Source organism: Pseudomonas sp. LLC-1 (assembly GCF_002992185.1).
GTDB lineage: Bacteria > Pseudomonadota > Gammaproteobacteria > Pseudomonadales > Pseudomonadaceae > Aquipseudomonas > Aquipseudomonas monteilii.
This window is the reverse complement of the sequence record NZ_LUVY01000008.1, coordinates 170,548-227,936: the sequence shown is the minus strand read 5'-3', so window position 1 is coordinate 227,936 and position 57,389 is coordinate 170,548. Positions and strand designations below refer to the sequence as shown.

The following is a 57,389-nucleotide window of genomic DNA, read 5'->3' as shown; positions in this document are numbered from 1 at the left end:
TGTTCCAGATCTCGATGTAACGGTCGCCGTCTTCTTCTGGCGAGCCGGGTGGGCCGCCCCAGATGTCTGCGCCGTGGTCGTAGAAAATCTCGGTGCACGGTCCGCACGGGCCGGTGTCGCCCATGGTCCAGAAGTTGTCGGAGGCGTACGGGGCGCCTTTGTTGTCGCCGATGCGCACCATGCGCTCTTCCGGCACACCGACTTCCTTGGTCCAGATGTCGTAGGCTTCGTCGTCAGTGGCGTAAACGGTGACCCAGAGCTTTTCCTTGGGCAGGTTCAGCCATTTGTCCGAGGTCAGGAAGGTCCAGGCGAAGGTGATGGCATCGCGCTTGAAATAGTCGCCGAAGCTGAAGTTCCCCAGCATTTCGAAGAAGGTGTGGTGACGCGCGGTGTAACCGACGTTTTCCAGGTCGTTGTGCTTGCCACCGGCGCGCACGCACTTCTGGCTGCTGACGGCACGGGTGTAGGCACGCTTCTCCGCGCCGAGGAAGCAGTCCTTGAACTGGTTCATACCGGCATTGGTGAACAGCAAGGTCGGGTCGTTGTTCGGGATCAGCGAACTGGAGGCGACTCGGGTATGGCCCTGCTCTTCGAAGAAGCGAAGGAAGGCTTCACGGATTTCTGCGCTTTTCATAGGTTCTTCCACGGAAACGGCGGCCCACTTGGGCAAACACGTCGACGAAACGACGGCAAAGGGCCGCATTATATCGGTCCTGCAATCTCGATGCAGTGTGTTTATACGATAGAAACCGTCGTTTGAACGGTTTTTCGGGCTATGCAAACGAAAATGACATGACCGGATGCTAAATCCTGCCTTTCGCCACTGGCAAGCCAATTACCGCCGATGGGGAGGGAAAATGGAACAGGCGGTGAATTAAAAGGTTTTCATCATGAATGGGATCCGAAACCGAGTCGCCTGTTTCGCAGGCGACGCGGTCTCAGCCCAGCCGCTGCCCCGAATCCGGCACGATCAGGATGCCGGCCCGCAAGCCATTCTTGACCTTGGGGTTTGGGAAGATGATGCGCGCACCCTCCTCCTCGACCACCCAGCGCGTCTCGGCCAGGTCTTCGGCCAGCAGGTAACCCTTGCTCAGCTCGGAGAAGTTCTCGATGTCCGCGGGCAGGTGCAGGTGGAAGCTGTCGCTGTGCTTGATAATCTCGCGAGACACGCTGAACAGCTGCAGGCCATCCAGCGAACCCTCGCCCTCTGGCTCGGTCGCCTCGATGATGCGGATCAGCCGCTCTTCCAGCTTGTCGAGGTTGACTTGCTCGTTCTGGCCGAACGGGCGAGCCTTGCCAAGCTCCAGGGTGAAGGCTTCAGCATCCAGCTGCTCATAGGTGAAGGCACTGAAAGTGATGGAGGATTTGCTCTGCAACAGCACCGCCTCCATGCCCGCTGCCGCCAGGCGCGCCAACTCACGACGAGAATGCTTGCGCCCCTCTTTATAAGGGTACAAGGCGAATTGCTCGATCTTCGAACCGCGAATGGCGGTATGCAGGTCGTAATGCAGGCGGCTGCGCCCCGGCTTGCTGAAGAACACCCGGGCGAACTGCTCCAGTTCGGCGGCACGCAATGCCTCGAAACCACTGGAAAGCTCATGGCGGCCGTTGAACAGCCGGTTGATGTCCTGCTCGATAAAGCGCTCACCCTTGCGGATGGCCGCCGGGTTGCCGAACAGGAACAGCAACCGTGCCTTGGGTTTGATCTTGCCATTGGCCACGCCGTGCAGCAGCCGCTCGAGCAATTCGATCGGCGCTGTTTCGTTGCCATGGATGCCGGCGGACAACAGCAAGTCCAGCCCGCAGTCCTCGTGCTCGGCAGGGCGCACTTCCAGCGCGCCCTCCCCCAGCCAGCGCAAACGCGCGCCCTTGGGTGTCACTTGGGTCTTCTCGGCCGGTTCGTGATCGGTGAGGGTCAGCTCAAGCAATTTGCCAAGGGCGAGCATAGGGGCTTCCTTAGTGGTGGTGGCCGCAGTCAGGGCCGTGGACGTGATCGTCGTCTTCGCCAACCTCGGCCGGCTCCATTTCCAGCTGCAGGCTGACCAGATTGGTGGCCATCGGGCGCAGCAGCAGGTTGGCATACTCGGTGTCGTCTTCCTCGACATCCACACCGATCAGCAGCTGGCCACGGCCGTCCTGCTGAATCCACACTTCCTTGCCTTGCCAGACCACGGCAAAACGGGTGCAGGAAGTTTCCAGCTGGGTGCCGTCTTCATCTTCGAGGATCAGGCGCAGGGCGTCGGTCATTGCAAAGTCTCTCTTCAAGGTTGTCGTTGGAACGGGTACACCGAACCCAACTTCAGGATCTGGGTCAATTCGTCCAGTGCCGTACGGCATTCCACCAGCAGTTGTGGGTCGGCCAGGTCCGCGTCGCTCAAGCGATCGCGATAATGCTTGTCGACCCACCCTACCAAGGTGTCGTACAGCGGGGCGGTCATGATAACGCCTTGGTTGACCGCTGCCAGTTCCGATTCCTTCAACGCCACACGCAAACGCAGGCAAGCCGGGCCACCACCGTTCTGCATGCTCTGCTTGAGGTCGAACACCTTGACCTCCTTCACCGGGCCGCCCTGGCTGGTCAGCTGGCCCAGGTAGGCCCAGACCCGCTCGTTGTTGCGGCACTCTTCCGGCACCACCAGCAGCATGGAACCGTCGTCGCGGCTGAGCAGCTGGCTATTGAACAGGTAGGAACGCACCGCATCCTCAACCGTCACCTCCGCGCGTGGCACACAGATAGCCTGGAAGTTGCCACCCTTGCTGGCCAGTTTAGCTCGCAGCTGGCCAAGCACCGTGTCGGTCTCCAGGAAGGCGTCCTCGTGGTAGAACAGCACCTCGCCGTTACCCACCGAAATCACATCGTTGTGGAACACGCCCTGGTCGATCACCGCCGGGTTCTGTTGAGCGTAGACCACACCGCCATCACTCAGCCCATGCAGCCGGGCCACGGCCTGCGAGGCCTCCAGGGTTTGTCGGGCCGGGTACTTCTGCGGCGCCGGGTAGCGGCTGTCGAAGGCACTGCGGCCGTAAACGAAGAACTCAACGCCCGGCTCGCCATAGGCACGGCAGAAGCGCGTGTGGTTGGCCGCGCCCTCGTCACCGAACTGTGCCACGGCAGGCAATGCTGCGTGGTGGGCAAAGTGTTTCTCGTTGTTGAACATGGCGCCCAGCACACGGCTGGTGGTCGGGTGCTCGATGCTGCGGTGGTACTTGCAGTTCAGGTTGGCAGCGGTGAAATGCACGCGGCCATCCGCGGTGTCGGCACTGGGGCTGACCGTGGCCGCGTTGGCTACCCACATGCTCGACGCCGAGCAGCTGGCCACCAGCAGCGGCATCGCTTCTTTAGCCGCACGTTGGATCACTTCGGCATCGCTGCCGCTGAAGCCCAGGCGGCGCAGGGCGGCCACATCCGGGCGTTCCTGCGGCGCCAGCACGCCTTGCTTGAAGCCCAGGTCAGCCAGCGCCTTCATTTTCGCCAGGCCCTGGCGCGCGGCTTCACGCGGGTTGGAGCCCTGCTGGCTGTTGCTTTGCGAAGCCACGTTGCCGTAGGACAGGCCGCCATAGTTGTGGGTAGGCCCCACCAGGCCATCAAAATTCACTTCATAGGATTTCATCGGCTAGGCTCCGTGACCTGTTGTTATAGGGTGACGCCCGGCGTCAACGTCGCCGGCAAGGCAAGGCTGGCGGTCTCCAGCGAAGCCACGGGGTAAGCGCAGTAATCAGCCGCGTAATAGGCGCTGGCGCGGTGGTTGCCACTGGCCCCCACACCGCCGAACGGCGCGCTGCTGGCGGCACCGGTCAGTTGCTTGTTCCAGTTGACGATGCCGGCACGGCTGCGCAGCCAGAAGTACTGGTAGCGGGCGCGGGAGTCGGACAACAACCCGGCGGCCAGGCCGTACTGAGTGTTGTTGGCTTCATCGATGGCCGTATCGAAGTCGGCATAACGGATGACTTGCAGCAGTGGGCCGAAGAACTCTTCGTCCGGTCGCCCGGCCACGCCAGTGACATCGACGATGCCCGGGGTCAGCAGCGCGGCATCGGCCTGCGGCTGGGTCATTTCCAGCAGCTTCACGCCACCGTTGGCAACCAGCTCGGCCTGGGCCGCCATCAGCGCCTGCGCCGCTTGCAGCGAGATCACCGACCCCATGAAAGGCGCCGGTTGCTCATCGAACGCACCTACCGTGATGGTTTTGCACACTTCGACCAGGCGCGCGATCAGCGCATCACCCCAGGCACCTTGCGGCACCAGCAGGCGCCGGGCACAGGTGCAGCGCTGGCCGGCAGAAATGAACGCCGACTGGATAATGGCGTACACCGCCGCGTCGATGTCCTTGACCTCGTCCACCACCAGCGGGTTGTTGCCCCCCATTTCCAGGGCCAGGATTTTGTCCGGGCGACCGGCGAACTGCTGGTGCAGCAGGTTGCCGGTGCGGCTGGAACCGGTGAAGAACAGGCCATCGATGCCTGGGTTGGCAGCCAGCGCCACACCGGTTTCGCGTGCGCCCTGCACCAGGTTCAGCACACCCGCCGGCAAGCCAGCGGCGATCCAGCAATTGACGGTCAGCTCGGCCACCTTGGGGGTCAGCTCACTGGGCTTGAACACCACGCAATTGCCTGCCAACAACGCCGGCACAATGTGGCCGTTAGGCAAGTGGCCAGGGAAGTTGTAAGGGCCGAAGACGGCCACCACGCCGTGGGGCTTGTGCCGCAACACCGCCGTGGCATCGGCCAGCGGGCCACTCTTTTCGCCGGTGCGCTCGCGGTAGCTTTGCACCGAAATCGCCACCTTGTTGATCATGCTGGTGACTTCGGTCGCCGACTCCCACAGCGGCTTGCCGGTTTCCTCGCCGATGCACTGAGCCATGGCTTCGGCGTGCGCTTTCAACTGCGCCGCGAACTTCTCCAGCACATCGATGCGCGCTTCCAGGCTCAACTGCGCCCAGGCCGGGAACGCCTGGCGCGCGGCCTGCACGGCAGCGTCCACCTGGCTGGCATCGGCGCCCTGTCCTTGCCAGATCACGGCCTGGGTCACCGGGTTCAGCGACTGCAGGGCTTCGCCCTGGCCGGCCTGCCAATTGCCTGCGATGAAATGCGTGGTCATTTACTGGGCCTCCCGGCTAGCCGACAGCGGCACCGCACGCACATTGTCGCCGGCGCCCATGCGCAGGCGCTTGGCGGTCAGCGGGTCGACCACCAGGGTGCCGGCGGCCAACCGCGCAGGTGCAGCCGTGATACGGCAGTCGTCGCGCTTGCGGTTGTGGATGATGTAAGGGGTGGCGTCATCGCCCGGCGTACCGACCGCCAGCACCAGGGTCTGGCTCTCGCGCACGGCGCGGATCTTGGCGGTGTCGCATTCGATGGCCGGGCCAGCATCGAAGATGTCGACGTAGCCCTGGTAGTTGAAGCCTTCTTGCTTGAGCATGGCCAGCGCCGGCTCGGTGTCCTTGTGCACACGGCCGATCACATTGCGCGCCGCCTCGGACAGGAAGCAGGTGTACAGCGGGAACTTGGGCATCAGCTCGGCGATGAACGACTTGTTGCCCACGCCAGTGAGGTAGTCCGCCTGGCTGAACTCCATCTTGAAGAAGTGCCGGCCCAGGCTTTCCCAGAACGGCGAACGCCCCTGCTCGTCCGACATGCCGCGCATTTCGGCAATGATCTTCTTGCCGAACAGCTCGGGGAATTCGGCAATGAACAGCATGCGCGCGCGCGACAGCAGGCGGCCATTCAGCCCGGAGCGATAGTCGCTGCGCAGGAACAGCGAGCACAGCTCGGAGTTGCCAGTCAGGTCGTTGGCCAGGAACAGCGTGGGGATTTCGCGGTAGATCTTCAGCTCCTGCGAGGCGCTGACGGTCAGGCCGACCCGGTAGTTGTACCAGGGCTCGCGCAGGCCGACGGCACCGGCAATGGCACTGATGCCCACCACCAGGCCTTCGTCGTTTTCCAGCACGAACAGGTAGTCGGTGTCGCCACGCTCGGCCTCGCCACGGAAGCTTTTTTCCGCCCAGCCAACGCGATGCCCCAGGCGCTCTTCGTTGGCCGGCAGCGTGGTCAGCCCGGTGGTACCGGTGCTGCGTGCCAATTCGATCAACGCAGGCAAATCGCTGCTGCGTACAGGACGAACGATCATGCTATCTCCTTGTGCGACGGCATCGGCCGGCGCGAAACTCTGCTAACGCATCAATCCCGAAACGTCTGTCGCCAGACCTCAGACCGCCACCAGGCGCACGCTGGCGCCCTCCCCCACACCCAGTGCATCGGCTGCCGCCACGCTCAGGCTTACCGGTTTGCCGGGTACCCAGTCGAGGTCCAGCAGCACCGCGCGGTAGTCCTGGAGCTGGCCGTTGCAGACCAGGTACGGGCGCCCGCCCTTGGCTGGCGCTTCTTCGATTTTCACCGGCACTACCCGGCTCTGAGCGATCGAGCGAATGCCCGAGGTACGCGCATGCAAGGTCGGGCCGCCGTCGAAGATGTCGATGTAGTGCTCGGTCTCGAAGCCTTCGCGCATGAGGATGTCGAAGGTGATCTGCGCGCGCGGGTGCACCTGGCCCATGGCTTCCTGCGCTTCATCAGGCAGCAGCGGCACATAGATCGGGTAGTGCGGCATCAGTTCGGCGAGGAAGGTGCGGCTTTTAAGGCCACACAGGCGCTCGGCGTCGGCATAGTTGAGGTCGAAGAAATTGCGGCCGATGGCATCCCAGAACGGCGATTCGCCCTGCTCGTCACTGAAACCGACGATTTCGGTCACGACCGAGTCGGCGAAACGCTCCGGGTGCGCGGCCATGAACAGCAGGCGACCGCGCGAATTGAGCTCGGCCCAGCCACTGTTCACCAGCTCTGGCAATACATAGAAGCTGGTCAACAGGCTGTTGCCGGTCAGGTCATGACACAGCGACAGCACGTGAATCTTGTTGTGAATCTTCAGCTCGCGCGAGGCATGCACGAAGGTTTCGTTGCGGAAGCTGTAGAACGGCTCGGAGTAGCCCGCCGACGCCACAATGGCCGAGCAGCCGGCCAGCTTGCCGGTTTCGCTGTCTTCGAGCACGAAGAAGTAGCTTTCTTCACCGTTGAAAATGACCTCGGCGGCGAAGGAAGTCTCGGAAGCGGCGATCTTGTCGCCCAGGCGAGCAGCGTCGTCCGGCAGCGAGGTGACACCAATGGGGCTGTCTGCAGCCATGCGCTGCACTTCGTTCAGATCAGCCATTTGCGCGGGGCGCATCACCAGCATGGTGTCACTCCTTTGGAATACGGGCCGCTTACGGCGGCACGGAAAAACGGCAGGCGCACGGGCACCTGCACTGGAATCGGGTATCGCCGGCCCGGCTCAGCCATGGCTGGGGCCGGCGAAGTGGCCGCAGGCGGATCAGCCTTTGGTCAGGGTGGCCACGGCGCGCTCGAAGCGGTCCAGGCCTTCATCGATGTCGGCGTCTTCAACCACCAGGCTTGGCGCGAAGCGGACCACGTCCGGGCCGGCCTGCAGCACCATCACGCCTTCTTTTTCGGCAGCGTTGAGTACGTCCTTGGCCTTGCCTTGCCAGGCTTCGGTCAGCACGCAGCCCAGCAGCAGGCCAACGCCACGTACCTGGCTGAACAGGTTGTACTTCTGGCCAATCTGTTCCAGACGGGTCTTGAAGCGTGCGTGCTTGGCCTTGATGCCGGCCAGGGTTTCCGGGGTGTTGACCACATCCAGCACGGCACAGGCAACGGCGCAGCCCAGCGGGTTGCCGCCATAGGTGGTGCCGTGGGTGCCGACGGCCAGGTGTTTGGCCAGCTCGGTGGTGGTCAGCATGGCGCCGATCGGGAAGCCGCCGCCCAGGCTCTTGGCGCTGGTCAGGATGTCTGGCGTCACGCCGTAGTGCTGGTAGGCATACAGCGAACCGGTACGGCCCACGCCGGTTTGCACTTCGTCGAAGATCAGCAGGGCGTTGTGCTCGTCGCACAGCTTGCGCGCGCCTTCCAGGTAGGCCTTGTCGGCCGGCACCACGCCGCTCTCGCCCTGGATCGGCTCGATCACCACGGCGCAGGTCTTGTCGGAAATCTGTGCCTTCAGCGCTTCCAGGTCGTTGTAGGGCACGTGGCTGATGCCGGTGATCTTCGGGCCGAAACCATCGGAGTACTTCGGCTGGCCACCGACGCTGACGGTAAACAGGGTGCGGCCGTGGAAGCTGTTCACGGTGGCGATGATTTCGTGTTTTTCCGGGCCGAAGCGGTCATGCGCAACGCGACGGGCCAGCTTGAAAGCGGCCTCGTTGGATTCGGCGCCGGAGTTGCAGAAGAACGCCCGGTCGGCAAAGGTGGCATCCACCAGTTTATGGGCCAGGCGCAGGGCCGGCTCGTTGGTGAACACGTTGGATACGTGCCAGAGGGTGTTGGCCTGCTCGGTCAGGGCCTTGACCAGTGCCGGGTGGCAATGGCCCAGGGCGTTTACCGCGATGCCACCGGCAAAGTCGATCAGCTCGCGACCCGACTGGTCCCAAACGCGGGAACCCTCGCCTCGCACAGGAATGAAGGCCGCCGGAGAATAGTTGGGGACCATGACCTGGTCGAAATCGGCACGTTGCACCGGGGCTTGCTCAACGGACATCTGAGTCTCCTGAAGAGGAACGCTGGCCTGGAAGTGGCGAGCGATGGGGGGATTGTAAGGACTGATCCGCGCCTGTCCTTGCGGCCAAGCGACAACTTGTTACAGCGCAAAACCCAGTTTTGACAAGGTTTTCGGCAATGCGACAAACACTGTCGCAATCGCGCAGTGTACGGGAGAGAGGGGGCTGGGTGAACGGGTGTTCACAGGCAATTCGGGGAAGCGGCGGGTGCAAGTCGTTGTTGTTGTGTTGTGGCGCAAATCGAGCGCCGCGCGGGCGGCGCTCGATATCCGCCCCACCATCAACCCCAAGGCATACACCCCGAACCCAACCGAAATCTCAGCCCTTTTCAGCAGGCGCCGAACTCAGCTCAAACGGGCTGCTGCTACGCCGCTGGTTACGATCTTCTCGCGGCGTCGCACCAAAGAAGTTGCGGTAAGCACTGGAAAAATGCGGCCCCGACGAGAAGCCACAGGACAACCCGATCTGGATGATCGACTTGCTGGTCTGCATCAGCATCTGCCGCGCCTTGTTCAGCCGCAGCTCCAGATAATACTGGCTCGGCACGCGGTTCAGGTACTGCTTGAAGATGCGCTCCAGCTGCCGGCGCGACACGCACACATGCTGGGCAATTTCGTCGGTGGTCAGCGGCTCTTCGATGTTGGCCTCCATCAACAGCACCGCCTGGGTCAGCTTGGGGTGGCTGGAGCCCAGGCGGTTCTGCAGCGGAATGCGCTGGCGCTCACCACCCTCGCGGATGCGCTCTACCACCAACTCTTCCGAAACAGCCCCCGCCAGCTCCGCCCCATGATCGCGGGCCAGCACGGCCAGCAGCAGGTCGGTTACGGCCATGCCGCCACAGGCCGTCAGGCGGTCGCGGTCCCAGTCGAACAGGTGGCTGGTGGCGATGACCTTGGGGAAACGCTCGGCAAAATCATCCTGCCAGCGCCAGTGCACGGCAGCACGATAACCGTCGAGCAAGCCCAGCATCGCCAGAGGATAAACCCCGGCGGACAAGCCACCGATCATGCAACCGCTGCGCGCCTGCTGCTTGAGAGCAGCCGACAAGGCTGCCCCTACTGCCGCAGGCGGCTCGTCAGCAACCAGAAACAGCTTGTGGCACCCCTCCAGGCGACCAGTCCACGGCTCGCCCGGCAGGCGCCAGCCACCCTCTTGCGCCGGCTCCGCCTGCAGGAAGGCCATTTCGTAGACCACGTCCGGGTGTACCCGCTGCGCCACCAGCAACACTTCCTCGGCCAGCGCCAGGGTCAAGGGCCTGGTGCTGGGCCAGATGAGAAAACCGATTCGCTGGGTGGTCATAGGGTGCGGTCCGAAACCTGAGGTCGTTCGAGTCTGTGCGCCGGGTCAGGCTGCGCTCGCCGCGCAGCATGCCCTATTCTGGTGCAAAAATGCAGCTTTTACTTCAGGCTGCCGGAGAGGAACTGCTTCAGGCGCTCCGACTGCGGGTTGGCCAGTACTTCACGCGGGCAGCCGGTTTCTTCCACCAGGCCTTTGTGCAGGAACACCAACTGGTTGGACACCTCACGGGCAAAGCCCATTTCGTGGGTCACCACCACCATGGTGCGGCCTTCCTGGGCCAGCGCCTGCATCACCTTGAGCACATCGCCCACCAGTTCAGGGTCCAGTGCCGAGGTCGGTTCGTCGAACAGCATAACCTCCGGCTCCATGGCCAGTGCGCGGGCAATTGCCACACGTTGTTGCTCGCCCCCCGACATATGCCCGGGGAAGGCGTCCTTGCGGTGCGCAACACCCACCTTGGCCAGGTAATGCTCGGCCTTTTCCAGCGCTTCCTTCTTGTTCACACCCAACACATGCACCGGCGCTTCGATGATGTTTTCCAGTGCGGTCATGTGCGACCACAGATTGAAGTGCTGGAACACCATCGACAGGCGCGAGCGCATGCGCTGCAACTGACGCGGGTCGGCAGCCTTCAGCGCGCCGTCCTTGCCGGCCACCAGCTTGAGCTCTTCGTTGTTGAGCAGGATCTTGCCCGCGTGCGGCTGCTCCAGCAGGTTGATGCAGCGCAGGAAGGTCGACTTGCCCGAACCACTGGAGCCGATGATGCTGATGACGTCGCCGGCCTTGGCCGCCAGCGACACGCCCTTGAGCACTTCGTGGCTGCCGTAGCGCTTGTGCAGGTCTTGGACTTCGAGTTTGTACATGCTGTCGATTCTCACAGAGCGGTCAGTGCTTGCGCGGCGCCAGGTAGCCGAGCCAGCGGCGTTCGGCCATCTTGAACAGGCGCACCAGGATGAAGGTCAGGCACAGGTAGAACACGCCCGCCGTGATGTAGGCCTCGAAAGGCAGGTAGTACTGGGCGTTGACCGTGCGTGCGGCACCGGTGATGTCGATCAGGGTGACGATCGACGCCAGGCTGGTGGTTTGCAGCATCATGATCACTTCGTTGCTGTACTGCGGCAGCGCCCGGCGCAGGGCCGAGGGCAGCAGGATGCGCCGGTACATTTTCATGCGCGACATGCCCATGGCCTTGGCCGCCTCGATCTCGCCATGGGGCGTGGCCTTGAGGCTGCCGGCAATGATTTCGGCGGTGTAGGCGCTGGTGTTGATGCCGAACGCCAGGCACGCACAGAAGGTGGCGCTGGACAGCAGCGGCCAGAGGAAGCTTTCGCGCACCGCTTCGAACTGCGCCAGGCCGTAGTAGATCAGGAACAGCTGCACCAGCATGGGGGTGCCGCGGATCACGTAGGTATACAGCCACGCAGTCAGGTTGATCGCCGGCTGTTTCGACACGCGCATCAGGCCCAGCGGAATGGCCGCCAGCAGCCCGAAGAACAGCGAAATCGCCAACAGCTTGAGGGTGGTCAGCAGGCCGCCGAAGTACATCGGCAATGCCTCCCAGACGACGTTGTAGTCGAAGATCATAGTTCAGCCACCTTGACGCCCACCGAGTAGCGGCGCTCCAGATACTTCAGGGCCAGCAGCGAGACGCTGGTCAGCACCAGGTACAGTGCCGCCACCGCCAGGAAGAAGGTGAAAGGCTCGCGGGTGGCATCGGCCGCCTGCTTGGCCTTGAACATCATGTCCTGCAGGCCGACGACCGAGATCAGTGCGGTGGCCTTGGTGAGTACCAGCCAGTTGTTGGTGAAGCCCGGGATCGCCAGGCGAATCATTTGCGGCACCTGGATGCGGAAGAACACCTGGCGCGGGCTCATGCCATACGCCACGCCCGCCTCGGCCTGGCCCTTGGGAATACCCAGGAAAGCACCGCGGAAGGTTTCCGACAGGTAGGCGCCAAAGATGAAGCCCAGGGTACCGATACCGGCAATCAACGGGTTCAGGTCAATGTAGTCTTCGTAGCCGAGCAGCGGTGCCACCCGGTTGATGATGTCTTGCCCGCCGTAGAAGATCAGCAGGATCAGGACCAGGTCCGGAATACCACGGATCACCGTGGAATACAGGTCACCCAGCCAGGCCAGCCAGCGCACCGGCGACAAGCGCAGCGCCACACCGATCAGGCCGAGCACGATGGCCAGGGCCATCGACGACAGGGCGAGCTGAAGCGTCAGCCACGCCCCGTCGAGGATGACTGCCCCGTAGCCTTTCAACATGATGAGGTCCTCGACCTAAAGAATGAAAAATGGTGCAAACCTCAGAGCCTCTGCTGTTTGCACCATTGCACAGGTGAAACCCGACGTCTTAGTTCGAGTCTGGACCGTAGATGTCGAAGTTGAAGTACTTCTTCTCGATTTCTTTGTACTTGCCGTTGGCACGGATGGCGTCGATGGCCGCGTTGATGCGGTCGACGTTGGCCTTGTCACCTTTGCGCACAGCAATACCGATACCGTCACCGAAGTACTTGGCGTCGGTGAAGGACGGGCCTACGAAGGCGAAGCCTTTACCCGCGTCGGTCTTGAGGAAGCCGTCTTCCAGCAGGGTGGCGTCGGCCACGGTGCCGTCCAGGCGGCCAGCGGCCACATCCAGGTAGATTTCGTTCTGGGTGCCGTAAGGCACCACGGTGGCACCTTTGGCGCCCAGCACTTCCTTGGCGAAGCGGTCATGGATCGAGCCACGCTGCACGCCGATCTTCTTGCCTTTCAGCTCATCCAGGCTTTCGCTGACCGTGGTGCCTTCCTTCATCACCAGGCGCGCCGGAGTGAGGTAGTAACGCTTGGTGAAGTCGACCGACTTCTTGCGATCCTCGGTGATCGACATGGACGACAGGATGGCGTCGATCTTGCGCACTTTCAGCGCCGGGATCAGGCCGTCGAACTCCTGCTCGACCCAGGTGCACTTGGCTTTCATCTCTTCGCACAGGGCGTTGCCGATGTCGTAGTCGAAACCGGCGATGCTGCCATCGGGCTGCTTGAAGGCGAAGGGTGGGTAGGCGGCTTCAATGCCGATTTTCAGCGGTTTTTCATCGGCCTGCGACACCAGGGAAAATACGGATAGCGCCAGGGCGCCAAGCAGTGCGAGCTTCTTCATCAGGTAACTCCATCGGTACGGGGCAATACAAGGCAGGTAACGGCTGCCCGATATGCGAATGGGTACAACGCGAGCCGCGCAGGGTTCGACCAAGGTCGCAGACCACGAGCGAGTGAGTGGCATTTTAGCGACAGCCCGGTAGTCGATATTTCTTCAAAGCGACAACTACTTACAGAAGCGCCTGAAACCGCTGCGGGCGATGTTGACGACCAGCGCAAAATATGCGAAGGCACAAGAAATAGAACCAATAGACCTAGCAATTCCTGGGCCTATTATTGGCAAAGCCTTGTACTACGGCAAGTGTAGCGTGCCGCGTTGTAGAAAACGGCTGCGTGAACGCACCGAAACAGGTCCGCGTTGTTTCCTCGCGCCCCGAACGTGTGCAAGGCCGGTGACAGAACAGTTACCGATGAATGTCGGGTAACAGTAAAGCAAAAACCCCGCCCGGTTGCCCGGGCGGGGTTTTCTGTTCACACGGCCCTGCCTCGCTGTCAGGCCGAAGCCAGGTTCATTGCCTTGTGGGTATCGATCAGGTGTTGCACCACGCCCGGGTCGGCCAGGGTCGAGATATCGCCCAACGCATCGTACTCACCGGTGGCAATCTTGCGCAGGATACGGCGCATGATCTTGCCCGAACGGGTTTTCGGCAGCCCCGGTGCCCACTGGATCACATCCGGCGAGGCGATCGGGCCGATTTCCTTGCGCACCCAGTTCTTCAGCTCCAGGCGCAGTTGCTCGCTGGCCTCGATACCGGCATTGAGGGTGACATACACATAGATGCCCTGCCCTTTGATGTCGTGCGGCACGCCAACCACGGCCGCCTCGGCCACCTTCGCGTGGGCCACCATGGCACTTTCGATCTCGGCGGTACCCATGCGGTGCCCGGATACGTTGAGCACGTCATCCACACGGCCGGTGATCCAGTAATAGCCATCCTCGTCACGGCGCGCACCGTCACCGGTGAAGTACATGCCACGGAAGGTCTTGAAGTAGGTGTCGACGAAGCGATCGTGGTCGCCGAACAGCGAACGCGACTGGCCCGGCCAGGAGTCGAGGATCACCAGATTGCCCTCGGCAGCACCGTCGATCAGGTTGCCCAGGTTGTCCACCAGGGCTGGCACCACGCCGAAGAACGGACGGGTAGCCGACCCAGGCTTCAGGCCGGTAGCGCCCGGCAGCGGGCTGATCAGAATGCCACCGGTCTCGGTCTGCCACCAGGTATCGACGATCGGGCAACGCTCCTTGCCCACGGTCTTGTAGTACCAGTTCCAGGCTTCGGGGTTGATCGGCTCGCCCACCGAGCCGAGCAGGCGCAGGCTGGAGCCGTCGGCACCTTCAACCGCTGCCTGCCCTTCGGCCATCATCGCGCGGATGGCAGTGGGTGCGGTGTAGAGGATATTGACCTTGTGCTTGTCGACGATCTTCGACACGCGGGTGATGTCAGGGTAGTTCGGCACACCCTCGAACAGCAGGGTAGTGGCGCCGTTGGCCAGCGGGCCGTACACGATGTAGCTGTGGCCAGTGACCCAGCCCACGTCGGCAGTGCACCAGTACACTTCACCCGGGCGGTAGTCGAATACCCGCTCATGGGTCAGTGCGGCATACACCAGGTAACCGCCGGTGGTGTGCAGCACACCTTTCGGCTTGCCGGTGGAACCGGAGGTGTAGAGGATGAACAGCGCTTCCTCGGCGCCCATTTCTTTCGGCGCGCAGTGGCTGGAGGCCACTTTCATCAGGTCTTCGTACCAGATGTCGCGGTGCTGGTGCCAGGCAATGTCGCCACCGGTGCGCTTGCACACGATGATCTTCTGCACGCTGTTGGTTTCAGGGTTGGTCAGCGCCAGGTCGACGTTGGCCTTGAGCGGGGTGCGGCGGCCGCCACGCAGGCCCTCGTCGGCAGTGATCACCACCTTGGACTTGCAGTCGATGATGCGGCCAGCCAGCGCCTCGGGCGAGAAACCACCGAACACCACCGAGTGGATCGCACCGATGCGGGCGCAGGCCAGCATGGCGACCACGGCTTCGGGGATCATCGGCATGTAGATGGTGACCACATCACCCCGGTGCACGTCCTGGCCACGCAGGGCGTTGGCGAACTTGCACACCTGCTCGTGCAGTTCGCGGTAGGTGATGTTGCGGTGTTCGGAAGGGTCGTCGCCTTCCCAGATGATGGCCAACTGGTCGCCGCGCTCTTCAAGGTGGCGATCCAGGCAGTTGGAGGAAACGTTCAGAGTGCCGTCGGCGAACCATTTGATATCGACGTGATGGTCGTCGAAGGAGGTCTGCTTGACCTTGGTGAACGGCTTGATCCAGTCGATTCGCTGGGCCTGCTCGCGCCAGAAGCCGTCCGGGTTGATCACCGATTGCTGGTACATGGCCTTGTAGGTGGCCTCGTCGGTCAGGGTAGTGGCCGCAACCTCGGGACGAACGGGATACAGTGGAGCCGCACTCATCTGTGTTACCTCGGTGTAATAGTTGTTTTTGTATGGAACCGTTTGTAACTGTACCAGAGCGACAAAAGCCATTCGACGTTGGTAGTAATTTGGTACGCCCGTTCCGCCAAAGTGCTCTGGCATGCGGATTACAGCCCTGACCACGAAAAAACGGGGGGCTTTACCAGAGGATTGTTACAGATTCTGTCAAAACACTTTATCAAAAGACCCACTGTTTCGGCCTTGGCCACAACCCTAAAATTCACCTCGCCAGCAACGGCAAGGCGATTAACAACTGGTAACAGCCCCCACGAAGGCAAACGTTAATCTCCCTCTAATCCCGATAGTTAAAACTAGCAGTACTCGCGGCGCCATAAGCGCCGCGTGCCCCCTCACGACCTTAGACAGGTAAATAGAAAATGAAAGCTTTACTGGTATTGGTACTTGGCAGTCTTTGCGGCGCGGCAATGGCCGGCGAAGCCAAAGATGCCGAGCAGATTCCGGTTGAACAGTACAGTTACTCGCAGCACCTGGACATTGCCCGCGTCATCTCCATGAGCGAAGTGCCCAACGTGTGCGAAGTCGTGCCAGCCCGCATGACCTACGAGGACTCCAAGGGCCAGAAGCACATTCTCGAATACCGCGTGATGGGGAACGGCTGCTCTAACGGCTGATACCTTCTGAATCAGGGGCCCTGCGGGCCCCTTTCACTTTTTGCAAAGCCCAACTAATCGGCAGACTTGCCAAGCGAATAGTCCCTTAACTTGTTGGCGATTGTTGTATGCGAAACGCCCAGCCTTTTCCCTAAAGCCCGGCTACTCGAAAACTCCCCCATCAAACTTTCCAGCACCGCTTTTTCAAAGCGTCCGACAATCTGCGAAAGATCGCCCTCCAGCGAAAACTCACCCAACGGTTGCCGCGCGCCATAATCCGGCAAACGTATATGCTCGCTTTTAACCACGCCGCCTTCACATAAAGAAACCGCCTGGAACAATACGTTTTCCAACTGCCGTACATTGCCCGGCCAATGGTATTGCCCAAGTTTATCCATCGCCGCCGGCGCCAGCCGCGGCATGGCACAGCCGATTTGTCGGCTGGCCTGGTCGAGAAAGTGCTGCACCAACCCTTCCAGGCCATCCATGCACTCGCGCAAAGGCGGAATGTGCAGCGACAACACGTTCAGGCGGTGATAAAGGTCCTGACGAAACTCGCCGCGCGCGCACAGCTCGGACAAATCCACCTGGGTCGCGCAGATCACCCGCACATCCAGGTACACCTCTTCATCGCTGCCTACCCGGCGGAAGCAACCGTCCTGCAAAAAGCGCAGCAACTTCACTTGCAGGCGCGGGCTCATCTCCCCTACCCCGTCAAGGAACAGCGTGCCGCCTGCGGTCAGTTCAAGTAGCCCCAGCTTACCCTCTGCCCGCGCCCCTTCGAATGCCCCGGGGCCGTAACCGAACAGCTCGGTTTCGGCCATCGACTCGGGCAAGCCGGCGCAATTGAGCGCCATCAGCGGCGACTGCCCACGGGGGCTGGCCAGGTGGCAGGCGCGTGCCAGCAGTTCTTTGCCGGTGCCGGTCTCACCCTCGATCAGCAGCGGCGCATCCAGCGGCGCCATGCGGCGAGCCTCGCGCACCACGGCGGCCATCACCCGCGAGCTTTGGAAGATGCTGTCGAAGCCGCGCAGTTCCTGCTTGCGCACGTTGTAGATGCGTTCGCCAATGCGGTCGGCACGGTGCAGGGTGAGCACGGCGCCAGCCAACGCCTCGCTGTCGTCGTGCTCGGACTGCAGCGGTGCGATATCCGCCAGGAACACATCACCTTTGACCTTGATACGCAGGCCATTGATGCGCGACTTGTTGGCCCGCACCAACTCCGGCAGATCGAAGTCTTCCACATAGCGCGCCAGCGGCATGCCCGGCACCTCATCCACGCGCACCCCCAGCAACTGCGCTGCCGTGCGGTTGGCGGCGACGATGCTGCCGCCCATGTCGATCGACAGCACCGGGAAGTCCAGCGCCCCGAGCAAGGCATTCAGCTCCATGTGCCGACGTTCGCTGGGCATCAGGCCCACGCGCTTGACGCCAAATACCCCGGCAATCGCCTCGAACTTCGGCCGCAAGGCCTGGAACTGCAGGTTGATCAGGTTCGGGCAGTGCAGGTAGATGGCATTGCCATGGTCACCGCCCACCTCGCCCCGCAGCACGTTGATGCCGTACTCCACCAGCAGGTTGAGGATGTCGCGCAGGATGCCAATGCGGTTCTGGCAGTGCACTTTGATACGCATGAGGGCTCTCGAAGCGCCAATGTTTTTCAACATCGCGCGGAAAAGTCGTAAAGATAAGCTGACAAAAACAGCGCAACCATCAGCCGTATGCCCCGAATTTTCCGACACCCGGGCTCTTTTGTAAAATTATCGTTACGAAATCCGCTTCAACCGCTGGCGCGACAGCGGCTTGCACCCGTGCAAAACGGCCAGTGAAGGGATATTCCTTAGGCATGTCCTGCACATAACAAGAAAAGCCCTCACCAGGAGAGCCTCATGAAACAGACGCACTACGTGGCACGCGAGCCCGATGCGCATGGTTTTATCGATTACCCGCAGCAAGAGCATGCGGTATGGAACACCCTGATCACCCGTCAGCTGAAAGTGATCGAAGGCCGCGCGTGCCAGGAATACCTGGACGGCATCGACCAGCTCAAGCTGCCCCATGACCGTATCCCGCAACTGGGCGAGATCAACAAGGTGCTGGGCGCCACCACCGGCTGGCAGGTTGCCCGGGTTCCGGCGCTGATTCCCTTCCAGACCTTCTTCGAATTGCTGGCCAGCAAACGCTTCCCGGTCGCCACGTTCATCCGCACCCCGGAAGAGCTGGACTACCTGCAAGAGCCCGATATCTTCCACGAGATTTTCGGCCACTGCCCGCTGCTGACCAACCCATGGTTCGCCGAATTCACCCACACCTACGGCAAGCTCGGCCTGGCGGCAACCAAGGAACAACGCGTGTACCTGGCGCGCCTGTACTGGATGACCATCGAGTTTGGCCTGATGGAAACCGCCCAAGGCCGCAAGATCTATGGCGGCGGCATCCTCTCGTCACCGAAAGAGACCGTCTACAGTTTGTCTGGCGAGCCTGAACACCAGGCCTTCGACCCGATCGAAGCCATGCGTACCCCGTACCGTATCGACATCCTGCAGCCGCTGTATTTCGTGCTCCCCAACATGAAGTGCCTGTTCGACCTGGCCCACGAAGACATCATGGGCATGGTCCACAAGGCCATGCAGCTGGGCCTGCACGCACCGAAGTTTCCACCCAAGGTCGCTGCCTGAGCGACCTTGCCGATAACAACTCGAACCGGAAAACACCCATGAATGCCTTGAACCAAGCCCATTGCGAAGCCTGCCGCGCTGACGCGCCAAAAGTCACCGACGAAGAGCTGGCCGAGCTGATTCGCGAAATCCCGGACTGGAACATCGAAGTACGTGACGGCCACATGGAGCTGGAGCGCGTCTTCCTGTTCAAGAACTTCAAGCACGCCCTGGCGTTCACCAACGCCGTAGGCGAAATCGCCGAGGCCGAAGGCCACCACCCCGGGCTGCTGACCGAGTGGGGCAAGGTTACCGTGACCTGGTGGAGCCACTCGATCAAAGGCCTGCACCGCAATGACTTCATCATGTGCGCCCGCACCGACAAGGTGGCGGAAACGGCTGAAGGCCGTAAGTGATCGCTGAAAAACGGGGCCGCAATCGGCCCCGTTTTTTTATGAAGCCTGTGCGCTGTTCGCCCGCAAAACCGACAAACGAACGGTAAAAAAACCAAACTGTCATCCAGACTTGTGTATCCTGCCCCAGCTTTGCGAAGCTTCAACCGCGCCTGGCGCAGACTTTTCACTCACACTTGCGAGGAACGACGAGATGCACGAAATCCCGAATCTTCCCTTCCCAAGCCTGAACCCAGAAGAGCCATCCGTGACCGTTCACGCCGAACCGGCAGCTGCCGTCGAGCAGGATGGTGACGATCAATCCAGCGCTGACCAGGAATAAATCGCGCAACCTCCAACAGTGTGAAAACGGCTGACCTGCGGGCTACCCCCGTCATCACGTTTTCACACTGTCCAAGTGCCCCTCATCCCACGGGGTAACCCGTTACCACCCTGCCCAACACGCACGCGACAGACTGGATGCTTCCCACACACTGGAGGCCCCATGTCGAGTCAGTCCTACCTCAGCGCTGCCGATAAAGAAAAAATCTTCGCACTCACGCCTGACGATGCCCTCACCATCAGTGAGATTTCCGGGGTGCAAGACCTGGCCACTTCGCTGAACGATCATTTCGATCAGGCATTCGGTCTGGATCCGCTGTTTGCAAAAGCACTCACGGATGAAGCGTTTGAAAGCACCCTCGCTACAGCGTTGAGCAGCGACAGTGCTCGGCAATACCTCAATCAGTTCCTCGGCCGCGACGCTTCCATGCCGGCGACTGCGAGCGATTGTGCACTGCTCTATGAGACCTTGGCGGCACAGCTTGTCGTAGAGACGGGCGCTACCCCCTCCCCTGAACCAAGGCCCGAATCTCACCTCGATGCGCCTTATGCAATTTGCAGCCTTGCCCAGACACTCGACCACCGTAGCCAACTCAAGCGCGCAAACGCCTATGTCGTGGCGACATTGTTGCTACGCGGCAAACGGGTCGGCCCGCCGCCACTGCGCCCATGGCAACCGCTACTTGCAGTTGATGACTACCTTGACCTGCCTGCCCTGGCCGCACATGTATTCAAGCGAGCGCCCAATCAGAGCCTGTTCGAAAGGCTGCTCAATGAAATACAGGCGCCGTTTTACTACCAAGGTTTGCGGTATCGGCCACCCACAGCGCGTGAGCGCAAGGCAGGCAAGCAGCCAAATTCGTATGGACGTATCGCCCTTTCCGGTTCGGCCCTGAACGCCCCGGCAGGACAAGTGCTCGATGCCCTGCTCGGTTCCTTGGCCTTCGACCGCCTGGGAAGGCGCCTGGCGACTGCGGTGCAATGGGATACCTCCCCCGAAAATGCCCCCTTGTACCGCGCCCTGGCGGAGCAAACGCTGATTGATGCACTCTACCCTGCGCCCCAACGCCGCCCAGGCCACATACTGGGTTTCGAACTGTTCAACGAACACAACAAGTACGTATACCTGCGCGAGATTCGCCTCGACCTGATCAATAGCCTGCACGCCCATCTCGGCGGTGCACCCGCCATTGCAGAACTTGCCGCCGAGCTACTGATACGCCGCTTTGCCCCGGAACTGCTCATCGACGATGATCCCGGCGACTATTTCCATGACCACGATCTACGGTGGGCCAACCTGCGCCAAGGTGCCTACCTGCTGCTGGAAAAAAACCAACCCGTAACGTTCTTTGCCGCAGAGCAAGCCACCCAGTGGCCCGAAAAGAACAACCTGGTGTTCGAAACCGCCATGGCCACGACTGTAGCCGAGTGGGCGCAATTGCAAGGGTTTCTCGAAGAGACTCGCCCCTGGCCTGAATCGCAATGCCAGTTGGCGTATGACCACTACCTCAACGCCTGGGACCAGGAAAGCCTGCGTGACCTGCCTGACCGTTTCGCGCTGGCCAAAGAGGCGCTGCACCAAGCGGGTTTTGCCGCCGACGACTACAACGGGGACAAGCAACTGCACCTCAACGCTTATCTGGATCATGGTGCTGGCTACAAGCACAGCACGTTACCCGATGCCACGGCGCTCTACGACCGCGAGTTCCAGGCTTGGTACCAGCGGGCTCAAGCCACTTACGAAGAGGTCATGTACCGCCTGCTACGGCATCTTCCGCAAACGGATCGGGAACGCCTGCAAGACAGCAGCTGGAGCTGTCACTGCGTGACGTGGCCCATGTACATCGGCCCTGTCAAAGGCGCCGTACCCAGCTACGGCGACTCCCCTGAAGCAGACTGGCATGCAGAAACGGGGACGCAGGGCATCCTCGTCTACCTCCCTGGTGATGCCTGCGACTTCCTCTACGAACTGTTCCCCGAACACCTGAAGTGGCGCCGCCACACCCTTGCCACGACATCACGGGAAGCGTGGGCCGAAAGCTTCGACTTCCGGTACCGCGACTACAACGACATCGATATTCCTTGGCTGGCCAGCCCTTGGCCGAAAACCGCACGACTGATCGATGCACCGGCAAATGACCGCTTGCACGCCTTGGCGCGCTGTTACGCCCAAACCGTAGCCCTCGCTAACCGCGATGCGCTTTACAACAGCGGCAAAGGCACCACGCCCCATGAACATTTCCTTGCCGAGCGGCGCAAAGACAGCACGGGACGCTACCTGTTCAAGCTGTTCTCCAACCTCGTGCCCGGGCTGGGCTGCTTCGATGTCCGCACAGGTGCAGAAGCCCTGTCCTGTGGCCTGGACGCACTCGGTACGCTGGGCAGTGCATTCACCTTGGGGGGCCGCGTCATCAAGCCGCTCACCAGGCTTTACGGCTCAGCAGGCCGGCAAACACATCTCATGCGCCTCGGAATGCTGCAAGCTGCCAGGCACTTGAAGGGCAAGCCGTTAGCCAGCACGCTCAATCAATATGGGGCAGCCCCCAAGAACTGGACGGGCACCCTGGGTGCGGACGCCGCTGCGAAGCTTTCCGAAGCGGTTCCACTGCATAAATTGCTGCCCGGCCAGAAACCCGATGTAATCAGCCTTCTACTGAGCGAAGGTGACGATATCACCCGAGCGTGGGACCGGGCTTCCAACCCGTTCGTCTACCCCGTAATCATCGGGCGCGACCCGGACGTTGTCGATGTGATCGTCAACGGTGTCGCGTACCGTCGCGGCACAGGGCAATCTGCCAGCACAGCCCAACGCATGCGACAGGCTCCCCTGCGCTGGTCGCAAGACCCGGCCTTGCAGCCAAGCCCCTACCCCGATGCACCACCACAGGGCATCGCCCTGCACTTGGCGCCCATCGCCAATCAGGCAGGCACCCCGGCATACGGCCAGCACGTGAGCCGGTCATTCGAGAGCGTGCGCATCGAGCCCCAGCCGATCACCTACCGGGCACCTGGCGCGAACAGCGACAGCGTGGCGCAGGTAATGGTACGGGACAATCAGTTGGTGCTGTACACGGAGGAGGTTGTTTCGCAAAAAGGTCATTCTCGCCCTACCGGGCACATGATCCTCAAACCGCTGAGCGATGAGGAGGCCCATGCGATGGGGCTGCTCAACCCTCCCAGCTTTTATAACGAGGGTGTGGTCGGTTACCCGGTTTCCGAACTCTGGTTCGGGCTGCCTGCCGACATGTCGCACGGCGAAGTCGCCCTCTTCACCGGTCACTGCCCTACGGTGCGGCTGGGCAGGCTGACCCGGGGCCTTGCTGACCGGCGCACGCTGCGCGGCGCACGTGTCGAACACCTCGATGGCGACTGGCTGGTTGTCGAAGCCGATACCGGCATCTTCTACGGCACACCCTTTGACTTCGACGCTTGGCTAAGCAGCCAGACAACAGCATTGAAGCAAGGCACGCTGACCCCAACCCGTTACCCAGTCCCGTCAGAACATTCACGCCTGGCCTTCACCCGGGTCACCGACCTGGCTGCAATCGCCCAATACCTCGATGTCAGCGAAACCTACCGCATCGTGGCCTCCAGGCCAAACTTGCAGCAAGACATCGACAACATCGTCGGCCTCCTGCGGGACTGGATAACCTACCAGCGGCGCACAAGCCCACCCGCGACCCCGACTGCATTCAGCCGGGCATTAGACTCGCTGGAAGAGGCACACTACCCCGAGTTTGCACGGAACATCCTGACGTTCCCACGTGCGCAGGATCACCTGGCCGGTTTCACACTGAACGATGTGATCGGGTTGAACAAACACATCATTCCCGACTTCCATCACCTGGGCAGGTTCAGCGACGTTGATCAGTTGCACGTTAACGGTGTGCTCAATCGGCTGTTACCGGCCTCAGGCGTGCGCGCATCCTATACGCCCATGACAATCGCAGAGATGCTCACTGAAACCGGCAAGAGCCGATTGAGGGAACACCTGTCAGGCGCCAACTTCGCCTTCGCCACAGTCACACTCAGAAACGGCGAGCGCCGTGTGTATTTCTCGTTGTCCGGCGGCAAGGCCAGGCAGAGGATCATGATCGAGTCCCCTCCTGGTACCACGCAACCTCACATTGAATACATCGATGCACGCGCACGCATGCATGACTTACTCCCGGACCCACGCTTCACCCATCTGCCCGTCCTGCGTCGGGCCAACTGGCTGACGATCAAGAACCATCGCCGCCACCTGGATTCCGAGCGCCTGATCGCCTCCACGATCAACCAGGACTTGCTCACCCAGAGCAGCGATGTGGCCAGCATCAAGGTTTTCACCCTGATGGACACGTGCCGCTCCTGTGGTGGCTACGTACTGCCTCGCTTGCGCCTCGATTATCCAGATGCCGACTTCAGCGTGAGCTGGTTGCTGCCATACAACAACGGCTGATTGCCTCCGGCTGGGTGACAGCGGCCAAACCTGCCGCAGTCACCCCGCGTGCAAACCTTCATCCACAGAACCCTGTACAAGGCTATGATCAGCCGTTACTCGCTTTACCGCTTCAGGACCCCTCATGCCCAAGCAGCAGTCTTCGTCTCTCGCAATCAGTGCCCAAGTGGTCTCGATTGTGCTCTTCACCTTCATCGGCTACCTCAACATCGGCATCCCGCTGGCCGTGCTGCCCGGCTATGTGCACAACGACCTCGGCTTCAGCGCCGTGGTCGCGGGCCTTGTGATCAGCGTGCAGTACCTCGCCACGCTGCTCAGCCGCCCTACTGCCAGCCGCATCATCGACAACCACGGCAGCAAGAAGGCGGTCATGTATGGCCTTGCAGGCTGCGGGCTTAGCGGGGTGTTCATGCTGGCCTGTGCCTTCCTCACCCACCAGCCCTGGCTGAGCCTGGCCTGCCTGCTGATCGGCCGGCTAGCGCTCGGCAGCGCCGAAAGCCTGGTGGGTGCGGGCGCGATTGGCTGGGGCATCGGCCGGGTGGGCGCTGAAAACACCGCCAAGGTCATCTCCTGGAACGGCATCGCCAGCTACGGCGCACTGGCCGTCGGTGCACCGTTGGGCGTGCTGATGGTCAAGAGCCTGGGGCTGTGGAGCATGGGCCTCGGCATCATCCTGCTGTGCACCTTCGGCCTGCTGCTGGCCTGGCCCAGGCAGGCTGCGCCCATCGTCAGCGGTGTACGCCTGCCGTTTCTGCAAGTGCTGGGCAAGGTGTTCCCGCATGGCTCGGGGCTGGCGCTGGGCTCGATCGGCTTTGGCACCATCGCCACGTTCATCACCTTGTACTACGCCAGCCGTGGCTGGACCAATGCCGCGCTGACCTTGACCCTGTTCGGCGCCAGCTTCATCAGTGCGCGGCTGCTGTTTGGCAACCTGATCAACCGCATTGGCGGGTTCCGGGTCGCGATTGCCTGCCTGTCGGTGGAAACACTGGGGTTGTTGATGCTGTGGCTGGCGCCCAGCGCCGAGTTGGCCTTGGCAGGGGCAGCGCTTAGCGGGTTTGGCTTCTCACTGGTGTTCCCGGCGCTGGGTGTGGAGGCGGTGAATCAGGTGTCGGCGGCCAACCGCGGCGCGGCGGTGGGAGCGTATTCGCTGTTCATTGATTTGTCACTGGGGGTGACCGGGCCACTGGTGGGCGCGGTGGCGGCGGGGTTCGGGTTTGCTTCGATGTTTCTGTTTGCGGCGGGTGCGTCGGCTTGCGGACTGGTGTTGAGCTTGTATCTGCACTGTCAGGTGCGGCAGCATCGAGATCAGGTACAAGAACTCTGACTCTTGCAGTGCCTGCACTGGCCCTATCGCCGGCAAGCCAGCTCCCACAGGATCACCACAATGTTCAGGCCTGTGGTGATCCTGTGGGAGCTGGCTTGCCGGCGATGGGCTGCAAAGCAGCCCCCGAGGCCCTGAAACCTAGCGCTGGGCGTATTGCAACACCACTTCCAGCGGGTGGCGCATCTTGCGCTCGGTCATGCGCTTGACCTGGCTGCGGCACGAGTAACCGGTCGCCAGCGGCTCCCCTTCCTTGTCCAGCTTGGTCGCCCAGCTTTGCTCGAAGATGGTCCGCGAAGTCTCCTGGTTACGCGCCTCGTGGCCGTAGGTCCCCGACATACCGCAGCAACCCGTCGCCTCGGTCACCAGCTTCAGGCCCAGGCGGGCAAACACCTGCTCCCACTGTTTGGTACTGGCCGGCACGTTGGTCTTCTCGGTGCAGTGCGCCATCAGGCGGAAGTTGCCCGGTGCGGTCGGCGCCTGCTCGGGCAGCACGTCCATCAGCCATTCCTGCGGCAACAGCACCTTCGGGCAACCGTCCAGCCCCGGCACTTTCTGGTACTCCTGGCGGTACACCAGGGTCATCGCCGGGTCCAGCCCCACCAGTGGCACGCCGCAGTCGGCCAGGGCCTTGAGCTGGGTAGCGTTACGGATCGCCGCCTTGGCGAACGCACCCAGGAAGCCCTGCACATGCAGCGGCTTGCCGTTGGCACTGTAAGGCGCCAGGAATACCCGGTGGCCCAGGCGGTGGGCCAGGTCGATGAAGGCTGAGAGCAGCGGGGTCTCGAAATAGCGGGTGAAGGCATCCTGCACCAGCACGATGCTGCGCTCGCGCTGGGCCGGGGTCAGTTCACGCAGGGCCGGCACGCTGGCCACGCCGACACGGCAACGGGTCAGCGTGGCCTGGAAGTTGAAGCGGCTGATCAGCGGGCTGTCGACCATGCCAATGTTGTCGGCCAGCAACTTGCTGACCCACTTCGAGCCCATGACCGCGTTGTACAGGCCCGGTGCATGGGCCAGGTACGGGATGGTGAACTCCAGCGAGCCGATCAGGTAGTCACGCAGCGGGCGCTGATAGCGGCCGTGGTACAGCTCGAGGAAGCGCGAACGGAAGTCCGGCACGTTGACCTTGATCGGGCACTGCCCGGCGCACGACTTGCACGCCAGGCAACCGGCCATGGCGTCGTACACTTCGTGGGAGAAGTCTTCCTGCCCCTGGCTGCGCGCGCGGTTGTTGCGCAGGCGTGCCGGCAGGCCCTTGAGCCACGACACCTTGTTACGGGCTGCGGCCAACACGTCGATGTTCGCTTCGCCTTGCAGGCGCAACCACTCGCGCATCAGCGAGGCGCGGCCCTTGGGCGAATGCTGGCGTTCACGGGTGGCCTTCCACGACGGGCACATGGCGTCGTTGGGGTCGTAGTTGTAGCAGGCGCCGTTGCCGTTGCAGTGCACGGCACTGGGGAAGTCCTGCCACACGCGCTCATCGATGGTGCGGTCGAGGTCGCCGCGCAGGGTTACGCCATCGACCGGGGTCAGGCCCTCGGCACTGCCCAGCGGTGTGCAGATCTTGCCGGGGTTGAGCTGGTTGTGTGGGTCGAAGGCACCTTTCAGGCGCTGCAGCGCCGGGTACAGCGCACCGAAGTACTCCGGCACGTATTCCGAACGCAGGCCTTTGCCGTGCTCGCCCCACAGCAGGCCGCCATAGCTTTTGGTCAGCGCGGCCACGGCGTCGGAAATCGGCTTCACCAGCGCGGCCTGGGCCGGGTCCTTCATGTCCAGGGCCGGGCGCACGTGCAGTACACCAGCATCGACGTGGCCGAACATGCCGTAGGCCAGGCCGTAACCGTCCAGCAGGGCGCGGAAGTCGGCGATGTAGTCGGCCAGTTGCTCTGGCGGTACCGCCGTGTCTTCCACGAACGGCTGCGGGCGCACCTCGCCCTCGACGTTACCCAGCAAGCCCACCGAACGCTTGCGCATCACGTAGACGCGGGTCACCGCCTCGGCGCCTTCAGCCAGTGTATGCCCCAGGCGCTCGACACTGGTATCCGCCTGCAAGTGCTCGACGAAGGCTTGCACCCGGGCGTTGACTTCAGCCGGCTCATCGCCGCAGAACTCCACCAGGTTGATACCCAGGGTCGGGCGGTCGGGGTCGGCCGGGAAGTACTCGGCAACGCTGTGCCAGACGATGTCCTTCATCGCCAGCATCAGCACCTTGGAGTCGACGGTCTCGATCGACAGCGGCTTGTGCGCCATCAGCGCATTGGCATCACGCAGGGCATCCATGAAGCTGGTGTAGCGTACGTTCACCAGCACCGCATATTTGGGGATCGGCAGCACGTTGAGCTTGGCTTCCACCACATAGCCCAGCGAACCTTCGGCACCACACAGCACGCTGTTGAGGTTGAAGCGGCCCTGCTCGTCGCGCAGGTGCGCCAGGTCATAGCCGGTCAGGCAGCGGTTCAGCTTGGGGAAGGTGGTTTCGATCAGTTCGGCCTGGGTTTCCTGGATCTCCCGGGCCATGCGGTACACCTCGCCGACCCGGCCGGGCGCGGCACAGGCCTGCTCCAGCGCGGCATCGTCGATTGGCAGACTGTGCAGGCGCTCGCCGCCGAGCAGCACGCTGTGCAGCTCCAGCACATGGTCACGGGTTTTGCCATAGGTGCAGCTGCCTTGGCCACTGGCGTCGGTGTTGATCATGCCACCGACAGTGGCACGGTTGGAGGTGGACAGCTCAGGGGCGAAGAACAGCCCGTGCGGCTTGAGCGCGGCATTGAGCTGGTCCTTGACCGTACCGGCCTGCACCCGCACCCAACGCTCCTCGACGTTGATTTCGAGGATCTTGTTCATATGGCGCGACAGGTCGACGACGATGCCGTCGGTCAACGACTGGCCATTGGTGCCGGTGCCACCGCCGCGCGGGGTCAGCTTGACGTCCTGGAAGCGCGCCTCGCCCATCAGCGTGGCAACCCGCGCCACATCGTCGGCATCCAGCGGGAACACTGCAGCCTGGGGCAAGCGCTGGTAAATCGAGTTGTCGGTGGCCAACACCGTGCGGGTGCCGTAGTCGGCACTGATCTGGCCACGGAAGCCGCTGCTGCGCAGGGCTTCGAGGAATTCGGGGTAGTTGGCGCTCGGTGCAACGGTCGGCAGCTGGGCGATCATCGAAGGATGGCCTCTTGATATTGGCTAATTCACGGGATTCCTGTCGCTCCGGCATGGGTTGATGCATGCAGGGATGACGTATAGGCCAATGTTCCTGTAGTTTCGCTTCAGGGGCAAACGGATAATCCTGCCGCTATCAATGACTTTTATGAATGAATTACCGCCACCTGACACCGTCCATGTCGCTGCTGCTGGCATTCGAGGCCGCCGCCCGGCATGAAAGCTACACCCGCGCCGCCGCCGAACTGTCGCTGACGCAAAGCGCGGTCAGCCGCCAGGTGCAGGCGCTGGAACAGCAACTGGGCCTCACCTTGTTCCGCCGCGAAGGCCGCCAGGTACAGCTGACGGATGTCGGTCGCCTTTACCAGCGCGAGCTCAGCGAGGCGCTGGGGCGCATCCGCAGTGCCACCTTGCAGGCGCTGGCGTATCAGTCGGGGGTCGGCACCTTGCGCCTGGCCACCCTGCCAACGTTCGGCTCGAAATGGCTGCTGCCACGGCTGCACGCGTTCTACAGCGCCCACCCGGGCATGCTGGTGCACATTCATTCACGTATCGAAGCCATCAACTTCGACACCAGCGAAATCGACGCCGCCATCGGCGTGGCCAGCCACGACCTGCCGGGGCTGATCTGCCATCGCCTGCATGCCGAGGAACTGGTAGTGATCCTGCCACCGGAGGCCGGGGCCGACAGCCAGGGCTGGAGCCCCGCACGGATCAGTGAAGAGGTGCTGTTGAATGTGGCCAACAACCCGCATGCCTGGGGCGAATGGTTCTCGCACCATGGCCTGCCGCACCGGGCAATGCGCCTGGGGCCGAGCTTCGAGCTGACCTCGCACCTGATCCAGGCGGTGCGGGCCGGGATTGGTATCGGGCTGGTGCCGCGCATACTGGTGGAGGAAGAACTGGCCAAGGGTGAGCTGTACAGCCCGGGGGTGGCGTTTGCCAGCCAGCGCAGTTACTACCTGATCTACCCACCCAGGAATGAGGCCTTGCCTTCTTTGCGGGCATTCAGGGGTTGGTTGCTGGAGCAGATCTGAGTTTTTGCCTGTGCTGGCCTCTTCGCGGGCGCGCCCGCTCCCACAGGTACAGCGCTGCCCTGAAGCCTGTGGTGACCTTGTGGGAGCGGGCATGCCCGCGAAAGGGCCGGGACAGGCAACAAAAAAACCCGAAGCCAGTCACCCGGCTTCGGGTTTCTACATACTGCCTCGAACAACTTACTTGGCTACGTGACCCGCAGCCCCACCGGCATTCATCCGACGGCGTGGCTTGACCATGTAGACCACAAACATCCCGAACAGCCAAACCGGCATGACGTACACCGAAACCTGAATACCCGGAATCATCAGCATGATACCGAGGATCAGCACCACGAAGGCCAGCACGATGTAGTTGCCGTACGGGTACCACAGCGCCTTGAACAGCGGTTTCTGGCCGGTACGGTCCAGGTGCTGGCGGAACTTCAGGTGCGAATAGCTGATCATCGCCCAGTTGATCACCAGGGTAGCCACCACCAGCGACATCAGCAGCTCCAGGGCATTCTGCGGCATCAGGTAGTTAAGCAGTACGGCCACGAAGGTAACGGCAGCCGACACCAGGATCGAACGCACAGGCACGCCACGCTTGTCGACCTTGGCCAGCGACGCCGGGGCATCGCCCTGCTCGGCCATGCCCAGCAGCATGCGCGCGTTGCAGTAGGTGCCACTGTTGTACACCGACAGCGCGGCTGTCAGGACCACGAAGTTCAGCAAGTGGGCAGCAACGTCACTGCCCAGCAGCGAGAACACTTGCACGAACGGGCTGCTGCCATAGCTGCCACCCGAGGCATCGATGCTGGCGACCAGGTTGTCCCATGGCGTCAACGACAGCAATACCACCAAGGCGCCCACGTAGAAAATCAGGATGCGCCAGATGACCTGGTTGATCGCCTTGGGAATCACGGTCTTCGGCTTGTCGGCTTCAGCAGCAGTGAAACCGAGCATTTCCAGGCCACCGAAGGAGAACATGATGAACGCCAGGGCCATCACCAGCCCGCTGACACCGTTCGGGAAGAAGCCGCCGTGGGACCACAGGTTGGCGATGGTGGCATCCGGCCCGCCGCTGCCGCTGGTGAGCAGGTAGGCACCCAGGCCGATCATGCTGACGATGGCGACGACCTTGATGATGGCAAACCAGAATTCGGCTTCACCGAAGAACTTCACGTTCATCAGGTTGATGGCGTTGATCAGCACGAAGAATGCCGCAGCCGTGACCCAGGTCGGGATCTCCGGCCACCAGTAGTGGACATACTTGCCAACTGCAGAAAGCTCCGACATGCCCACCAGGATGTACAGCACCCAGCAGTTCCAGCCCGACAGGAAGCCGGCGAAGCCGCCCCAGTAGGTGTGGGCGAAGTGGCTGAACGAGCCGGCCACCGGCTCTTCGACAATCATCTCGCCAAGCTGGCGCATGATCATGAAGGCGATGAAGCCGCAGATGGCGTAGCCAAGGATCATCGACGGGCCGGCGGATTTCATCACGCCTGCCGAGCCAAGGAACAGGCCGGTACCAATTGCACCACCCAGGGCGATCAACTGGATATGGCGGTTCTTCAGGCCCCGCTTGAGCTCGCCTGAATGCATGTTTTGTCCACTCATGAACGAAGTCACCTGCATTGTTTTTATCTGTGACGGAATCGGACCCACCGCGCTCGTGGCGCAGCGGAATGGGCAAGGTGGTTACCTTGGGTTTCTTGACCTCAGGTGCCGCCGAAGCGGGTCAACCAGGCGTGATCAAGAGTGCGCGGTACGCAAAAGGGTCACAGGTAAAACGCGGCGCACTGTATACCCCTGCAAGCGCGCAGGCGTCAACGCGTTGCGCTCTTCCATCCGGAAAAAACGCAGCGATCCTGTGGTATGGGCCTTCAAAGGCGGAGTGATCGGCGTACATGGCGCCTCCATTTGTTGTTTTGTCAGCCAGGCTCTGTGGACGGGCTCTTGCACACGGCAATGGCGGCTATAACACCGTGGGGACGGGGGTTTGGGCAAGGGAGGGCAATGTGGAGGTGGCGGGTTTGCCACAGCGGTGACGGCAAGGTTTGTTTACACGATTGGGGTAAATCTGGAATCAGGGCTGAAACCGGCCATTTTTGTACAGATTTCTTTACAAGCCGGTTCAAGAACTTGCCAGTCGTCAGAAAAATTCTTTTTGTTCAATATCTTGGGGCCGCTTTGCGGCCCATCGCCGGCAAGCCAGCTCCCACAGGGACAGCACAATGGCCGCATCAGCCGTAGACCTGTGGGAGCTGGCTTGCCGGCGATGGGCTGCAAAGCAGCCCCAAATTCTCACAGGCATAAAAAAACCAGCCCGAAGGCTGGTTTCTTGATTACCACACTGACTTATCAGCCACGCGGTTTACCGCGACCGCGGCCTGCCGGCTTGTCACCTTCAGGCTTGCTCGGGCGCTTGCGCATTTCGCTCGGGCGCTCGGCCACCGTGCTGCCACGGGTGTTTTTACGCGGGGCCTCTTCACGCGGCTGACGCGCCGGGCGTTCACTGGTCGCGGCACCTTCGTGGGCCGGGCGCAGGTTGCGCACGCGCTCACCACGGCCCAGCGGGCGGGTCGATTTGCGCTGCAGGCGCTCCATCTTGTCCTTGGCCTTGAGCTTCATGGCAGGCAGCGCAACCGGCTGCAGGCCCACTTCGGCGGCCAGGATGTCGATTTCGCCCTGGGTCATTTCACGCCAGCGGCCCATCGGCAGGTCGGAGTTGAGGAACACTGGGCCGAAACGCACGCGCTTCAGGCGGCTGACCACCATGCCCTGGGATTCCCACAGGCGACGTACCTCACGGTTACGGCCTTCCATCACCACACAGTGGTACCAATGGTTGAAGCCTTCGCCACCCGGTGCCTTCTGGATGTCGGTGAACTTGGCCGGGCCGTCTTCCAGCATCACGCCGGCTTTCAGGCGCTCGATCATTTCGTCATCGACTTCACCGCGCACACGTACCGCGTACTCACGGTCCATCTCGTAGGACGGGTGCATCAGGCGGTTGGCCAGTTCACCGTCGGTGGTGAACAGCAGCAGGCCAGTGGTGTTGATGTCGAGGCGGCCGATGTTGATCCAGCGGCCTTCTTTTGGCCGTGGCAGGCGATCGAACACGGTCGGGCGGCCTTCCGGGTCGTCACGGGTGCAGATTTCGCCATCGGGCTTGTTATACATGATCACCCGGCGAGTAGCCTCGGCGGCCTCCTCACGCTTGATCAGCTTGCCGTCTACGGCAATGGCGTCGTGCAGGTCGACGCGCTGGCCAAGGGTGGCCTCGACGCCGTTGACCTTGATGCGGCCCTGGCTGATCCAGGCTTCGACGTCACGGCGCGAACCCACGCCAATGCGTGCCAGCACTTTTTGCAGCTTTTCGCCGGATGGCGGGGTGATTTCGGTATCTTGCAGGTCTTGCTCACTCATCTGGGCACCTCCCGGTGTAGGAATGAAAACAGGTTTTTTGGCGACGAGCGCGCCAAAAGGCCGCGCATCATACGCGGTTTGGCGGGGGAACGCACTGGAGGGTAGAGGGTTTTGTGGGCTTTGGCTGGGGTTTCTGCCTAATGGTGGTGTATGGGCAACAGCAGATCAGGGCTGTAACTTGCCCTCCTCTTCCACCGAGGCCTCAGGCTCTTCCTCGCGCAAATCATCAAAGTCGGTCTTCAGCCCTTCTTCCATGGCATCCAGCTCCACCAGCAAGCTACGGAAGCTGGTTTCCTCCTTCGGCTCAACACCCTCTTCTTCCTCCCCAAGGCTGGCATCTGCCAACGCCTGCAGGTGCGCCGGCACTGGCGCATCGTCCGGGTCGAGCACCGGCTCCGGCTCCATCTCGCGCAGCTCGGCCAAGGCCGGCAGCTCATCCAGGCTCTTGAGGTTGAAGTGGTCAAGAAACGCCTTGGTGGTGGCAAACATCGCCGGCCGCCCGGGTACTTCGCGGTAGCCCACCACGCGAATCCACTCGCGCTCCATCATGGTCTTGATGATGTTGCTGTTCACCGCCACGCCCCGCACGTCCTCGATCTCGCCACGGGTGATGGGCTGACGGTAGGCAATAAGCGCCAGGGTTTCGAGCAGCGCACGTGAATAGCGTTGCGGGCGCTCTTCCCACAGGCGCCCGACCCAGGGCGCATAGTCCTCGCGGATTTGCAGGCGGTAGCCGCTGGCCACTTCCTTGAGCTCGAACGCTCGGCCACTGCACGACTTGCCCAGCACGTCCAGGGCCTGCTTGAACACCTTGGGTTCTGGGCGCTCGGCCTCTTCGAACAGCTCGTACAGGCGCTCCAGGGACTGCGGTTTGCCCGACGCCAGCAAGAAAGCTTCGATCAGCGACGCCAGGTCGCGGGGGTCATTCAGGTTCATCAGGTTCTTCAACAAGCGCCGGGCGGAGCCGCACGTGAATGGCGGCGAAAGGTTCATTCTGCACCAGTTCGATCAGCGATTCCTTCACCAGCTCAAGAATCGCCATGAAGGTGACCACCACGCCCAGCTTGCCCTCTTCGGCGGCAAACAACTCGACAAACGGCACGAAAGCACCGCCTTTGAGGCGCTCCAGCACCTGGCTCATGCGCTCGCGGGTAGACAGCGTTTCACGGGTGATCTGGTGGCTTTCGAACAGGTCGTTGCGGCGCATCACCTCGGCCATGGACACCAGCAACTCTTCCAGGCTGACTTGCGGCAACAGCTTGCGCACCTTGGCCTGCGGCGCCTCAAGGCGTGGCACCACCACATCGCGGCCTACCCGTGGCAATTCATCGATGCCTTCGGCGGCGGCCTTGAAACGTTCGTACTCCTGCAGGCGGCGGATCAGTTCGGCACGCGGGTCGCCCTCCTCTTCCTCGACATCGGCCGAACGCGGCAGCAGCATGCGCGACTTGATCTCGGCAAGCATGGCGGCCATCACCAGGTACTCGGCGGCCAGTTCAAGGCGCACGCTCTTCATCAGCTCCACGTAGCCCATGTACTGGCGGGTGATTTCCGCCACCGGGATGTCGAGAATGTCGATGTTCTGCTTGCGGATCAGGTACAGCAACAGGTCCAACGGGCCTTCGAAGGCTTCGAGGATGACTTCCAGTGCGTCCGGCGGAATGTACAGGTCCAGCGGCAGCTCGGTCAGGGCTTCGCCGTAGACCAGGGCCAACTGCAACTGCCGAGGCGCTTCGGCCTGCTCGGCCGGTGCCTCGGGCATTTCCACCTGGCTCACGCGTTGACCAGGAACGGCGTGGGGTCGCCACAGCCTTCGCGGATCAGCTCAGGCTCATCGCCGGACAGGTCGATGATGGTAGAGGCCTTGAGGTCGCCGAAGCCGCCATCGATCACCAGGTCGACGTGATGCTCCAGGCGCTCACGGATTTCGTACGGGTCGGTCATCGGCTCGGTGTCGCCCGGCAGGATCAGGCTCACGCTCATCAACGGCTCGCCCAGCTCGGCCAGCAAGGCCAGGGTGATGGCATGGGCCGGCACCCGCAGCCCGATGGTGCGGCGTTTATCGTGCAACAGCAGGCGCGGCACTTCACGCGTGCCGTTGAGGATGAACGTGTAAGGCCCAGGCACATGCGCCTTGAGCAGGCGGAAGGTGCCGGTGTCGACCTTGGCGTACAACCCCAGTTGCGACATGTCGCAGCACATCAGGGTGAAGTTGTGCGTCTTGTCCAGCCCACGCAGGCGCCGCACCCGTTCGATGGCCGCCTTGTCACCCATCTGGCAACCCAGCGCATAGGCCGAGTCGGTCGGATACACCACCACACCACCCTTGCGGATGATCTCGACGGCCTGTTTTATCAGGCGCGCCTGTGGGTTCTCCGGATGAATCTGGAAAAATTGGCTCACGTAGTCGTCCTGTTCATAGCGCCAAAGGCTGTTCATGGCTGAATCGACGCCACAGAGGTGGCAAGTCCTCGGGCAAAGGCCGATAGGCACCGATCTCGCCCCAGGTGCCGGGGCCGTGGAAGTCACTGCCAGCGCTTGCCAGCAGGCCGAACTCACGGGTAAGGATGGACATGGTGCCCACCTGCTCGGCCGGCATCATTCCGTTGACCACCTCAAGTGCCTGCCCGCCTGCCTGAATATAGTCGGCAATCAGCCGTCTGCGCTTGCTGCGGGTCAGATCGTAATGCATGGGGTGCGCCAGGCTCACCCACGCTTTGGACTGGCGCAGGGTGGCGACAGTTTCGTCGAGGGTCGGCCAGTGCTGCTTGACGTCGCCCAGCTTGCCGGCGCCCAGCCACTTGCGAAACGCTTCGCCACGGTCCTTGACGTGCCCGGCGCGCACCAGGTACTCGGCAAAATGCGGGCGCGCCGGGGCGTTGCCGCTGTCGCCCAGCTCGTGCTGCACGGCACGGGCGCCTTCGAGGGTGCCAGGCATGCCCTTGGCGGCCAGCCGTTTGTCGATTTCTTCGGCGCGCAGCCAGCGGCCACGGTGCAGCGCTTCGATTGCCGCCAGCAAAGGCGGTGCGTCGAGCGGGAAGTCATAACCCAGCACATGGATGGTCGCACCACCCCAGGTGCACGACAGCTCGACGCCGCTAACCCAGCGCATGCCCCGCTCGATGCAGGCCTGGCGTGCTTCGGGCAGGCCTTCGATGGTGTCATGGTCGGTCAGTGCCAGCGTTTGCACCCCGTGCTCATGGGCCCGGGCAACCAGTACCGAGGGCGACAGGGCGCCGTCGGAGGCCGTGCTGTGACAGTGCAGATCAACATTCATGGAGGAGCGCTTTCGCTGGAATCGATGTTTGTTATTATGCCGTCACATCCCGATTCTGGCTGCCATTGTGAAACAATTCATCGATTTCATCCCGCTGCTGCTGTTCTTCATCGTCTACAAGCTGGACCCGCGCCCCCTGGAAGTCGCCGGCCACAGCTTCGAATTCGGCGGCATCTACAGCGCCACGGCCATGCTGATCATCAGCTCGCTGGTGGTGTATGGCGCGCTGTTCCTGCGCCAGCGCAAGCTTGAAAAGGGCCAGTGGCTGACCCTGGTGGCCTGCCTGGTGTTCGGCGGCCTGACCCTGACGTTCCACAGCGAAACCTTCCTGAAGTGGAAGGCGCCGGTGGTGAACTGGCTGTTCGCCCTGGGTTTTGCCGGCAGCCACTTCATCGGCGACCGGGTGCTGATCAAGCGCATCATGGGCCACGCGCTGACCCTGCCCGATGCCATCTGGGCGCGCCTGAACGTGGCCTGGATCGCCTTTTTCCTGTTCTGCGGCGCGGCCAACCTGTTCGTCGCCTTCACCTTCCAGGACTTCTGGGTGGACTTCAAGGTGTTCGGCAGCCTGGGCATGACCGTGATCTTCCTGGTGGCGCAAGGCGTGTACCTGTCGCGCCACCTGCACGACGACCCTTCTACCTCCAAACCCAAGGATTGACATGCTCTACGCCATCATCGCCAGCGACGTCGCAAGCTCCCTGGAAAAGCGCCTGGCCGCCCGCCCGGCGCATATCGAACGCCTGCAGCAGCTCAAGGCCGAAGGCCGCGTGGTACTGGCCGGCCCGCACCCGGCCATCGACAGCAACGACCCGGGCGAGGCGGGTTTCACCGGTAGCCTGATCGTTGCCGAGTTCGAAACCCTGGCGGCGGCGCAGGCTTGGGCCGATGCCGATCCGTACATTGCTGCGGGCGTTTACGACAAAGTCGTGGTCAAGCCATTCAAGCAAGTACTGCCGTGATCTGAGACCGCGTCGCGTTCCTCGCGGGCTTGTTCGCAAAGAACGCGACACGGTAGAGGCAGTTACACAGTTGCCATCAGTCTGCGGTATCTTTGCCACTGGCGGACCGAATAGCCGCCGTCATTGGTTGAATTGAGTGAGTCATGAGCGAGCTGTTACTGATTGATGATGACCAGGAGCTGTGCGAGCTGCTCGGCAGCTGGCTGACCCAGGAAGGGTTCACCGTACGTGCCTGCCACGATGGCCAGAGCGCACGCCAGGCCCTGGCCGAACACGCCCCGGCTGCTGTCGTGCTGGACGTGATGCTGCCCGATGGCAGCGGCCTGGAACTGCTCAAGCAGTTGCGCAGCGAACATACCGAACTGCCGGTATTGATGCTCTCCGCCCGTGGCGAGCCGCTGGACCGCATCCTTGGCCTCGAACTGGGTGCCGACGACTACCTGGCCAAACCCTGCGACCCACGTGAACTCACCGCCCGCCTGCGCGCCGTACTGCGCCGCAGCCACCCCACCGCCACCACCAGCCAAGTGGAGCTGGGCGACCTGGTGTACAGCCCTGCCCGTGGCGTGGCCAGTATCGATGGCCGCGAAATGACCCTGACCCTGTCCGAAAGCCGCATTCTCGAAGCGCTGCTGCGCCAGCCCGGCGAGCCGCTGGACAAGCAGGAACTGGCGCAAATCGGCCTGGGCCGCAAGCTGACCCTGTACGACCGCAGCCTGGACATGCATGTCAGCAACCTGCGCAAGAAGATTGGCCCCCACGCCGATGGCCGGCCACGCATCGTGGCGTTGCGCAGCCGTGGCTATTACTACTGCCTCTGAGCATCTTTACCGAGCCTTTACCATCCCCTGACTGCGCTTGACGGTGATCTCCCTAGACTGTGCTCATCCGGTAACCACCGGCCTATGAAAGGAGAGACACCATGCGCAAGACCCTTATCGCCCTGATGTTCGCCGCCGCCCTGCCGACCGTGGCCATGGCCATGCCTGACGGCGGCCCGCGTCACGACGGCCCGCATCATCGCGGTGATGCGCCTTTCCATCAGCTGGACCTGAGCCGCGACCAACGCCAACAGATCGGCAAGCTGATGGGCGAGCAGATGCAACAGCGCCGCGACATCACCGAGCGCTACCTGTCCAAGCTGCCGGCCGCCGACCAGAAAGCCATGAAGGACGAGCTGAAAGCCAGCCGCGACAAGACCGACAGCGCCGTGCGCAACCTGCTCAAGCCTGAGCAGCAGAAGAAGTTCGACGAACTGCAAAAGGAACGCGCCGCCAAGAAAGCCGAGTGGCAGGAGTTCCAGGCCTGGAAAGCTGAAAAAGGCACCAAGGCTCAGTAAGCTGTTTGCCCAATGCCCGGCCCGCATCACTGCGGGCCGGGCTTTTCCCGTTTAGGAGGTGCACTTGCGTTCACTGTTCTGGCGCATCCTGGCCAGTTTCTGGCTGGCCATTACCCTGGTCGCAGGCCTGTCGATCCTGTTGGGCCACATGCTCAACCAGGACGCCTGGATCCTCAGCCGTCACCCGGGCCTGAATACCTTGGCCAGCAAGTGGGCCAGGCATTACGAGCAGGAAGGCCTGGATTCGGCACAGCACTTCCTGGAACGGCGCAAAGACCGCTACAAGATCGACGTGCAAGTGCTCGACGACAGTGGCGAAGCCGTGGTGCCCGGCACCTTCCCGCGCCGTGCTGCGGCCTTCGAAGCGCGCCAGCACAATGACCAGCGGCGCCTGCCGTGGCGCAGGCTGACCGAGGAATACACCAGCCCCGACACCGGCGAAACCTACCTGCTGATCTACCGCATTCCCCACCCGGCACTGGATGCCTGGCACCGCGAAAGCCTGATGTGGCCGCTCAGTGCACTGGGCATCGCCCTGGTTGTGCTGACGTTGTTCAGCCTGCTGGTGACCCTGTCCATTACCCGCCCGCTCAGCCGCCTGCGCAGCGCGGTGCATGACCTGGGGCAGACCACCTACCAGCAGAACAGCCTGGCGCGGCTGGCAGCGCGGCGCGACGAGTTCGGTGTGCTGGCCAAGGACTTCAACAAGATGGGCGCGCGCCTGCAAAGCACCATCGGCAGCCAGCGCCAGTTGCTGCGCGATGTGTCCCACGAGTTGCGCTCCCCATTGGCCCGGCTGCGAATTGCCCTGGCGCTGGCCGAGCGCGCCGGGCCCGAGCAGCGGGAAACCCTGTGGCCACGCCTGACCCGCGAGTGCGACCGCCTGGAAGACCTGATCAGCGAAATTCTGGCCCTGGCCCGGGTGGATGCCGAGCAGGCTCATGCCGAACCGGTCGACCTCAACGCCCTGCTGGGCAGCGTGCGCAAGGATGCCTTGCTCAGCGCGCCCGACCAGGATGTGCGCCTTGAAGCGCAGCCTGGGTTGACCTTGCAAGGTTGGCCGACGCTGATCGAGCGGGCCGTGGACAACCTGCTGCGCAACGCCTTGCGCTTCAATCCGCTCGGGCAGCCGGTAGAAGTGAGTGCATTGCGTGAGCAGGACCGCATAGTGATAAGCGTGCGTGACCATGGACCGGGGGCGGCAGCAGAGCATCTGGTGCAACTGGGGGAACCGTTCTTCCGTGCACCGGGGCAGGAGGCGCCGGGGCATGGGCTGGGACTGGCGATTGCGCGCAAGGCGGCGGAGCGCCATGGCGGGAGCCTGGTGCTGGACAATCATCCACAGGGTGGGTTTGTGGCCAGGCTGGAGTTGCCTGTGGCTGAGGCTGCTGGCAGTTGAGGTGATATAAAGGCATCCGGCCTCTTCGCGGGCACGCCCGTTCCCACAGGTACCGTGCGATGCCTGAGACTTGCACCGTACCTGTGGGAGCGGGCGTGCCCGCGAAGAGGCCAGTGGCCTTGGATACAACAATCAGCCCAAGGCTGCGTTACTCACCCCAGGCACTGACAAAATCAGCAGTTTTCAGCACCGGCGCTGTACGCAGCTCGGTCAGCGGCGTGCCGACATACAGGTACCCGATCAACTCCTCGTTCTCGGCCAACCCCAACCCCTTGTGCACATGGGCATCAAACGCCATGTCCCCGGTACGCCACACCGCGCCGATACCCTGCGCATGCGCGGCAATCAGAATGCCATGCGCCGCACAGCCCGCCGCCAGGCGCTGTTCAGACTTCGGCACCTTGAAGTGATCCTGCAGCTTGGCCACCACCACAATCAGCAGCGGCGCCCGCAACGGCATGGCGCGGGCCTTGTCCAGCGCTGCCTGGCTGGCATCGCCCTTGTTCTGCACGGCTTCGGCAAACAGCTCGCCCAGCTTCTCGCGGCCCTGGCCTTCGATGGTCAGAAAGCGCCATGGGCGCAGCTGACCATGATCCGGGGCGCGCAAGGCGGCCTGGAACAGCGCCTCGCGCTGGGCAGCGTTCGGCGCCGGGTCGGTCAGGCGTGGCACGGAAACACGGTTGAGCAATGCGTCGAGAGCCTCCATCGGCTACCCTCCTGGCAGTTGAATGTGCGGCCATTCTAGCGTTTACATCACCAGACCCATAGGTAGAATGGCGCCCTTCCGAATCGAGTCAGAGCAGATCACATGGCGTTGCCGACCTTAAGGATCATTGGTTTCATCATCGGCATCTTCCTGATTACCCTCGCCGTCAGCATGGCCGTGCCCATGGCGACCCTGGTAGTTTTCGAACGCACCGGTGACATGCCGTCGTTCCTCTGGTCGAGCCTGATCACCTTCATCGCCGGGCTGGCCCTGGTGGTGCAGGGGCGCCCCGAGCATGTGCACCTGCGCCCTCGCGACATGTACCTGCTGACGGTCAGCAGCTGGCTGGTGGTGTGCGTGTTCGCCGCCCTGCCGTTCCTGCTGACCCAGCACATCAGCTATACCGACGCCTTCTTCGAAAGCATGTCGGGCATCACCGCCACCGGCGCCACCGTGCTCAGCGGGCTCGACAGCATGTCGCCGGGCATTCTCATGTGGCGCTCGATGCTGCACTGGCTCGGCGGTATCGGCTTCATCGCCATGGCGGTGGCGATCCTGCCGTTGCTGCGCATCGGTGGCATGCGCCTGTTCCAGACCGAATCGTCCGACCGCTCGGAAAAGGTCATGCCGCGCTCGCACATGGTCGCCAAGTCGATCGTGGGGGTGTACGTCGGTTTCTCGATCCTTGGCTCGCTGGCCTTCTGGTGGGCAGGCATGAGCCCGTTCGATGCGATCAACCACGCCATGTCGGCGATCTCTACCGGCGGTTTCTCCACCTCTGACCAGTCGCTGGCAAAATGGGACATCCCGGCCGTGCATTGGGTGGCGGTGGTGGTGATGATCATGGGCAGCCTGCCGTTCACCCTGTATGTGGCCACCCTGCGCGGCAACCGCAAGGCGCTGATCCGCGACCAGCAGGTGCAGGGCTTGCTGGGCATGCTGGTTGTTACCTGGATAGTGCTGGGCACCTGGTACTGGTACAGCACTAACCTGCACTGGCTCGACGCCCTGCGCCACGTGGCACTCAACGTGACCTCGGTGGTCACCACCACCGGCTTCGCCCTGGGCGACTACAGCCTGTGGGGCAACTTCTCGCTGATGCTGTTCTTTTACCTGGGTTTCGTGGGCGGCTGCTCCGGCTCGACGGCGGGCGGTATCAAGATTTTCCGTTTCCAGGTGGCCTACATCCTGCTCAAGGCCAGCCTTAACCAGCTGATCCACCCGCGCGCGGTGATCAAGCAGAAATACAACGGCCACCGCCTCGATGAAGACATCGTGCGTTCGATCCTGACGTTTTCGTTCTTCTTCGCCATCACCATCTGCGTCATGGCCCTGCTGCTGTCGTTGCTGGGCGTGGACTGGATGACCGCGTTGACCGGTGCCGCCGGTACGGTTTCGGGCGTGGGCCCGGGGCTGGGCGAAGTGATCGGCCCGTCGGGCAACTACGCCACGCTGCCAGACGCGGCCAAGTGGATTCTGGCGGCCGGCATGCTGCTCGGCCGACTGGAAATCATTACGGTGCTGGTGCTGTGTATGCCGGCGTTCTGGCGTCACTGACCGCTTCGGCCTCCGCGCCCATACGGGCACGGTACTCACTCGGCGTGGCATCGAACCAGCGGCGGAATGCCCGGTAGAAGTTGCTGGGGTCGGCAAAGCCCAGCAGGTACGCGGCCTCCAGCAGGGTCATGCCCGGCTGGGCCAGGTACTGCTCGGCCAGTTCGCGGCGGGTGTCGTCAAGCAAGGCCTGGAAGCTGGTGCCCTCCTCCTGCAGCCGCCGCTGCAAGGTACGCTGCGACAGGTGCAGGGCCTGCGCCAGGGTCTCGCGCTTGGGCTCGCCCTGCGGCAGGATGCGGCACAGCACCTGGCGCACGCGGTGGGTAACCCGGCTTTCGGAAAAACGGGCCAGATACTCCCCGGCAAAACGGTCATGCAACACTGCCATGGCTTCGTTGGCAGTGGGCAGCGGCGCCTCCATGTCGGCCCGTTCGAACACCAGCGCATCGTGCGGCGCACCGAACACCAGCGGCGAATGAAACGCCACCTTGTACGGTTCGATATTCTTCGGCTGAGGCCCCTGCACCAGCACCCGCCTCGGCTGCACCGGGCGACCGCTGAGCCATTTGCTCAGTGCCAGCGCGCAAGCCAGCGAGGCCTCGGCGCTGTGCCGCGTGGGCGGCAGGTGGTCGCCGTGTACGGTCAGGATCAGGGAATAACCTTCAGGGCCAAGCACGAAGCTCAGGTCCGAGCTTTCGGCGATGATGCGCTGGTAACGTACCAGGCGCTCGAAGCCTTCGGCCAGCGTGCGGCTGGACATCAACGCATAGCCCACCACATGGAACGACGCCGGGCGTACCACCCGCGCCATGTTCAAGCCAATGGCCTCATTACCCGACAGCTCCACCGCCAGCTGCCAGAGCCGGGTCATGGAGTCTTGCGGGAAGCGGGCGTCAGGGTCGTCGAGGGCCGCGAAGTCCAGCCCCAGCTGCTTGAACATGGCCTGGCAGTCCAGCCCTTCCAGTTCGAGTGCCTTCACAATCCCTGATGCCCAACTGGCTGACGTGGTTCTTTCGCTCATGACAGGCTTCTTTCTACCGACCGCTCCTGCGGTGAACCCCAAGGATACTCAATTGGCGCCTATTGTCACTGGTAGGCCCCGCCAATCACTCTAGACTCGAATCAGGCTCCACGCCGTGCATCTTGTCCAGAAGTATTAATCCCGGAGCACTGCCATGAACCGCACAGCGCAGTTTCGCAGTTTTGCCGAGTTCTATCCGTACTACCTGGGGGAACACAGCAACCCCACCTGCCGCCGCCTGCACTTTGTCGGCACCAGCCTGGTGATTGCCTTGCTGGCCTATACCATCGGCAGTGGCAAGTGGTTGCTGTTGCTGGCCGTGCCACTGTTCGGCTACGGCTTTGCCTGGGTCGGGCATTTCTTTTTTGAGAAAAACCGGCCGGCAACCTTTACCTATCCGCTTTACAGCCTGATAGGGGATTTCGTGATGTTCAGGGATATCCTGCTGGGCAAGATCAGCCTGTAAGCATCAGGGCTGCACAGCAGCCCTCTATGCCGGTTCTCGCATCGCCGCGGCTACCTGCGCTTCCCGTGCCTGGGCATCCGCAAGGCGGTACAGCTCGATGCTGCCATCCCAATGCTCGATCAGCGCCGTGCACGACTCCACCCAATCGCCGCAATTGAGGTACTCCACCTCGCCTACCTTGCGGATTTCAGCGTGATGAATGTGCCCACACACCACACCGTGAAAACCACGTCGGGTGCACTCGTGGGCAATGGCATCCTCGAAGTCGCTGATGAAGTTCACCGCGCCTTTCACCTTGTGCTTGAGGTACGCCGACAGTGACCAGTAGCCATAGCCGTACCGCGCACGCCAGTGATTGAGCCAGCGGTTAAGCACCAAGGTGAACTCGTAGGCGCGGTCACCGAGGAACGCCAGCCAGCGGTGGTAACGGGTAATCACGTCGAACTGGTCGCCATGAATCACCAGCAGCCGGCGACCATCAGCGGTCAGGTGCTCGGCCTCGTCCACCAGCTGGATATTGCCCAGTATCAGCTTGGAGTAACGGCGCAGGAATTCATCATGATTGCCGGTGACATAGATCACCTCGGTACCGCGCTTGCTCATGGTCAGCAGCCGGCGGATCACGTTGGTGTGGGCTTGTGGCCAGTAGATACCGCCGCGCAGCTTCCAGCCATCGATGATGTCGCCGACCAGGTACACCCGGTCGGCCTGGTAGCCCTTGAGGAACTGCGACAGGTGCTCGGCCTGGCAGTCGCGAGTGCCCAGGTGCACGTCGGAGATCCACAGGGTGCGCACACGTTGCTTGCGCGAGGGACGGGACAGTTCGGCATGGGTCATGGGCAGGCTCCGGCGCAGTTTGCTGGAGACTGGCAGGCGCGCGTGACAGCGCCGTGGCAAAACGGTGACGAGTGATGGTGTGCAGCGAATGAGGCACAATGGGCTTCTGCCCTGCGAGGACCTCCCATGACCGCCGGCCCGATCCTCTCGCTGCGCCATTACCGCGACAGCCTGATCGCCCACAGCCACGAACACCCACAACTGGTGTTCGGCCTGCGCGGCCGCCTGGAGTTCGAGGTGCAAGGGCAAGGCGCCGGTATCGATCGGCAGGGGCTGGTCGTGGTGCCGGCCGGCGCGCACCACACCTGTGCCAGCGACGGCGGCAGCCACTGCCTGGTGCTCGATGTGCCCGGCGAGCAGTGGTTGCACGAGCAGTTGGGCGAGCATGCCGATGCCAGCCGCCGGCTGCTCGACTGCCCTGCCGCGCTGGGCCTGGACGACCGCCAGCAGCAGTTGGTGGACTGGTTGGCGGCCAGCCCCATGGACGACCCGCTGATTGCCCGGCAAGGCGCGGCGCTGCTGCTGGCCAGCCTCAACCCCAGCGCAGCAGCCAGCGTTACCGCCAGCCGGCGCCTGCCCTATGCGGCCTTCGATGCGCATATCGAGCAGCATGCCGCCTACCCGCTGCAGGTGGCCGACCTGGCGCGGCTGGCCGGGCTTTCCAGTGCCCGGCTGCATGCGCGATTCATGGCGGAGTGTGGCATGACGCCGATGGACTACATTCGCCAGCGACGCTTGCTCAAGGCGCGGCGGCTGGTGACACACACCTTGTTGCCGATGGGGGAGATTGCCGCGCAGGTGGGTTACAGCTCGCAGAGTGCGTTTTCGGCGGCGATGTTGCGGGCATTCGGGTGTACGCCTTTGGCGTTGCGGCGAGAGCCTGGCGATAACTGACAGCAGTCTTGCGACAGAACGGGTTTGCCTGAACCTATACACTTTGCCTGTACCGGCCCTTTCGCGGGCACGCCCGCTCCCACAGGCACTTCACTGCTTTCGGGACTTGTGCAATACCTGTGGGAGCGGGCGAGCCCGCGAAAGGGCCGGCACAGCCATTAGAGATCTTGAGCAAGGACCACCATGAACCACCGCACCGCCCTCGGCGCCCTGCACATTGGCGCGCTGTTCTTCGGCCTGACCGGCGTCTTCGGCAAACTGGCTGCCAGCGCCAGCCCGGCAATCATCGTGTTCGGCCGCGCCGCCTTCGCCGTGCTTGCCCTGGCCCTGTTCGCCAGCCTCGCCGGCCCGGGCTGGCAACGCCTGAGCAGTCAGGACATCCGCCGCCTGCTGCTCGGTGGTGTGCTGCTGGCCGGCCATTGGGTCAGCTTCTTCATCGCCGTCAAAGTCGGCGGCGTGGCCATCGCCACCCTAGGCTTCGCCAGTTTCCCGGCGTTTACCGTCATCCTCGAAGGCTTGCTGTTCCGCGAACGCATCCGCCGCAACGAGGCCGTGCTGGTACTGCTGGTCAGCATTGGCCTGGTCTTGGTCACACCGGCCTTCGATCTGGCCAGCGAAGCCACGGGCGGCCTGCTCTGGGCACTGTTTTCCGGGTTGCTGTTCTCGCTGCTGTCACTCACCAACCGCGCAGGCTCCGGGCGCTTGCCTGCGGTTCAGGCTGCGCTGTGGCAAAACCTGGTGGTGGGCCTGTGCCTGCTGCCCTTCGCAGCAACGGGCCTGGCAGACGTGGCACCCATGGACTGGCTGTGGATCGCCCTGCTCGGTATCTTCTGCACCGGCGTGGCGCACAGCCTGTTCGTCGCCAGCCTGGCGGTGATCAAGGCGCGCACCGCCGCGGTGGTATTCGGCATGGAGCCGGTCTACGGCATTGCCGTGGCCTGGGTCGTGTTCGCCGAAACCCCCACGCTGCGCATGCTGCTGGGCGGCGCGCTGATCATCTTCGCCATCGTGCTGTCCAGCCGCCTGGCCGCCGAGCAGCCGCCCAAGCAGCCACTGCCCGAAGGTGCGTGATCAGCGGTCGTTATGGCCAAGGTCACGCTGAGGGTCGATCTGGTCGCGCACCCGCTGCTTCAGCACCTTGGCCTCGGGGAAGCCGCCGTCGGCCTTACGCTCCCAGATCTGCACACCATTGCAGGTGATGCGGAAGATACCGCCGGTGCCCGGCTCCAGCGCCACCCGGCCAAGGTCGTCGGCAAAGGTGCTGAGCAGTTCCTGGGCCAGCCAGGCGGCACGCAGCAGCCATTGGCACTGGGTGCAATATGTGATGACGATTTCCGGCTTGCTGTCGGCCATGGTGGCGCATCTCCAGGTAAGGGGCCGCTTATACTAGCGGTCTTTAGCCCACGGTTTGAGACTCACGATGCGCCGTTTGCTGTTCTGCTTTCTGCTCACCCTCACCAGCCTCACGGCAATTGCCGCCGAACCGGCCAGGCCCAAGGTCGGGCTGGTGTTGTCGGGTGGCGCGGCCCGTGGCCTGGCCCATATCGGCGTGCTCAAGGCCCTGGAAGAACAAGGCGTGCGCATTGACGCCATCGCCGGCACCAGCATGGGGGCTGTGGTCGGCGGGTTGTACGCCTCCGGGTACAGCGTCGAAGAGCTGGAAAAGCTCGCCACCACACTGGACTGGCAACAGGCGCTGTCCGATGCCCCACCGCGCAAGGACGTGCCGTTCCGGCGCAAGCAGGATGACCGCGATTTCCTCGTCAAACAGAAGCTCAGCTTTCGCGACGACGGCAGCCTGGGCCTGCCGCTGGGGGTCATCCAGGGCCAGAACCTCGCGCTGCTGCTGGAAAGCAAGCTGGCGCATACCGCCGACACACGCGACTTCGACAAGCTGCCCATCCCCTTTCGCGCCGTGGCCACCGACATTGCCAGCGGCGAAAAAGTGGTGTTCCGTCGCGGCCACCTGCCCCAGGTAATCCGTGCCAGCATGTCGATCCCCGCCGTGTTCGCCCCGGTCGAACTGGAGGGTCGCCTGCTGGTGGACGGCGGCATGGTCGACAACATCCCGCTGGACGTGGCCCGGGAAATGGGCGTGGACCTGGCCATCGTGGTCGACATCGGCACCCCGCTGCGTGACCGCAAGCAACTGGCCACGGTGGTCGACGTGCTCAACCAGTCGATCACCCTGATGACCCGGCGCAACTCGGAAGAGCAACTGGCCAGCCTGCACCGCGACGATATCCTCATCCAGCCTTCGCTGACCGCGTTTGGTGTAACCGACTTCGGGCGCGCCCGGGACATGATCGACGCTGGCTACCGCGCCACCTGCCTGCTCGACCCGCGCCTTGCCAGCCTGCGCCAGCCCGAAGACAGCAGCCTGGCGGTGGCCCGCTCGCCACGTCAGCGCACACCGGTGATTACCGCAATCCGGATCGAGAACGACTCCAAGGTCAGCGACGATGTCATCCGTTCCTACATTCGCCAGCCGATCGATGCCCCGCTGGAACTGGACCGCCTGCAGACCGACATGGGCACGCTGTACGGCCTGGACTACTTCGACCGGGTGCAGTACCGCGTGGTGCACAAGGGCGACGACAACACGCTGGTGATCAATGCCCGCGGCCGACGCGGCGGTACCGACTACCTGCGCCTGGGCCTGAACCTGTCGGACGACCTGCGTGGCGACAGCGCCTTCAACCTGGGTGCCAGCTACCGGGTCAACGGCATCAACAGCCTGGGTGCCGAATGGCTGACCCGTGGTCAGATCGGTGACCAGCAAGAGCTGTACAGTGAGTTCTACCAACCGCTGGACGTGGGCTCACGCTACTTCATCGCACCGTACCTGGACTTCGGCTCGCAGAACATCGAAGCCACCCTGGACAACGACCCTATTGCCGAGTACCGCCTGGAGCGCTACGGCTTTGGCCTCAACGTTGGCCGGCAGATCGGCACCAATGGCGAAGTGCGCCTGGGCGTGGGCAAGGCGTGGGGCGAGGCCGAGGTGCGCATCGGCGACCAGGACCTGCCCAAAGTCAGCTTCAACGAAGGTTTCTACGAGCTGAAGTACTCGTTCGACACCCTCGACAACGTGTACTTCCCCCACAGCGGCGAAGACATAGGGCTGACCCTGCGCAAGTACGACAAGTCGCTGGACTCGGACCAGGATTATCGGCAGTGGTTGTTCAACCTGGACAAGGCCATCAGCAGCGGGCCGAACACCTTCGTGCTGGGCGGGCGCTACGGGCGCACGCTGGATGACGCCGAAGTGGTGACGTCGAGCTTCGTGATCGGTGGCGCGCGGCAGCTGTCAGGGTTCCGCCAGGACTCGGTGTCGGGGCAGAACGTGAGCCTGATGCGCATGGTCTACTACCGCCGGCTGACGCCACGGGCCTACGTGCCGCTGGACTTCCCGCTGTACATTGGCGGGTCGCTGGAACGTGGGCGGGCGTGGAACAACGACAATGCGTTCGACAGCGGGTACATCAATGCGGCGAGTATCTTCCTGGGGCTGGAGACGCCGCTGGGGCCGCTGAACTTCAGCTATGGCACCAACAGTGCGCATGAGCAGGCGGTGTATTTGAACCTTGGGCATACCTTCTAGGGCCTCATCGCTCTCGGGATCGATTAGATCCCTGTAGGAGCGGCTTTAGCCGCGAAGAATGCAACGCGGTGCATGGCACCGGCTCCGCCGGTGTTCGCGGCTAAAGCCGCTCCTACAGGGACATCGCCAACTTTAAGCCCCAATGGCCCTCAGGATTTTTCCAGGTTGGCCAGGATCTTCGCATGCACCCGCATGCACACCTGCAAGTCCGCCTCGTCCACCCCGGTAAACAGCTCCACCCGCAGTTGATTGGCGATGGTCTCGATCTGGTCGATCAGCGGCTTGGCCGGCGGGCACAGTACAATCTTCTTCGCCCGCCGGTCCTCCAGCACCGCCTGCCGACGTACCAGCCCTTGCGCCTCCAGGCTGTCGAGCAGGCGCGCCAGGGTCGGGCCTTCAACGCCCACGCTCTGGGCCAGCTCACGCTGGGTCGGGGCTTCTTCGAAACGGGCCAGGTGCAGCAACACCAGCCAGCGCGCCTGGGACAGGTTGAGCCCGGCCAGGCGGCGATCCAGTTCGGCACGCCAACCCCGGGACATCTGGGCCAGCTGCATGCCAAAGCGGTGTTGGTTGTCGGTCAGGGGCATAAGCAACTCATTGAATAGATCTAATTATTAGGCAGCTAACCATGGCCGGCGCCACGAGGCAAGGCTCGGGCACGCTGGTGTGTTCGATAATCGTCAAAAAGCATGACAAAGGTCAGCAGATGGCGCTTCTGCCTTCGATCCTGCCGCCGCTTACAGCTCGAACTCCGCCGCCAACGCGGCGCGCACGCAATACAGCACGCCCTCCGGCACCCGGGCGCCGAACAACGGCGCAATGGCCGAAACCGCTGGCAGCTCGCCTTCGCCATCCAGGAAGGCGTCCTGCACTTCCATCAGCAGGTCTTCCGGCAGGTCGAGGGCCTGGTCCAGGCTCAGTTCCTGGCGGCCCAGTGCCTCGGCCAGCAGGCTATACACGTTCTTCTCGCTGCAGTTGAGCTGCCCGGCGATCTGCGCCGGCGTCATGCCGGCGCGCGCCAGGCTGACCAACTCGTGGCGCAGGTCGAGCACCACTTTCGGCGCCTCGTCGGTGCCGCCACTGTTGTTCAGCACTTCGAGGAATGCCTGGCCATAGCGCTCCAGCTTTCGCGCACCCACGCCGCTGACCTGGGCCATGTCGCTGAGGCTGACTGGCTGGCTGCGCAGCATTTCCAGCAACGTCGAGTCGGGGAAGATGACGTAGGGTGGCACGCTGTGCTCCTCCGCCAGCTTGCGCCGCAAGGTACGCAGCGCTTCCCACAGCTCGCGCTCTTCGGCACGCACCAGCTGGCTGGCCGGGCTGCCGCCGCTGGACGACGACGCCTTGGCCGTGGTCTGCGGCTTGAGGTCGCGGCGCAATTGCAGGGTGACCTCGCCACGCAGCAGCGGCCGGCAGCTGTCGGACAAGCGCAGGCCGCCATAGCCCTCCAGGTCGATATCAACCAGGCCGCGCGCCACCAGTTGGCGGAACAGCGAACGCCACTCGACCTCGGCCAGGCCCTTGCCGACGCCGAAAACCGACAGCTTCTCGTGGCCGAAATTGCGTACCTTCTCGGTGTCCTTGCCCAGCAACACATCGACCAGGTGGCCGACGCCATAGCGCTGGCCCGTGCGGAACACCGCCGACAGGGCCTGGCGGGCCGGCTCTGTGGCGTCCCAGGTCTGGATCTTGTCGACACAGTTGTCGCAATGCCCGCAGGGCTGTTCGAGGGTTTCGTCGAAATAGGCCAACAGAGACTGGCGGCGGCAGCGGGTTTCCTCGCACAGCGCCAGCATGGCATCGAGCTTGTGCTGCTCGATGCGTTTGTGGCGCTCGTCACCTTCGGAGTTCTGCAGCATCTGCTTGAGCATCACCATGTCCTGCAGGCCGTAGGCCATCCAGGCATCGGAGGGCAGGCCGTCACGGCCGGCACGGCCGGTTTCCTGGTAATAGGCCTCAAGCGACTTGGGCAGGTCGAGGTGGGCAACGAAGCGCACGTTGGGCTTGTCGATGCCCATGCCAAACGCAATGGTGGCGACCATGATCAGCCCTTCCTCGTTGAGGAAGCGGTGCTGGTTGGCCGCGCGCGTCTCGGCAGCCAGGCCAGCGTGGTACGGCAATGCCGGGAACCCTTGGTCACAGAGGAAGGCGGCGGTTTCGTCGACCTTCTTGCGCGACAGGCAGTAGACGATGCCTGCGTTGCCACGGCGCTCGCCCAGAAAGGCCATCAGCTGCTTGCGCGGCGCTTCCTTGGGCACGATGCGGTAGAAAATGTTGGGCCGGTCGAAGCTCGACAGGAAGCGCTCGGCGCCTTGCAGGTGCAGGCGCTGGACGATTTCCTCGCGGGTTCGCATGTCGGCGGTGGCGGTCAGCGCAATACGCGGCACATGCGGGAACAGCTCGGCCAGCTGGCCCAGTTGCAGGTACTCGGGGCGGAAGTCGTGGCCCCATTGCGAGACGCAGTGGGCTTCGTCAATGGCGAACAACGAAATGTCCAGGTCACGCAGGAAGTCGAGCATGCGCGGCTGCACCAGGCGCTCCGGCGCCAGGTACAGCATCTTCACTTCGCCACGGCGCAGGCGCCCGGCCAGGTCACGCTGCTGCTCAGGCGTCAGCGTGGAGTTCAACGCAGCCGCCGCCACGCCCAGCTCGTCAAGGGTGGCAACCTGGTCATCCATCAGCGCGATCAGCGGCGAAACCACCACCGTCAGGCCCGGGCGCAGCAGCCCCGGTACCTGGAAGCACAACGACTTGCCGCCGCCGGTGGGCATCAGCACCAGGGCATCCCCGCCATTGGCCACGCATTCGATGATTGCTGCCTGGCGCCCTCGGAAACTGTCGTAGCCGAAGATGTCCTTGAGAACGCGCTGAGCCTGTTCGAGCATGTGCAACTCCAAATCGCCGTACCATCCTGGAAACAGGCTGGACGAAAAACCCGCCCCGCACACGCCAAAAGCGTAAGCGGTTTTTGCCAGGCGACCGGTAAACCCTGCCCCTGGATGAAAAACCGCGGAGTATACCGCAGCACCGCACCGCGCAGGGCACCACGGTGATAGACGTTCCCTTTGCCCCGCTGCCGCTGCAAGGTGCTAGAATTCGTTATCGTTTATTCCCCAAGGTAGCCCTGTAATGTCCTTCGCCGAGCAACTGACCCGCCTGCAAGCCTTCCTCGACGCCGACGAGCTGCACGAAGAAGCGCTGGACTATGTCGCCGCACACGGCTACCTCACCGCCCTGTCGATCAACGCCGAGGATGTACCGGAGCGCGAGTGGATCGACGCCCTGTTCGCCGAAGAGCCGCACTACAGCAGCGATGCCCAGCGCACCGAAATCGAGGCGACGCTGGTTGCCCTCAAGGCGCACATCGCCCGCCAGCTGGCCAGCGACGACGAATTCGAACTGCCATGCGACCTGGACCTGACCGACGAGCCGGACGATTCCGACCTGCGTGGCTGGTGCATCGGCTTCATGGAAGGCGTGTTCCTGCGTGAAGAAGCCTGGTTCGAGAACGCCGAAGAAGAAGTCAGCGAGATGCTGCTGCCAATCATGGTCGGCTCGGGCCTGTTCGACGAACAGCCAGAGTTCGCCGACATCGCCAGCAACGCCAACCTGCAGGACGACATGATCGTACAGATCCCCGAAGCGCTGACCGCGCTGTTCCTGCTGCTGCACGCCCCTGACGAAAAACCGGCGCTGCTCAAACCACGCCACCACTAATCTGCCTGTGCGCTACCTGCTGCTGGCCATCGGCTGGCTCAGCGTTGCGCTGGGGGTGTTGGGGATTTTCCTGCCGGTACTGCCCACCACCCCCTTCCTGCTATTGGCGGCAGCCTGCTTTGCCCGCAGCTCGCCGCGCTTTCACCACTGGCTGGTCGACCACCCCAGGCTCGGGCCGTGGATTCGCGACTACCTCAGTGGTGAAGGCATTCCCCTCAAGGGCAAGGTCTACGCCATCGGCCTGATGTGGGCCAGCATTGGTCTATCGTGCTACCTGGTTCCCCTCTTCTGGGCGCGCACATTCATGCTGACAAGCGCCGTGCTGGTCAGCCTGTATATCCTCAGACAGAAAACCCTGCACAAGCCGAAGTGACATTTTTTTGTCGCCAAATATCACTTTCGCCTAACGGATATTTCCTTTATTTAGAATAATTCTGGAACCGCACGAAAGCCTTGCAGACACTGGCTTTGGAAGCGATACGCGCATTCGCCATCAGCACTTATTGGCTTTCTTGTTAGAAAATAAAGATCTTATATATCAATTTGATATGAATAAATCTTCTTACATATCACGTTGAATGTACTTAGCTGTGTTGTTAAAAACCTGCAACACTATACGCGATAACATTATCGTCATTTTTTTGGCGAGCAGCAGGATCAATTCCAGGATCAGGGAGATGTACCATGCGCGTTTTGAACCCCATCACCAGTGCATTACTGTTGGCCCTGGCGAGTGCCAACGTACAGGCGATGTCGATCACCGAGGCCGTCCAGAGCGCCGTGGACTACCACCCACAAGTCAGCTCCAACCGCAACAGCAAGCTGTCGGCCGATGAGGACGTGAAATTTGCGCGTGGTGGCTACTACCCTTCCGTGGATTTGGTCGCTGGCTATGGCCGCCAGCGTTCGGACAACACCACTACCCGTGCCGAGGGTAACCACAACAAGGAAACCCTCAACTACACCCAGTCCGAGCTGCGCCTGCGGCAGATGATCTTCGACGGCTTCAACACCTCGAATGAAGTGGGCCGTACCGAGGCAGTCTCCACCTCCCGTGCCTACTACACCCAGGCCGTTGCCCAGGATGTCGCCTTGCGTGCCGTGGAGGTGTACCTGGAAGTGCTCAAGCGCCGCGAGCTGGTAACCCTGGCCAAGAACAACCTGCAAGCCCACCTGCGCGTCAACGACCAGATCGGCCTGCGTAACGAGCGCGGCGTTGGCAGCACCGCCGACCTCGACCAGTCCCGCGCACGTCGCGCCCTGGCAGAAAACAACCTGGACACCGCCGAAGTCGACCTGGCCGATGCCGAGGCCAACTTCTTCAGCGTGATCGGCCGCGCCCCGGACGAGCTGGAAAGCCCGCAGACCATCAAGGCCGAGGTGCCTGAAACCCTCGACGGCGCCCGCGACAGCATGCGTCAGAACAACCCCTACATCAAATCTGCCCAGGCCGACGTCAACGCGGCCGAGCAGCAGTACGAAGTCGGCAAGTCGACTTTCTACCCGCGCTTCGACGCCATTCTGGCAACCGGTGCCAACAACAACACCGGCGGCGAGAAAGGCCACAACAACAACGACTGGCAGGCCGGTGTAGAGATGAACTACAACCTGTTCCGCGGTGGCAGCGACAAAGCCCGCCTGCAGTCTGACGCGCACAAGATCAACCAGGCCCTGGACATCCGCAACAACGCCCTGCGTGAGCTGACCGAGAACCTGAGCCTGGCATGGAACGCCATGAACAACGCCAGCAAGCAGCTGCCGACAGCGCGTGAATACGCCGAGACCACCAAGCGCGTACGTGCTGCCTACCAGGACCAGTTCGGCCTGGGCCAGCGTACCCTGCTGGACGTGCTGGACAGTGAAAACGAGCTGTACAACGCCGACCGCCGCTACACCGAAGTACGTTATACCGAGGAGTTCTCGCGATACCGCGTGCTGGCGACCATGGGTGAGTTGCTGACCAAGCAACATATCTCGCTGCCGCCAGAGGCGCTGGCTACCACTGAGGTACGCACCGAGGCGCGCCTGCCCGAGATGCGTTGATCGGATTTGAGATTCGGGGGCCGCTTTGCGGCCCCCAGCCCTCACTCGGTACCATGGTTACGCAGAAACGTCTCCATCCCCATCGCCTTGATCTGCCCCTCGATCAACGCCTCGAAAGGCGCCAGCAGTGCATCGAAGCAGGCAGGCTGCTCCAGCGTATTCAATGCCCCCACCACCGCCTCGATCGTCGACAATGCCCCCGCTTCCGGCGCTTTGCGCAGCCGGTAACGTGAAGGCGTAACGGCCCCCAAGGTCACTCTCGGCAACCCCTCCAGCAACGGATTCATGTACAGCAGCTTGCGCGCCTTGCGCCAGGTGCCGTCGGGCACGATCAGCAGCAAGGGTTGATCTTCGGCTTCGCTACACGCCGAGAGCACCTGGGCGTCGTCACCCGGGAATAGCAGCGCCGGGCGGTAACCGGGCGTCGCCAACAGTTCACTCAAGTCCTCGAACACCTCTCCAATCCGCAACTCGGCATTGTTCAGGCCAAGGGCAGCAAGACGTGCGGTATTCAGGGCATGGGCGGTTTCACTGGGGTGCTGCAGCAGGATGACGCGGGTGCGGCTGTCGAGTGCGGGGATCAGTGGGCAAAGGCAATGGTCGAGCGGGCGCTGGCAGCGCTCGCAACGGGGTCTGGGCATGGGGTTCTCCTTGGCGGAGACAGTTTGCCACAGAAACGGGGCCCGCTTTGCGGGCCATTCGCAGGCAAGCCAGCTCCCACAGGTACTGCACAAGGCACAGGCTTATGCAGTACCTGTGGGAGCTGGCTTGCCTGCGATAGGGCCGCACAGCGGCCCCGGCAATCTCAGCGGTTGAAGCGCTCCGCCAGGCTATGCAGATACTCCGCCATACGCTCCAGATCCTGGCTGATCTCCGCCCCCTGCCTGGCCTGCCCGGCACTCTGGTCACATAGCTGGGCAATCCTCACGATCTGCTGGTTGATGTCCTCGGCCACATGGCTCTGCTGCTCCGACGCCGTCGCCATCTGCTGGCTCATGCCAGTGATACGGCTGACCGCCTGGGCTATCCCGCTCAGCGCAGCCTGCACGGCCTCGACACTGTGCACGCTGTCCCGCGAGATCTGCTCGCCCCGGCTGGCCGTGCTCACCGCACGCTCGGCACCTGCACGCAGCGAGGCAATGATGTGGTGGATCTCATCGGTAGACGCACGGGTGCGCTGGGCCAGCGAACGTACTTCATCCGCCACCACGGCAAACCCGCGCCCCTGCTCGCCCGCGCGCGCCGCCTCGATGGCTGCGTTCAGTGCCAACAGGTTGGTCTGTTCGGCAATCGAGGTAATGACATCGACCACACTGCCGATCGACTGGGTCTGCTCGGCCAAGGCATTGACTGCCAGGCCGATGTCATTGACCGCATCGCTCATGCTGCCCATGGCCTTGAGGCTCTGCAGCGCCAGTTCGCTACCCTGCTGCGCCAGCTGGTCGGCATCACCCGCCGCGTGTGCGGTGCTTTGCACGTTGTGGGTAACCTCCTGAATGGTCGCCGCCATCTGGGCAATGGCCGTCGCGGATTGGTCGGTCTCGCTGCGCTGGCGGTCGAGCATTTGTGCTTGCGCATCGGATAAATCGGACGACTGCGCCGCCCGCGACTTCACCCCGACGCCTGCATCCACCAAACGGGTCAAAGCCGTTTGCAGTCGTGCTTCCTCGCTGATGATTGCCAGGTCGAGCTGGCCCTGCAGCCCTGGGTTGTCGCTGTAGGTCAACGCCACCAGCGGGCTGGTGAAGGCCTTGGGGTGCTCGGCCAGCGTACGGCGGATGGCCTGGTTCTGCCGGTGCTCGACCAGGTACCAGGCCAGCAGGAGGCTGGCCATCAGCACGCCAAGCGCTGCATAGGGTGGCAGCCACAGGTAGCCAGCCGCCGACAGCAGGCCCGCGCCAATCAGCGGCCAGCCGTGCCCCAGCCCATGCCCCAGCCGCGCCGCCCATGGCACCGCTGCACGGCCGGCGCGAAGACGTGCATACAGCGACTCGGCACGGCGGATCTGCTCGCGCGTGGGCACAGAGCGCACCGACTCGTAGCCACTGATGCGGCCTTGTTCGTAGATCGCCGTGACATAGGCGCTGACCCAGTAATAGTCCCCGTTCTTGGCCCGGTTCTTGACCACGCCCATCCACGGTTTGCCCTGCTTGATGGTCTCCCACATATGCCCGAACACCGCCGGCGGCATATCCGGGTGGCGCACCAGGTTGTGGGGTTGGCCAACCAGCTCGTCGTAGGTGAAGCCGCTGATCGCCACGAAGGCGTCGTTGCAGTAGGTGATGCGGCTGTTCAGGTCCGTGGTGGAAATCAGGCGTTGATCGCTGGAAAAGGTTCTTTCGTGCTCAGTGACGGGCAAATTCATGCGCATCTTGGGCGATCCTTGCAGGATGAAATGAGGGAAAATCATCAGCGCAAGTTGATATGTAGCAGAGCGCTATCAGGTTAGCGGTCTGCTTTTGCCGGAATTTAGCGCCTCCCGACGGAATGCATGAACGCGTTGCTTCTCAGCCCACGTTGAGCTGGCTTTTCAGCAGGTCGCGGAAGGTCTGGATCAAGGGTTCACGGCTACGCCCGCGACGGATGATCAGCGAAAACGGGGCCTGGTAACCAAACGTCGACGGCGACAGCACACGCAAGTCGCCCTTGTCGACCCAGGCCTGGGCGTAATGTTCGGGC

The 57,389-nt window shown here is 62.7% G+C and carries 51 protein-coding genes (2 of these 51 only partly in view); 20 read left to right on the top strand and 31 right to left on the bottom strand.

Annotation, left to right across the window (positions count from 1 at the left end; all coding sequences use genetic code 11):
- The 14 genes from alaS to acs all read right to left on the bottom strand — a co-directional run.
- Positions 1-634 carry the 5' portion of an alanine--tRNA ligase gene (gene alaS / locus A0O30_RS07540; RefSeq protein WP_146256305.1) on the bottom strand. The gene continues 1,991 nt to the left of window position 1, outside the view, so 634 of the gene's 2,625 nt are visible here — the first part of the coding sequence; it begins with the start codon at positions 632-634; its stop codon lies beyond the left edge, outside the window.
- A gap of 304 nt (positions 635-938) precedes the next feature.
- Positions 939-1,946: a succinylglutamate desuccinylase gene (gene astE, locus A0O30_RS07535; protein WP_105946058.1), complete on the bottom strand. Its 1,008-nt coding sequence runs from the start codon at positions 1,944-1,946 to the stop codon at positions 939-941.
- Positions 1,947-1,956: 10 nt separating this feature from the next.
- Positions 1,957-2,247: a topoisomerase II gene (locus A0O30_RS07530; protein WP_003256592.1), complete on the bottom strand. Its 291-nt coding sequence runs from the start codon at positions 2,245-2,247 to the stop codon at positions 1,957-1,959.
- A gap of 14 nt (positions 2,248-2,261) precedes the next feature.
- Positions 2,262-3,611: an N-succinylarginine dihydrolase gene (astB, locus tag A0O30_RS07525; protein WP_105946057.1), complete on the bottom strand. Its 1,350-nt coding sequence runs from the start codon at positions 3,609-3,611 to the stop codon at positions 2,262-2,264.
- Positions 3,612-3,634: 23 nt separating this feature from the next.
- Positions 3,635-5,098 (bottom strand): succinylglutamate-semialdehyde dehydrogenase, encoded by a 1,464-nt coding sequence (gene astD / locus A0O30_RS07520; RefSeq protein WP_105946056.1) that lies wholly within the window; start codon positions 5,096-5,098, stop codon positions 3,635-3,637.
- Positions 5,099-6,127 carry an arginine N-succinyltransferase gene (gene astA, locus A0O30_RS07515; protein WP_105946055.1) on the bottom strand — a complete coding sequence of 343 codons (1,029 nt, stop codon included), beginning with the start codon at positions 6,125-6,127 and terminating at the stop codon, positions 5,099-5,101.
- Between the two features lie 78 nt (positions 6,128-6,205).
- Positions 6,206-7,225: an arginine/ornithine succinyltransferase subunit alpha gene (aruF, locus tag A0O30_RS07510; RefSeq protein WP_105946054.1), complete on the bottom strand. Its 1,020-nt coding sequence runs from the start codon at positions 7,223-7,225 to the stop codon at positions 6,206-6,208.
- Between the two features lie 135 nt (positions 7,226-7,360).
- A complete protein-coding gene (locus A0O30_RS07505; RefSeq protein WP_105946053.1) occupies positions 7,361-8,581 on the bottom strand; it encodes an aspartate aminotransferase family protein in 1,221 nt (406 codons plus the stop codon).
- Between the two features lie 337 nt (positions 8,582-8,918).
- Positions 8,919-9,899, bottom strand: coding sequence for a transcriptional regulator ArgR (gene argR, locus A0O30_RS07500; RefSeq protein WP_105946052.1), 981 nt, complete (start codon positions 9,897-9,899; stop codon positions 8,919-8,921).
- A 98-nt stretch (positions 9,900-9,997) separates the two neighbouring features.
- Positions 9,998-10,762, bottom strand: a complete 765-nt coding sequence (locus A0O30_RS07495; RefSeq protein ID WP_016711851.1) for an ABC transporter ATP-binding protein — start codon at positions 10,760-10,762, stop codon at positions 9,998-10,000.
- A 22-nt stretch (positions 10,763-10,784) separates the two neighbouring features.
- On the bottom strand, positions 10,785-11,483 hold the full coding sequence (locus A0O30_RS07490; protein WP_016711852.1) for an ABC transporter permease: 699 nt from the start codon (positions 11,481-11,483) through the stop codon (positions 10,785-10,787).
- Positions 11,480-12,169, bottom strand: a complete 690-nt coding sequence (locus tag A0O30_RS07485; protein WP_003254523.1) for an ABC transporter permease — start codon at positions 12,167-12,169, stop codon at positions 11,480-11,482. Before A0O30_RS07485 ends, A0O30_RS07490 begins: the two co-directional genes overlap by 4 nt.
- An 88-nt stretch (positions 12,170-12,257) precedes the next feature.
- Entirely contained in the window at positions 12,258-13,043 is a 786-nt protein-coding gene (locus A0O30_RS07480; RefSeq protein ID WP_060500683.1) for an ABC transporter substrate-binding protein, read from the bottom strand.
- Between the two features lie 491 nt (positions 13,044-13,534).
- Entirely contained in the window at positions 13,535-15,496 is a 1,962-nt protein-coding gene (gene acs / locus A0O30_RS07475) for an acetate--CoA ligase (protein WP_016711854.1), read from the bottom strand.
- A gap of 398 nt (positions 15,497-15,894) precedes the next feature.
- On the opposite strand from acs, the gene A0O30_RS07470 reads away from it, so the two are divergent.
- On the top strand, positions 15,895-16,149 hold the full coding sequence (locus tag A0O30_RS07470; RefSeq protein WP_003260110.1) for a DUF2790 domain-containing protein: 255 nt from the start codon (positions 15,895-15,897) through the stop codon (positions 16,147-16,149).
- A 53-nt stretch (positions 16,150-16,202) separates the two neighbouring features.
- Here A0O30_RS07470 and A0O30_RS07465 read toward each other — a convergent pair whose 3' ends face one another.
- The gene (locus tag A0O30_RS07465) at positions 16,203-17,762 is read right to left on the bottom strand and encodes a sigma-54-dependent transcriptional regulator (protein ID WP_060500677.1); all 1,560 of its coding nucleotides are present in this window, start codon (positions 17,760-17,762) and stop codon (positions 16,203-16,205) included.
- 255 nt (positions 17,763-18,017) lie between these two features.
- On the opposite strand from A0O30_RS07465, the gene phhA reads away from it, so the two are divergent.
- The 5 genes from phhA (at position 18,018) to A0O30_RS07440 (ending at position 25,287) form a co-directional block, all read left to right on the top strand.
- Positions 18,018-18,806 (top strand): phenylalanine 4-monooxygenase, encoded by a 789-nt coding sequence (phhA, locus tag A0O30_RS07455; RefSeq protein ID WP_025753872.1) that lies wholly within the window; start codon positions 18,018-18,020, stop codon positions 18,804-18,806.
- Between the two features lie 38 nt (positions 18,807-18,844).
- Positions 18,845-19,201, top strand: a complete 357-nt coding sequence (locus tag A0O30_RS07450; RefSeq protein ID WP_003254532.1) for a 4a-hydroxytetrahydrobiopterin dehydratase — start codon at positions 18,845-18,847, stop codon at positions 19,199-19,201.
- 190 nt (positions 19,202-19,391) lie between these two features.
- Positions 19,392-19,520, top strand: coding sequence for a hypothetical protein (locus A0O30_RS27960; RefSeq protein ID WP_016488505.1), 129 nt, complete (start codon positions 19,392-19,394; stop codon positions 19,518-19,520).
- Between the two features lie 162 nt (positions 19,521-19,682).
- A complete protein-coding gene (locus tag A0O30_RS07445; RefSeq protein ID WP_105946051.1) occupies positions 19,683-23,960 on the top strand; it encodes a deaminase domain-containing protein in 4,278 nt (1,425 codons plus the stop codon).
- A gap of 124 nt (positions 23,961-24,084) precedes the next feature.
- Complete coding sequence (locus A0O30_RS07440; RefSeq protein WP_105946050.1) at positions 24,085-25,287, top strand: MFS transporter; 1,203 nt, start codon at positions 24,085-24,087, stop codon at positions 25,285-25,287.
- Between the two features lie 138 nt (positions 25,288-25,425).
- On the opposite strand, the gene A0O30_RS07435 is transcribed toward A0O30_RS07440, so the two are convergent.
- Positions 25,426-28,446, bottom strand: coding sequence for an FAD-binding and (Fe-S)-binding domain-containing protein (locus A0O30_RS07435; protein WP_105946049.1), 3,021 nt, complete (start codon positions 28,444-28,446; stop codon positions 25,426-25,428).
- A gap of 152 nt (positions 28,447-28,598) precedes the next feature.
- Here A0O30_RS07435 and A0O30_RS07430 point away from each other — a divergent pair, with 152 nt between their 5' ends.
- Positions 28,599-29,483 (top strand): LysR substrate-binding domain-containing protein, encoded by an 885-nt coding sequence (locus A0O30_RS07430; protein WP_105946048.1) that lies wholly within the window; start codon positions 28,599-28,601, stop codon positions 29,481-29,483.
- 177 nt (positions 29,484-29,660) lie between these two features.
- Here A0O30_RS07430 and A0O30_RS07425 read toward each other — a convergent pair whose 3' ends face one another.
- From A0O30_RS07425 to A0O30_RS07400, 6 genes are all read right to left on the bottom strand, one after another.
- A complete protein-coding gene (locus tag A0O30_RS07425) occupies positions 29,661-31,079 on the bottom strand; it encodes an amino acid permease (RefSeq protein ID WP_177410260.1) in 1,419 nt (472 codons plus the stop codon).
- 744 nt (positions 31,080-31,823) lie between these two features.
- Positions 31,824-32,891 (bottom strand): 23S rRNA pseudouridine(2605) synthase RluB, encoded by a 1,068-nt coding sequence (gene rluB / locus A0O30_RS07420; RefSeq protein ID WP_104834192.1) that lies wholly within the window; start codon positions 32,889-32,891, stop codon positions 31,824-31,826.
- Between the two features lie 165 nt (positions 32,892-33,056).
- Positions 33,057-33,827, bottom strand: a complete 771-nt coding sequence (gene scpB, locus A0O30_RS07415; RefSeq protein WP_105946046.1) for an SMC-Scp complex subunit ScpB — start codon at positions 33,825-33,827, stop codon at positions 33,057-33,059.
- Positions 33,814-34,539 (bottom strand): ScpA family protein, encoded by a 726-nt coding sequence (locus tag A0O30_RS07410; RefSeq protein ID WP_161751096.1) that lies wholly within the window; start codon positions 34,537-34,539, stop codon positions 33,814-33,816. The genes scpB and A0O30_RS07410 overlap by 14 nt, the downstream gene beginning before the upstream one ends.
- Positions 34,540-34,664: 125 nt before the next feature.
- Positions 34,665-35,294, bottom strand: a complete 630-nt coding sequence (locus A0O30_RS07405; RefSeq protein WP_086976460.1) for an L-threonylcarbamoyladenylate synthase — start codon at positions 35,292-35,294, stop codon at positions 34,665-34,667.
- A 13-nt stretch (positions 35,295-35,307) separates the two neighbouring features.
- A complete protein-coding gene (locus A0O30_RS07400; protein WP_105946044.1) occupies positions 35,308-36,168 on the bottom strand; it encodes a PHP domain-containing protein in 861 nt (286 codons plus the stop codon).
- A gap of 67 nt (positions 36,169-36,235) precedes the next feature.
- On the opposite strand from A0O30_RS07400, the gene A0O30_RS07395 reads away from it, so the two are divergent.
- The 5 genes from A0O30_RS07395 (at position 36,236) to A0O30_RS07375 (ending at position 39,868) form a co-directional block, all read left to right on the top strand.
- Positions 36,236-36,829 (top strand): septation protein A, encoded by a 594-nt coding sequence (locus A0O30_RS07395; RefSeq protein ID WP_016711865.1) that lies wholly within the window; start codon positions 36,236-36,238, stop codon positions 36,827-36,829.
- 1 nt (position 36,830) lies between these two features.
- Entirely contained in the window at positions 36,831-37,130 is a 300-nt protein-coding gene (locus A0O30_RS07390; RefSeq protein ID WP_105946043.1) for a YciI family protein, read from the top strand.
- A 143-nt stretch (positions 37,131-37,273) separates the two neighbouring features.
- Positions 37,274-37,951 (top strand): response regulator transcription factor, encoded by a 678-nt coding sequence (locus tag A0O30_RS07385; protein ID WP_060497458.1) that lies wholly within the window; start codon positions 37,274-37,276, stop codon positions 37,949-37,951.
- A gap of 101 nt (positions 37,952-38,052) precedes the next feature.
- Positions 38,053-38,469 (top strand): Spy/CpxP family protein refolding chaperone, encoded by a 417-nt coding sequence (locus A0O30_RS07380; RefSeq protein ID WP_019099114.1) that lies wholly within the window; start codon positions 38,053-38,055, stop codon positions 38,467-38,469.
- 58 nt (positions 38,470-38,527) lie between these two features.
- A complete protein-coding gene (locus A0O30_RS07375; protein WP_105946042.1) occupies positions 38,528-39,868 on the top strand; it encodes a HAMP domain-containing sensor histidine kinase in 1,341 nt (446 codons plus the stop codon).
- A 148-nt stretch (positions 39,869-40,016) separates the two neighbouring features.
- Here A0O30_RS07375 and A0O30_RS07370 read toward each other — a convergent pair whose 3' ends face one another.
- Positions 40,017-40,574, bottom strand: a complete 558-nt coding sequence (locus A0O30_RS07370) for an NAD(P)H nitroreductase (RefSeq protein WP_105946041.1) — start codon at positions 40,572-40,574, stop codon at positions 40,017-40,019.
- Positions 40,575-40,676: 102 nt separating this feature from the next.
- On the opposite strand from A0O30_RS07370, the gene A0O30_RS07365 reads away from it, so the two are divergent.
- The gene (locus A0O30_RS07365; protein ID WP_105946040.1) at positions 40,677-42,131 is read left to right on the top strand and encodes a TrkH family potassium uptake protein; all 1,455 of its coding nucleotides are present in this window, start codon (positions 40,677-40,679) and stop codon (positions 42,129-42,131) included.
- On the opposite strand, the gene A0O30_RS07360 is transcribed toward A0O30_RS07365, so the two are convergent.
- Positions 42,088-43,149, bottom strand: coding sequence for an AraC family transcriptional regulator (locus A0O30_RS07360; protein ID WP_105946039.1), 1,062 nt, complete (start codon positions 43,147-43,149; stop codon positions 42,088-42,090). The two genes, A0O30_RS07365 and A0O30_RS07360, sit on opposite strands and share 44 nt — an antisense overlap.
- A gap of 154 nt (positions 43,150-43,303) precedes the next feature.
- On the opposite strand from A0O30_RS07360, the gene A0O30_RS07355 reads away from it, so the two are divergent.
- Positions 43,304-43,615 carry a DUF962 domain-containing protein gene (locus A0O30_RS07355; RefSeq protein ID WP_016711872.1) on the top strand — a complete coding sequence of 104 codons (312 nt, stop codon included), beginning with the start codon at positions 43,304-43,306 and terminating at the stop codon, positions 43,613-43,615.
- Positions 43,616-43,639: 24 nt separating this feature from the next.
- Here the strand turns inward: A0O30_RS07355 and A0O30_RS07350 are convergent, their stop codons facing one another.
- A complete protein-coding gene (locus A0O30_RS07350) occupies positions 43,640-44,452 on the bottom strand; it encodes a UDP-2,3-diacylglucosamine diphosphatase (protein WP_016711873.1) in 813 nt (270 codons plus the stop codon).
- A gap of 126 nt (positions 44,453-44,578) precedes the next feature.
- Here A0O30_RS07350 and A0O30_RS07345 point away from each other — a divergent pair, with 126 nt between their 5' ends.
- Positions 44,579-45,346 carry an AraC family transcriptional regulator gene (locus A0O30_RS07345; RefSeq protein WP_105946038.1) on the top strand — a complete coding sequence of 256 codons (768 nt, stop codon included), beginning with the start codon at positions 44,579-44,581 and terminating at the stop codon, positions 45,344-45,346.
- A gap of 183 nt (positions 45,347-45,529) precedes the next feature.
- Positions 45,530-46,417 carry a DMT family transporter gene (locus tag A0O30_RS07335; RefSeq protein ID WP_105946037.1) on the top strand — a complete coding sequence of 296 codons (888 nt, stop codon included), beginning with the start codon at positions 45,530-45,532 and terminating at the stop codon, positions 46,415-46,417.
- On the opposite strand, the gene A0O30_RS07330 is transcribed toward A0O30_RS07335, so the two are convergent.
- Positions 46,418-46,699, bottom strand: a complete 282-nt coding sequence (locus A0O30_RS07330; RefSeq protein ID WP_003259082.1) for a SelT/SelW/SelH family protein — start codon at positions 46,697-46,699, stop codon at positions 46,418-46,420. It lies immediately after the preceding gene.
- A gap of 67 nt (positions 46,700-46,766) precedes the next feature.
- Here A0O30_RS07330 and A0O30_RS07325 point away from each other — a divergent pair, with 67 nt between their 5' ends.
- Positions 46,767-48,950: a patatin-like phospholipase family protein gene (locus A0O30_RS07325; RefSeq protein WP_105946036.1), complete on the top strand. Its 2,184-nt coding sequence runs from the start codon at positions 46,767-46,769 to the stop codon at positions 48,948-48,950.
- Between the two features lie 149 nt (positions 48,951-49,099).
- Here the strand turns inward: A0O30_RS07325 and A0O30_RS07320 are convergent, their stop codons facing one another.
- Both A0O30_RS07320 and recQ read right to left on the bottom strand, forming a co-directional pair.
- Positions 49,100-49,537 (bottom strand): MarR family transcriptional regulator, encoded by a 438-nt coding sequence (locus tag A0O30_RS07320; RefSeq protein ID WP_016711876.1) that lies wholly within the window; start codon positions 49,535-49,537, stop codon positions 49,100-49,102.
- A gap of 150 nt (positions 49,538-49,687) precedes the next feature.
- On the bottom strand, positions 49,688-51,835 hold the full coding sequence (gene recQ / locus A0O30_RS07315; RefSeq protein WP_105946035.1) for a DNA helicase RecQ: 2,148 nt from the start codon (positions 51,833-51,835) through the stop codon (positions 49,688-49,690).
- A gap of 244 nt (positions 51,836-52,079) precedes the next feature.
- Here recQ and A0O30_RS07305 point away from each other — a divergent pair, with 244 nt between their 5' ends.
- The 3 genes from A0O30_RS07305 (at position 52,080) to A0O30_RS07295 (ending at position 54,710) form a co-directional block, all read left to right on the top strand.
- Complete coding sequence (locus A0O30_RS07305; RefSeq protein WP_105946034.1) at positions 52,080-52,667, top strand: YecA family protein; 588 nt, start codon at positions 52,080-52,082, stop codon at positions 52,665-52,667.
- A gap of 7 nt (positions 52,668-52,674) precedes the next feature.
- Positions 52,675-53,040, top strand: coding sequence for a YbaN family protein (locus A0O30_RS07300; RefSeq protein ID WP_105946033.1), 366 nt, complete (start codon positions 52,675-52,677; stop codon positions 53,038-53,040).
- Between the two features lie 311 nt (positions 53,041-53,351).
- Entirely contained in the window at positions 53,352-54,710 is a 1,359-nt protein-coding gene (locus A0O30_RS07295) for a TolC family outer membrane protein (protein ID WP_105946032.1), read from the top strand.
- A 41-nt stretch (positions 54,711-54,751) separates the two neighbouring features.
- Here A0O30_RS07295 and A0O30_RS07290 read toward each other — a convergent pair whose 3' ends face one another.
- The 3 genes from A0O30_RS07290 to A0O30_RS07280 form a co-directional block, all read right to left on the bottom strand.
- A complete protein-coding gene (locus A0O30_RS07290) occupies positions 54,752-55,351 on the bottom strand; it encodes a tRNA-uridine aminocarboxypropyltransferase (protein WP_105946031.1) in 600 nt (199 codons plus the stop codon).
- Positions 55,352-55,515: 164 nt separating this feature from the next.
- Positions 55,516-57,081 (bottom strand): PAS domain-containing methyl-accepting chemotaxis protein, encoded by a 1,566-nt coding sequence (locus A0O30_RS07285; RefSeq protein WP_105946030.1) that lies wholly within the window; start codon positions 57,079-57,081, stop codon positions 55,516-55,518.
- A 136-nt stretch (positions 57,082-57,217) separates the two neighbouring features.
- Positions 57,218-57,389: the 3' portion of a LysR family transcriptional regulator gene (locus tag A0O30_RS07280; protein WP_016711883.1), read on the bottom strand. Its footprint extends 722 nt past the window's final position; only the last 172 of its 894 coding nucleotides appear in the window; its start codon lies beyond the right edge, outside the window — the gene reads right to left on this strand; the stop codon is at positions 57,218-57,220.

Excerpts from the sequence above, each read along its gene's own strand:
- astE (WP_105946058.1), bottom strand. The coding sequence starts at position 1,946 with ATGCTCGCCCTTGGCAAATTGCTTGAGCTGACCCTCACCGATCACGAA.
- A0O30_RS07530 (WP_003256592.1), bottom strand. The coding sequence starts at position 2,247 with ATGACCGACGCCCTGCGCCTGATCCTCGAAGATGAAGACGGCACCCAG.
- astB (WP_105946057.1), bottom strand. The coding sequence starts at position 3,611 with ATGAAATCCTATGAAGTGAATTTTGATGGCCTGGTGGGGCCTACCCAC.
- astD (WP_105946056.1), bottom strand. The coding sequence starts at position 5,098 with ATGACCACGCATTTCATCGCAGGCAATTGGCAGGCCGGCCAGGGCGAA.
- astA (WP_105946055.1), bottom strand. The coding sequence starts at position 6,127 with ATGATCGTTCGTCCTGTACGCAGCAGCGATTTGCCTGCGTTGATCGAA.
- aruF (WP_105946054.1), bottom strand. The coding sequence starts at position 7,225 with ATGCTGGTGATGCGCCCCGCGCAAATGGCTGATCTGAACGAAGTGCAG.
- A0O30_RS07505 (WP_105946053.1), bottom strand. The coding sequence starts at position 8,581 with ATGTCCGTTGAGCAAGCCCCGGTGCAACGTGCCGATTTCGACCAGGTC.
- argR (WP_105946052.1), bottom strand. The coding sequence starts at position 9,899 with ATGACCACCCAGCGAATCGGTTTTCTCATCTGGCCCAGCACCAGGCCC.
- A0O30_RS07495 (WP_016711851.1), bottom strand. The coding sequence starts at position 10,762 with ATGTACAAACTCGAAGTCCAAGACCTGCACAAGCGCTACGGCAGCCAC.
- A0O30_RS07490 (WP_016711852.1), bottom strand. The coding sequence starts at position 11,483 with ATGATCTTCGACTACAACGTCGTCTGGGAGGCATTGCCGATGTACTTC.
- A0O30_RS07485 (WP_003254523.1), bottom strand. The coding sequence starts at position 12,169 with ATGTTGAAAGGCTACGGGGCAGTCATCCTCGACGGGGCGTGGCTGACG.
- A0O30_RS07480 (WP_060500683.1), bottom strand. The coding sequence starts at position 13,043 with ATGAAGAAGCTCGCACTGCTTGGCGCCCTGGCGCTATCCGTATTTTCC.
- acs (WP_016711854.1), bottom strand. The coding sequence starts at position 15,496 with ATGAGTGCGGCTCCACTGTATCCCGTTCGTCCCGAGGTTGCGGCCACT.
- A0O30_RS07470 (WP_003260110.1), top strand. The coding sequence starts at position 15,895 with ATGAAAGCTTTACTGGTATTGGTACTTGGCAGTCTTTGCGGCGCGGCA.
- A0O30_RS07465 (WP_060500677.1), bottom strand. The coding sequence starts at position 17,762 with ATGCGTATCAAAGTGCACTGCCAGAACCGCATTGGCATCCTGCGCGAC.
- phhA (WP_025753872.1), top strand. The coding sequence starts at position 18,018 with ATGAAACAGACGCACTACGTGGCACGCGAGCCCGATGCGCATGGTTTT.
- A0O30_RS07450 (WP_003254532.1), top strand. The coding sequence starts at position 18,845 with ATGAATGCCTTGAACCAAGCCCATTGCGAAGCCTGCCGCGCTGACGCG.
- A0O30_RS27960 (WP_016488505.1), top strand. The coding sequence starts at position 19,392 with ATGCACGAAATCCCGAATCTTCCCTTCCCAAGCCTGAACCCAGAAGAG.
- A0O30_RS07445 (WP_105946051.1), top strand. The coding sequence starts at position 19,683 with ATGTCGAGTCAGTCCTACCTCAGCGCTGCCGATAAAGAAAAAATCTTC.
- A0O30_RS07440 (WP_105946050.1), top strand. The coding sequence starts at position 24,085 with ATGCCCAAGCAGCAGTCTTCGTCTCTCGCAATCAGTGCCCAAGTGGTC.
- A0O30_RS07435 (WP_105946049.1), bottom strand. The coding sequence starts at position 28,446 with ATGATCGCCCAGCTGCCGACCGTTGCACCGAGCGCCAACTACCCCGAA.
- A0O30_RS07430 (WP_105946048.1), top strand. The coding sequence starts at position 28,599 with ATGAATTACCGCCACCTGACACCGTCCATGTCGCTGCTGCTGGCATTC.
- A0O30_RS07425 (WP_177410260.1), bottom strand. The coding sequence starts at position 31,079 with ATGAGTGGACAAAACATGCATTCAGGCGAGCTCAAGCGGGGCCTGAAG.
- rluB (WP_104834192.1), bottom strand. The coding sequence starts at position 32,891 with ATGAGTGAGCAAGACCTGCAAGATACCGAAATCACCCCGCCATCCGGC.
- scpB (WP_105946046.1), bottom strand. The coding sequence starts at position 33,827 with ATGAACCTGAATGACCCCCGCGACCTGGCGTCGCTGATCGAAGCTTTC.
- A0O30_RS07400 (WP_105946044.1), bottom strand. The coding sequence starts at position 36,168 with ATGAATGTTGATCTGCACTGTCACAGCACGGCCTCCGACGGCGCCCTG.
- A0O30_RS07390 (WP_105946043.1), top strand. The coding sequence starts at position 36,831 with ATGCTCTACGCCATCATCGCCAGCGACGTCGCAAGCTCCCTGGAAAAG.
- A0O30_RS07385 (WP_060497458.1), top strand. The coding sequence starts at position 37,274 with ATGAGCGAGCTGTTACTGATTGATGATGACCAGGAGCTGTGCGAGCTG.
- A0O30_RS07380 (WP_019099114.1), top strand. The coding sequence starts at position 38,053 with ATGCGCAAGACCCTTATCGCCCTGATGTTCGCCGCCGCCCTGCCGACC.
- A0O30_RS07370 (WP_105946041.1), bottom strand. The coding sequence starts at position 40,574 with ATGGAGGCTCTCGACGCATTGCTCAACCGTGTTTCCGTGCCACGCCTG.
- A0O30_RS07365 (WP_105946040.1), top strand. The coding sequence starts at position 40,677 with ATGGCGTTGCCGACCTTAAGGATCATTGGTTTCATCATCGGCATCTTC.
- A0O30_RS07360 (WP_105946039.1), bottom strand. The coding sequence starts at position 43,149 with ATGAGCGAAAGAACCACGTCAGCCAGTTGGGCATCAGGGATTGTGAAG.
- A0O30_RS07355 (WP_016711872.1), top strand. The coding sequence starts at position 43,304 with ATGAACCGCACAGCGCAGTTTCGCAGTTTTGCCGAGTTCTATCCGTAC.
- A0O30_RS07350 (WP_016711873.1), bottom strand. The coding sequence starts at position 44,452 with ATGACCCATGCCGAACTGTCCCGTCCCTCGCGCAAGCAACGTGTGCGC.
- A0O30_RS07345 (WP_105946038.1), top strand. The coding sequence starts at position 44,579 with ATGACCGCCGGCCCGATCCTCTCGCTGCGCCATTACCGCGACAGCCTG.
- A0O30_RS07335 (WP_105946037.1), top strand. The coding sequence starts at position 45,530 with ATGAACCACCGCACCGCCCTCGGCGCCCTGCACATTGGCGCGCTGTTC.
- A0O30_RS07330 (WP_003259082.1), bottom strand. The coding sequence starts at position 46,699 with ATGGCCGACAGCAAGCCGGAAATCGTCATCACATATTGCACCCAGTGC.
- A0O30_RS07325 (WP_105946036.1), top strand. The coding sequence starts at position 46,767 with ATGCGCCGTTTGCTGTTCTGCTTTCTGCTCACCCTCACCAGCCTCACG.
- A0O30_RS07320 (WP_016711876.1), bottom strand. The coding sequence starts at position 49,537 with ATGCCCCTGACCGACAACCAACACCGCTTTGGCATGCAGCTGGCCCAG.
- recQ (WP_105946035.1), bottom strand. The coding sequence starts at position 51,835 with ATGCTCGAACAGGCTCAGCGCGTTCTCAAGGACATCTTCGGCTACGAC.
- A0O30_RS07305 (WP_105946034.1), top strand. The coding sequence starts at position 52,080 with ATGTCCTTCGCCGAGCAACTGACCCGCCTGCAAGCCTTCCTCGACGCC.
- A0O30_RS07295 (WP_105946032.1), top strand. The coding sequence starts at position 53,352 with ATGCGCGTTTTGAACCCCATCACCAGTGCATTACTGTTGGCCCTGGCG.
- A0O30_RS07290 (WP_105946031.1), bottom strand. The coding sequence starts at position 55,351 with ATGCCCAGACCCCGTTGCGAGCGCTGCCAGCGCCCGCTCGACCATTGC.
- A0O30_RS07285 (WP_105946030.1), bottom strand. The coding sequence starts at position 57,081 with ATGCGCATGAATTTGCCCGTCACTGAGCACGAAAGAACCTTTTCCAGC.